General features: G+C 69.5%; 55 protein-coding genes, 2 tRNA genes, 1 pseudogene and 1 riboswitch (2 of these 59 only partly in view). Of the genes and pseudogenes, 28 read left to right on the top strand and 30 right to left on the bottom strand.

All coding sequences use genetic code 11. The features are described 5' to 3' along the window. Both E0H26_RS22660 and E0H26_RS22655 read left to right on the top strand, forming a co-directional pair. On the top strand, positions 1–250 hold the end of the coding sequence (locus E0H26_RS22660) for an acyl-CoA dehydrogenase family protein (RefSeq protein ID WP_131306980.1). The gene continues 905 nt to the left of window position 1, outside the view; only the last 250 of its 1155 coding nucleotides appear in the window; the start codon falls outside the window, past its left edge; the stop codon is at positions 248–250. Positions 251–376: 126 nt separating this feature from the next. Continuing rightward, positions 377–2197: pseudogene (locus E0H26_RS22655) on the top strand (ATP-binding protein); the annotation flags it as partial. Positions 2198–2464: 267 nt separating this feature from the next. Here E0H26_RS22655 and E0H26_RS22650 read toward each other — a convergent pair. Then, a complete protein-coding gene (locus E0H26_RS22650) occupies positions 2465–2968 on the bottom strand; it encodes a MarR family winged helix-turn-helix transcriptional regulator (RefSeq protein WP_131306976.1) in 504 nt (167 codons plus the stop codon). A gap of 103 nt (positions 2969–3071) precedes the next feature. Between E0H26_RS22650 and E0H26_RS22645 the strand changes: the two genes are divergently transcribed. Together E0H26_RS22645 and E0H26_RS22640 are read left to right on the top strand one after the other, a co-directional pair. Further along, entirely contained in the window at positions 3072–3653 is a 582-nt protein-coding gene (locus E0H26_RS22645) for a YceI family protein (RefSeq protein WP_131306973.1), read from the top strand. A gap of 354 nt (positions 3654–4007) precedes the next feature. Continuing rightward, positions 4008–5486, top strand: a complete 1479-nt coding sequence (locus tag E0H26_RS22640; RefSeq protein WP_131306971.1) for a glutamate-cysteine ligase family protein — start codon at positions 4008–4010, stop codon at positions 5484–5486. 4 nt (positions 5487–5490) lie between these two features. Here the strand turns inward: E0H26_RS22640 and E0H26_RS22635 are convergent, their stop codons facing one another. After that, on the bottom strand, positions 5491–6810 hold the full coding sequence (locus E0H26_RS22635) for a hypothetical protein (RefSeq protein ID WP_131306969.1): 1320 nt from the start codon (positions 6808–6810) through the stop codon (positions 5491–5493). A 121-nt stretch (positions 6811–6931) separates the two neighbouring features. Here E0H26_RS22635 and E0H26_RS22630 point away from each other — a divergent pair, with 121 nt between their 5' ends. Next, complete coding sequence (locus E0H26_RS22630; RefSeq protein WP_165521956.1) at positions 6932–7609, top strand: PASTA domain-containing protein; 678 nt, start codon at positions 6932–6934, stop codon at positions 7607–7609. Positions 7610–7681: 72 nt separating this feature from the next. Then, the gene (locus E0H26_RS22625) at positions 7682–8434 is read left to right on the top strand and encodes a PASTA domain-containing protein (protein ID WP_131306965.1); all 753 of its coding nucleotides are present in this window, start codon (positions 7682–7684) and stop codon (positions 8432–8434) included. A gap of 10 nt (positions 8435–8444) precedes the next feature. Here E0H26_RS22625 and E0H26_RS22620 read toward each other — a convergent pair whose 3' ends face one another. Both E0H26_RS22620 and E0H26_RS22615 read right to left on the bottom strand, forming a co-directional pair. Further along, the gene (locus tag E0H26_RS22620; RefSeq protein WP_206025308.1) at positions 8445–8879 is read right to left on the bottom strand and encodes a hypothetical protein; all 435 of its coding nucleotides are present in this window, start codon (positions 8877–8879) and stop codon (positions 8445–8447) included. 99 nt (positions 8880–8978) lie between these two features. Continuing rightward, a complete protein-coding gene (locus E0H26_RS22615) occupies positions 8979–9269 on the bottom strand; it encodes a hypothetical protein (RefSeq protein WP_131306961.1) in 291 nt (96 codons plus the stop codon). Between the two features lie 410 nt (positions 9270–9679). On the opposite strand from E0H26_RS22615, the gene E0H26_RS22610 reads away from it, so the two are divergent. From E0H26_RS22610 to E0H26_RS22600, 3 genes are all read left to right on the top strand, one after another. Further along, on the top strand, positions 9680–10561 hold the full coding sequence (locus E0H26_RS22610) for a helix-turn-helix domain-containing protein (protein ID WP_131306959.1): 882 nt from the start codon (positions 9680–9682) through the stop codon (positions 10559–10561). Then, positions 10531–10752: a DUF397 domain-containing protein gene (locus E0H26_RS22605; protein WP_131306956.1), complete on the top strand. Its 222-nt coding sequence runs from the start codon at positions 10531–10533 to the stop codon at positions 10750–10752. The genes E0H26_RS22610 and E0H26_RS22605 overlap by 31 nt, the downstream gene beginning before the upstream one ends. A 203-nt stretch (positions 10753–10955) precedes the next feature. Beyond that, complete coding sequence (locus E0H26_RS22600) at positions 10956–11360, top strand: hypothetical protein (RefSeq protein WP_131306954.1); 405 nt, start codon at positions 10956–10958, stop codon at positions 11358–11360. Here the strand turns inward: E0H26_RS22600 and E0H26_RS22595 are convergent. Beyond that, on the bottom strand, positions 11328–11930 hold the full coding sequence (locus E0H26_RS22595) for a hypothetical protein (protein ID WP_131306952.1): 603 nt from the start codon (positions 11928–11930) through the stop codon (positions 11328–11330). The two genes, E0H26_RS22600 and E0H26_RS22595, sit on opposite strands and share 33 nt — an antisense overlap. Positions 11931–12150: 220 nt before the next feature. On the opposite strand from E0H26_RS22595, the gene E0H26_RS22590 reads away from it, so the two are divergent. Then, the gene (locus E0H26_RS22590) at positions 12151–14025 is read left to right on the top strand and encodes a S8 family serine peptidase (protein ID WP_131306950.1); all 1875 of its coding nucleotides are present in this window, start codon (positions 12151–12153) and stop codon (positions 14023–14025) included. A gap of 63 nt (positions 14026–14088) precedes the next feature. Here the strand turns inward: E0H26_RS22590 and E0H26_RS22585 are convergent, their stop codons facing one another. From E0H26_RS22585 to E0H26_RS22575, 3 genes are all read right to left on the bottom strand, one after another. Beyond that, positions 14089–14886 carry a WecB/TagA/CpsF family glycosyltransferase gene (locus E0H26_RS22585; RefSeq protein ID WP_131306948.1) on the bottom strand — a complete coding sequence of 266 codons (798 nt, stop codon included), beginning with the start codon at positions 14884–14886 and terminating at the stop codon, positions 14089–14091. Further along, positions 14883–16016 carry an NAD-dependent epimerase/dehydratase family protein gene (locus E0H26_RS22580; RefSeq protein WP_206025306.1) on the bottom strand — a complete coding sequence of 378 codons (1134 nt, stop codon included), beginning with the start codon at positions 16014–16016 and terminating at the stop codon, positions 14883–14885. Before E0H26_RS22580 ends, E0H26_RS22585 begins: the two co-directional genes overlap by 4 nt. A 65-nt stretch (positions 16017–16081) precedes the next feature. After that, positions 16082–16167, bottom strand: a tRNA-Leu gene (locus E0H26_RS22575). Positions 16168–16395: 228 nt separating this feature from the next. Between E0H26_RS22575 and E0H26_RS22570 the strand changes: the two genes are divergently transcribed. From E0H26_RS22570 to E0H26_RS22535, 8 genes are read left to right on the top strand one after another with little or no spacing between them, the layout of a single operon-like run. Continuing rightward, positions 16396–17184 (top strand): FhaA domain-containing protein, encoded by a 789-nt coding sequence (locus E0H26_RS22570; protein ID WP_119575106.1) that lies wholly within the window; start codon positions 16396–16398, stop codon positions 17182–17184. Positions 17185–17190: 6 nt separating this feature from the next. Next, positions 17191–17679 carry an FHA domain-containing protein FhaB/FipA gene (locus E0H26_RS22565; protein WP_131306944.1) on the top strand — a complete coding sequence of 163 codons (489 nt, stop codon included), beginning with the start codon at positions 17191–17193 and terminating at the stop codon, positions 17677–17679. Beyond that, positions 17676–19115 (top strand): BofC C-terminal domain-containing protein, encoded by a 1440-nt coding sequence (locus E0H26_RS22560; protein WP_131306942.1) that lies wholly within the window; start codon positions 17676–17678, stop codon positions 19113–19115. The genes E0H26_RS22565 and E0H26_RS22560 overlap by 4 nt, the downstream gene beginning before the upstream one ends. Positions 19116–19145: 30 nt before the next feature. Beyond that, on the top strand, positions 19146–20636 hold the full coding sequence (locus E0H26_RS22555; RefSeq protein ID WP_131306940.1) for an FtsW/RodA/SpoVE family cell cycle protein: 1491 nt from the start codon (positions 19146–19148) through the stop codon (positions 20634–20636). Continuing rightward, positions 20633–22138, top strand: coding sequence for a peptidoglycan D,D-transpeptidase FtsI family protein (locus E0H26_RS22550; protein ID WP_131306938.1), 1506 nt, complete (start codon positions 20633–20635; stop codon positions 22136–22138). The genes E0H26_RS22555 and E0H26_RS22550 overlap by 4 nt, the downstream gene beginning before the upstream one ends. A 2-nt stretch (positions 22139–22140) precedes the next feature. Further along, complete coding sequence (locus E0H26_RS22545) at positions 22141–23538, top strand: serine/threonine-protein kinase (RefSeq protein WP_131306936.1); 1398 nt, start codon at positions 22141–22143, stop codon at positions 23536–23538. Beyond that, positions 23535–25355, top strand: a complete 1821-nt coding sequence (gene pknB, locus E0H26_RS22540; RefSeq protein ID WP_131306934.1) for a Stk1 family PASTA domain-containing Ser/Thr kinase — start codon at positions 23535–23537, stop codon at positions 25353–25355. Before E0H26_RS22545 ends, pknB begins: the two co-directional genes overlap by 4 nt. Before the next feature lie 53 nt (positions 25356–25408). Continuing rightward, on the top strand, positions 25409–26071 hold the full coding sequence (locus E0H26_RS22535) for a SanA/YdcF family protein (protein WP_240742315.1): 663 nt from the start codon (positions 25409–25411) through the stop codon (positions 26069–26071). 67 nt (positions 26072–26138) lie between these two features. On the opposite strand, the gene E0H26_RS22530 is transcribed toward E0H26_RS22535, so the two are convergent. From E0H26_RS22530 to E0H26_RS22515, 4 genes are all read right to left on the bottom strand, one after another. Beyond that, positions 26139–26789: an aminodeoxychorismate/anthranilate synthase component II gene (locus tag E0H26_RS22530; protein WP_131306930.1), complete on the bottom strand. Its 651-nt coding sequence runs from the start codon at positions 26787–26789 to the stop codon at positions 26139–26141. 5 nt (positions 26790–26794) lie between these two features. Beyond that, positions 26795–27097, bottom strand: a complete 303-nt coding sequence (locus E0H26_RS22525; RefSeq protein WP_131306928.1) for a hypothetical protein — start codon at positions 27095–27097, stop codon at positions 26795–26797. A 2-nt stretch (positions 27098–27099) separates the two neighbouring features. Next, positions 27100–28431: a class E sortase gene (locus E0H26_RS22520; RefSeq protein WP_240742314.1), complete on the bottom strand. Its 1332-nt coding sequence runs from the start codon at positions 28429–28431 to the stop codon at positions 27100–27102. Positions 28432–29475: 1044 nt separating this feature from the next. Then, the gene (locus tag E0H26_RS22515) at positions 29476–30276 is read right to left on the bottom strand and encodes a DUF881 domain-containing protein (protein WP_131306926.1); all 801 of its coding nucleotides are present in this window, start codon (positions 30274–30276) and stop codon (positions 29476–29478) included. A gap of 221 nt (positions 30277–30497) precedes the next feature. On the opposite strand from E0H26_RS22515, the gene E0H26_RS22510 reads away from it, so the two are divergent. The 4 genes from E0H26_RS22510 (at position 30498) to E0H26_RS22490 (ending at position 35867) form a co-directional block, all read left to right on the top strand. After that, entirely contained in the window at positions 30498–30761 is a 264-nt protein-coding gene (locus tag E0H26_RS22510) for a cell division protein CrgA (RefSeq protein WP_131306924.1), read from the top strand. Positions 30762–31045: 284 nt separating this feature from the next. After that, positions 31046–33244, top strand: a complete 2199-nt coding sequence (locus E0H26_RS22500; protein ID WP_131306922.1) for a (Fe-S)-binding protein — start codon at positions 31046–31048, stop codon at positions 33242–33244. A gap of 249 nt (positions 33245–33493) precedes the next feature. After that, positions 33494–34507, top strand: coding sequence for a C40 family peptidase (locus E0H26_RS22495; RefSeq protein WP_240742313.1), 1014 nt, complete (start codon positions 33494–33496; stop codon positions 34505–34507). Between the two features lie 173 nt (positions 34508–34680). Continuing rightward, positions 34681–34814, top strand: a riboswitch (cyclic di-AMP (ydaO/yuaA leader). A gap of 51 nt (positions 34815–34865) precedes the next feature. Beyond that, complete coding sequence (locus tag E0H26_RS22490; protein ID WP_240742312.1) at positions 34866–35867, top strand: NlpC/P60 family protein; 1002 nt, start codon at positions 34866–34868, stop codon at positions 35865–35867. A gap of 70 nt (positions 35868–35937) precedes the next feature. Here E0H26_RS22490 and dcd read toward each other — a convergent pair whose 3' ends face one another. Then, positions 35938–36516: a dCTP deaminase gene (gene dcd, locus E0H26_RS22485; protein ID WP_131306916.1), complete on the bottom strand. Its 579-nt coding sequence runs from the start codon at positions 36514–36516 to the stop codon at positions 35938–35940. Between the two features lie 79 nt (positions 36517–36595). Between dcd and E0H26_RS22480 the strand changes: the two genes are divergently transcribed. Further along, positions 36596–37141: a pyridoxamine 5'-phosphate oxidase family protein gene (locus tag E0H26_RS22480; RefSeq protein ID WP_131306914.1), complete on the top strand. Its 546-nt coding sequence runs from the start codon at positions 36596–36598 to the stop codon at positions 37139–37141. 98 nt (positions 37142–37239) lie between these two features. Here E0H26_RS22480 and E0H26_RS22475 read toward each other — a convergent pair whose 3' ends face one another. Further along, positions 37240–38241 (bottom strand): zinc metalloprotease, encoded by a 1002-nt coding sequence (locus tag E0H26_RS22475; protein WP_131306912.1) that lies wholly within the window; start codon positions 38239–38241, stop codon positions 37240–37242. A gap of 201 nt (positions 38242–38442) precedes the next feature. Between E0H26_RS22475 and E0H26_RS22470 the strand changes: the two genes are divergently transcribed. After that, positions 38443–38516: transfer RNA gene (locus E0H26_RS22470), tRNA-Gly, on the top strand. A 90-nt stretch (positions 38517–38606) separates the two neighbouring features. Here E0H26_RS22470 and E0H26_RS22465 read toward each other — a convergent pair. The 10 genes from E0H26_RS22465 to E0H26_RS22420 form a co-directional block, all read right to left on the bottom strand. Next, on the bottom strand, positions 38607–39794 hold the full coding sequence (locus tag E0H26_RS22465; RefSeq protein ID WP_131306910.1) for a tyrosine-type recombinase/integrase: 1188 nt from the start codon (positions 39792–39794) through the stop codon (positions 38607–38609). A gap of 2 nt (positions 39795–39796) precedes the next feature. Continuing rightward, positions 39797–40054, bottom strand: coding sequence for an excisionase family DNA-binding protein (locus E0H26_RS22460; protein ID WP_131306908.1), 258 nt, complete (start codon positions 40052–40054; stop codon positions 39797–39799). Positions 40055–40296: 242 nt separating this feature from the next. Continuing rightward, positions 40297–41397 carry an AAA family ATPase gene (locus E0H26_RS22455; protein ID WP_131306905.1) on the bottom strand — a complete coding sequence of 367 codons (1101 nt, stop codon included), beginning with the start codon at positions 41395–41397 and terminating at the stop codon, positions 40297–40299. After that, positions 41394–42569 (bottom strand): bifunctional DNA primase/polymerase, encoded by a 1176-nt coding sequence (locus E0H26_RS22450; RefSeq protein WP_131306903.1) that lies wholly within the window; start codon positions 42567–42569, stop codon positions 41394–41396. The genes E0H26_RS22455 and E0H26_RS22450 overlap by 4 nt, the downstream gene beginning before the upstream one ends. Further along, on the bottom strand, positions 42566–42937 hold the full coding sequence (locus E0H26_RS22445; RefSeq protein ID WP_131306901.1) for an RRQRL motif-containing zinc-binding protein: 372 nt from the start codon (positions 42935–42937) through the stop codon (positions 42566–42568). Before E0H26_RS22445 ends, E0H26_RS22450 begins: the two co-directional genes overlap by 4 nt. Beyond that, positions 42937–43281, bottom strand: coding sequence for a hypothetical protein (locus E0H26_RS22440; protein ID WP_131306899.1), 345 nt, complete (start codon positions 43279–43281; stop codon positions 42937–42939). The genes E0H26_RS22445 and E0H26_RS22440 overlap by 1 nt, the downstream gene beginning before the upstream one ends. Then, positions 43281–43553 (bottom strand): hypothetical protein, encoded by a 273-nt coding sequence (locus E0H26_RS22435; RefSeq protein ID WP_131306897.1) that lies wholly within the window; start codon positions 43551–43553, stop codon positions 43281–43283. Before E0H26_RS22435 ends, E0H26_RS22440 begins: the two co-directional genes overlap by 1 nt. Positions 43554–43688: 135 nt before the next feature. Beyond that, positions 43689–45821, bottom strand: a complete 2133-nt coding sequence (locus tag E0H26_RS22430; protein WP_131306895.1) for a P-loop NTPase family protein — start codon at positions 45819–45821, stop codon at positions 43689–43691. A gap of 91 nt (positions 45822–45912) precedes the next feature. Further along, positions 45913–46662, bottom strand: a complete 750-nt coding sequence (locus E0H26_RS22425) for a DUF2637 domain-containing protein (RefSeq protein ID WP_131306893.1) — start codon at positions 46660–46662, stop codon at positions 45913–45915. Then, positions 46662–46907, bottom strand: a complete 246-nt coding sequence (locus E0H26_RS22420; RefSeq protein WP_131306891.1) for a DUF6284 family protein — start codon at positions 46905–46907, stop codon at positions 46662–46664. The genes E0H26_RS22425 and E0H26_RS22420 overlap by 1 nt, the downstream gene beginning before the upstream one ends. A gap of 223 nt (positions 46908–47130) precedes the next feature. Here E0H26_RS22420 and E0H26_RS22415 point away from each other — a divergent pair, with 223 nt between their 5' ends. From E0H26_RS22415 to E0H26_RS22405, 3 genes are read left to right on the top strand one after another with little or no spacing between them, the layout of a single operon-like run. Continuing rightward, complete coding sequence (locus tag E0H26_RS22415; protein ID WP_131306889.1) at positions 47131–47985, top strand: GntR family transcriptional regulator; 855 nt, start codon at positions 47131–47133, stop codon at positions 47983–47985. Beyond that, positions 47982–48551: a DEAD/DEAH box helicase family protein gene (locus E0H26_RS22410; RefSeq protein WP_206025304.1), complete on the top strand. Its 570-nt coding sequence runs from the start codon at positions 47982–47984 to the stop codon at positions 48549–48551. The genes E0H26_RS22415 and E0H26_RS22410 overlap by 4 nt, the downstream gene beginning before the upstream one ends. After that, entirely contained in the window at positions 48548–50263 is a 1716-nt protein-coding gene (locus E0H26_RS22405) for a pentapeptide repeat-containing protein (RefSeq protein WP_131306887.1), read from the top strand. Before E0H26_RS22410 ends, E0H26_RS22405 begins: the two co-directional genes overlap by 4 nt. A 959-nt stretch (positions 50264–51222) precedes the next feature. Here the strand turns inward: E0H26_RS22405 and E0H26_RS22395 are convergent. From E0H26_RS22395 to E0H26_RS22375, 5 genes are all read right to left on the bottom strand, one after another. Beyond that, a complete protein-coding gene (locus E0H26_RS22395) occupies positions 51223–52125 on the bottom strand; it encodes an S-4TM family putative pore-forming effector (RefSeq protein WP_131306885.1) in 903 nt (300 codons plus the stop codon). 35 nt (positions 52126–52160) lie between these two features. Then, a complete protein-coding gene (locus E0H26_RS22390; RefSeq protein ID WP_131306883.1) occupies positions 52161–53018 on the bottom strand; it encodes a CBASS oligonucleotide cyclase in 858 nt (285 codons plus the stop codon). Positions 53019–53045: 27 nt separating this feature from the next. Beyond that, positions 53046–53555, bottom strand: coding sequence for a hypothetical protein (locus E0H26_RS22385; protein WP_131306881.1), 510 nt, complete (start codon positions 53553–53555; stop codon positions 53046–53048). Continuing rightward, positions 53552–53917 (bottom strand): hypothetical protein, encoded by a 366-nt coding sequence (locus E0H26_RS22380; RefSeq protein ID WP_131306879.1) that lies wholly within the window; start codon positions 53915–53917, stop codon positions 53552–53554. Before E0H26_RS22380 ends, E0H26_RS22385 begins: the two co-directional genes overlap by 4 nt. A 106-nt stretch (positions 53918–54023) precedes the next feature. After that, entirely contained in the window at positions 54024–54929 is a 906-nt protein-coding gene (locus E0H26_RS22375) for an AAA family ATPase (RefSeq protein WP_131306877.1), read from the bottom strand. 102 nt (positions 54930–55031) lie between these two features. Here E0H26_RS22375 and E0H26_RS22370 point away from each other — a divergent pair, with 102 nt between their 5' ends. After that, on the top strand, positions 55032–55442 hold the full coding sequence (locus tag E0H26_RS22370; protein WP_131306875.1) for a helix-turn-helix domain-containing protein: 411 nt from the start codon (positions 55032–55034) through the stop codon (positions 55440–55442). 207 nt (positions 55443–55649) lie between these two features. Here E0H26_RS22370 and E0H26_RS22365 read toward each other — a convergent pair whose 3' ends face one another. Then, on the bottom strand, positions 55650–55783 hold the end of the coding sequence (locus tag E0H26_RS22365) for an integrase (RefSeq protein ID WP_131306873.1). 1483 nt of this gene lie beyond the right edge of the window; only the last 134 of its 1617 coding nucleotides appear in the window; its start codon lies beyond the right edge, outside the window — the gene reads right to left on this strand; it ends in the stop codon at positions 55650–55652.

Below are 55783 nucleotides of genomic sequence, written 5' to 3'. Positions count from 1 at the left end.
GGCGTACTACGACGCGGCGGCCCGGATGCTGGCCGGCGAGCCGTTCAAGCGGCAGGCAGCGATCGCGAAGCTGCACGCCAGCACGATCGCGGTGGACAACGCCCGGGAGGCGACCCAGATCCACGGCGGCTACGGCTTCATGAACGAGTACCCGGTCGCCCGCTTCTGGCGGGACTCCAAGATCCTGGAGATCGGCGAGGGCACCTCCGAGGTGCAGCGCATGATCATCGCCCGCGACCTGGGCATGTGAGCCTGGCCGGCCCGGCGGTGTCCCTCCGCCGGGCCCGGCCGTGCCCTGTCGGGTTTCGGCATCGACCGGTCGGGTGGCTGACGCTCACGTGCCGGTTGTCGGGCCTGGCCCGTAATGTCCGTGGCCATGACTTTGGGTCATGATCGTTCATCGGGTTCGCCCGGTCAGTCGGGCCTCGCGGAGCTGCTGCGAGGGCACCGGCGGGCCGCCGGCCTCACCCAGGCCGAGTTGGCGGCCCGGGCCGGCGTTGGCGTGCGGACGGTTCGTGACCTGGAACGGGGACGGTCCTCGCGCCCGCAGCGCACCACCGTCGAGTTGCTCGCCGGTGCGCTCGAACTGGCCGGCACCGCCCGTACGGCGTTCATCGCCGCCGCTCGGGGCGTGGCGGGCGGCCCGGCCCGGGCCGACCTCGGCGCGCCGCTACCCATTCCGCCACCACCCGAGCTGATCGGGCGGGAGCGGGATCTGGCCGAACTCGTCGCCCTGTTGACCGACCCGCGCGGGCCTCAGGTGGTCAGCCTGGTGGGCCTGGCCGGTGTCGGCAAGACCGCACTCGCGCTGGCCGCCGGCCACGCCGTCGCCGCCGCCCACCCCGGTGGCGCGGCCGGAGTGCTGATCGGTGCCGGATCGGACGCCGCCGATGTGCTGGCCGCCTCGCTGAGCGTCTTCGGCGCGGCCCGGCTGGCCGAGCTGGCCGCCCGGCTCGGCGACCAGCGGGCGCTGCTGCTGGTGGACGCGGCCGAACGGGCGCCGGATGCGGTGGCCGGGACGATTCAGCGGCTGGTCGACGCGGTGCCCCCACTACGGTTGCTGGTCACCGGTCGGCATCCGGTGGGACTGCCGGGCGAATGGGTCCGGCCGGTGTCGCCGCTGGAGGTGCCGCCGCCGGGTGACGCCGATCCGACGGCGCTCGCCGGCTACCCGGCGGTGGCGTTGTTCACCGCCCGACTGGCGCAGGTTCGCCGGGAGCCACCGACCGACGCCGAACTGCCCGCGCTGGCCGCGCTGGTGCGGCGGCTGGGCGGACTGCCGCTGGCCATCGAACTGATGGCGGCGCGTGGTCGACTGCTCGACCTGACCGAACTGCTCGACCGGTACGGCGACCGGGTGCTGGACCTGGACACCTCGGCGGCGGCCCGCAGCGGATGGGAGGCCGGTCAGCCGCGCGGTGACGACGCCCGCGCGGCGGTGGCGGAGACCCTGCGCGACGCGGTGGCGACCAGCTACCGGCTGCTGGACGACGAGGAGCGGGCGGCGCTGCGCCGGCTCGCCGCGTTCGGCAACCGGTGGTCGGTCGAACTGGCCGAGGAGATGCTCGGCGGTACGGCCATCACCGCCGACCCCGTACCGTTGCTCAACCGGTTCCTCGATCTGGGGCTGCTGAGCGTACGCGGGGCCGGGCCGTTTCGCTTCCGGCTGGTCGACGCGGTTCGGGACTACGCCGTCGAGCGGGCCTCCGGTGCCGGTGAGTCGACGGTGATCCGCCGCCGGCACGCCCGGGTGATCACCCGATTCGTGGAGCGCACCGCGTCGGGGCTGGCGGGGGCCGAGGCCACCGCGGCAGCACACCGGATCGACGAGGTTTCCGGCGACATCAGCTCCGCGCTGGCGTACGCCGGGGTTGACGATCCACTCACCGCGTTGCGCCTGGCGGCCAGCCTGCCGCCGTGGTGGCGGCTGCGTGGGCGGGACGTTGCGGGGCGGCAGTGGCTGTTGCGGTTGCTCGCCGATCCGCGTACCGCCGATGCCGATCCGGCGCTGCGTGCCTGGGCGTCGCTCGGCGTGGCGGCCCTGGCCGGTGAGCACGGCGCCGCCGCAGCGGAGTTGCCGAGGGCCCGCGCGGCGTTGGAGGCGTTCCGGTGGCTCGGGGACGTCCGGGGCGAGTTGGCGGCGCGGAACACGCTGGGTGCGTTGCTGGCCAGCACGGGCCGTGCGGAGCAGGCCCGGGATTAGGCGGGGGAAGGGGTGGTGGCGCGGGCGAGGAAGCCCCCTCTTGCACCCCTCGCTCATCGCCCGCGCCGGCACCCCCCACTGCGCCCCCGCTGCTCCCGAAGACTAGCGAGGCGGCGGGAACCCAGCTGTCGGTTTTGATGGACTATCGCCCGTTGGGCGCCCGGTTCTGCCGCTCTTTCTGCCGCTGGCGTCACGTTCGGCTGGTCGACCGAACACGGGTTGTTCCCGCCGGGTGTCGACGGCGGAACAATCGGACGCCGATCAGCAGTCGGCGTCCGCCGGGTGGGCCGCCGAGCCGCCGCTGCCGGCCGTGGCGCAGGGGTGGACTGCGTCGCGCACCCGGCGCAGGCCGTCGAGCAGTGCGGTAAGCGCCGCTGGATCCAGTTGGCCGGTGAACCAGTCCTCGATGAGTTGAAGATGGCCGGGCAGGCTCTCGTCGAGCCGGCGCAGGCCGGCCGGCGTCACCACGGCGTACGAACTGCGCCGGTCGGACGGGCAGGCGCGTCGGGTGATCAGCCCGTCGCGCTCCATCCGGTCGACCACTCGGGTGACACCGCTGGTGGACAGCGAGGTCTGCGCGGCGAGGTCGGTCATCCTCAGCTGGTTGCCGGGCGAGCGGGCGAGGCGGGTCAACACCTCGAACTCGACCGATGACAGTCCGTGTTCTTCCAGCTGGGCGGCGAACCGGGCGGACAGCCCGGCGTGTACCTCAAAGAGCAGGCCAACAGCCGTGATGCGGGGATCGTCGAACACGTTCGGGTTCACCAGGCCATCCTAGCAGTACTTGACAGCAGGAATATTGCCGAGGATATAGTTGCTGAGGCAGTCGTTGGGCTACTAAACAATCTCTCCCGAAGGGCAGTCTCTCATGACCAGCAGCACCGAGTCGGTTACCCGCGAGTGGAACGGCCTTACCATCCCGGCGGCCGGCACCTACCTGCTGGACGCGGCGCACAAGCGGGTCGGCTTCGTGGCCCGGCACATGATGGTCAGCAAGGTGCGCGGTGAGTTCGCCGAGGCCAGCGCGACCATCACGATCGCCGAGGAGCCGCTGGAGTCCACCGTCACCGCGACCATCCAGGCCGCCAGCATCAACACCGCGCAGGCCGACCGGGACGTGCACCTGCGCAGCCCGGAGTTCCTCGACGCCGAGAAGTTCGCCACGCTGGAGTACCGCAGCACCGGTGTGAAGTCCCACGAGGGCAACGAGTTCGTCCTCACCGGCGAGCTGACCATCAAGGACGTGACCCGTCCGGTCGAGCTGAAGGTCGAGTTCGAGGGCGTCGGTCGTAGCCCCTTCGGCCAGGACATCTTCGGTTTCTCCGCGAGCACCGAGATCGACCGTGAGGACTTCGGCCTGACCTGGAACGTCGCCCTGGAGTCGGGTGGCGTCCTGGTCGGCAAGAAGATCAAGATCGAGATCGAGGGCGAGGCCATCCGCCAGTCCTGATCTCCGGTACGCCCCGACAGGCCCGCGCCCGCACCGCGCGGGCCTGTCGGCTGTCCGGCATCCCCGTGCGCGGCGTCGCCGACCTTCAGCCCCGGCAGCCGGCTGTGGTGGCCGGTGCGAAATGTCACAGATTGTTCATCAGGTCGTCCGCTGGTCGCCGGACCCGACTGGGTAGGAATCCGATCCAGCGCGTCCGACCTGGTCCGTTGGCACCCGGCACGGGCCGCAGCTGTGCGGTGGACTGCGGCAATGGACCGATCTTCGGGACGGCCTGGTTCGGCGCGTCACCGAGTATGGTTCACACTGCGCTGCGGAACGGCACCGTTCCGTCGCGTCGCGCGCCGGGAGGAACACATGGGCAGGGATGTCGACCGAGCCGCCTTCTCCCGTGAGGACCGGGTTCGCTACCGACAGAAGGTCCGCCGCTGCCTGGATGTCTTCGCCCTGATGCTGGACGATTTCGGCTTCGACGCCGACCGGCCGATGACCGGGTTGGAGATCGAACTCAACCTGGTGGATCCGTCCGCCGAACCAGCGATGCGTAACGAGGAAATCCTCGCCGCCATCGCCGATCCGCTGTTCCAGACCGAGTTGGGCCAGTTCAATCTGGAGCTCAACGCCAACCCGCGCCTGATCTCCGGCGCGGGTTTCACCGACTACGAGCGGGGCCTGCTCGGCAGCCTCAGCCGGGCCGGCGAGCGGGCGGCGCGGTCGGACACCCGGATCGTCCTGGTCGGCATCCTGCCCACGTTGACCGAGCGGCACCTGGTGGCCGACAACCTGTCCACCAACGAGCGTTACCGGGTGCTCAACGACCAGATCGTCGGTGCCCGGGGCGAGGACATCGAACTCGACATCCGTGGTGTCGAGCGGTTGCGTACGCACACCGACTCGATCGCGCCCGAGGCCGCCTGCACCAGTCTCCAGTTCCACCTCCAGGTCGCGCCGGACAGCTTCGCCGACTACTGGAACGCCTCGCAGGCGATCGCCGGGGCGCAGGTCGCGGTGGGCGCCAACTCGCCCTTCCTGTACGGCCGGCAACTCTGGGCGGAGACCCGGATCGCCCTCTTCGAGCAGGCCACCGACACCCGACCGGACGAGCTGAAGGCGCAGGGCGTACGACCACGGGTGTGGTTCGGGGAACGCTGGATCACCTCGATCTTCGACCTCTTCGAGGAGAACGTCCGCTACTTCCCGCCGCTGCTGCCGATCTGCGAGACCGAGGACCCGGTCGAGGTCCTGCATGCCGGCGGGGTGCCCGAGTTGGCCGAGCTTCGGCTGCACAACGGCACCGTCTACCGCTGGAACCGGCCGGTGTACGACATCATGAACGGCCGCCCGCACCTGCGGGTGGAGAACCGGGTGCTGCCGGCCGGGCCCACCGTGGTCGACATGCTGGCCAACGCCGCCTTCTACTTCGGGCTGGCCCGTGGCCTGGCCGAGGCCGATCGTCCCATCTGGAGTCAGCTCACCTTCAGCTCCGCCGAGGAGAACTTCCACGCCGCCGCCCGACGCGGCATGGACGCCGTCCTGCACTGGCCACGGCTCGGCGAGGTGCCGGTGACCGGGCTGGTTCTCGACGTGTTGCTGCCCATCGCGGCCGAAGGGCTCGACGGCTTCGGCGTCGCCCCGGCCGAGCGGGACCGGCTGCTCGGCATCATCGAGCAGCGCTGCCGTACCGGCCGTAACGGTGCCGTGTGGCAGACGGCGACGGTGTGGGCCGCCGAGCGGCAAGGGGGCCTCGACCGACGGGCCGCCCTGCACCACATGGTGCAGCGCTACGCCGAGTTGCAGGGCACCAACGAGCCGGTGCACACCTGGCCGATCGACTGACCGATCAACGGGCCCGACGCGGCGGTCGGGCCCGTCGACCCGGGTTCTCCGACGTGGTGCCGGCTTCCGGCTCGACACCCGAATCGTCCTGCGTCCCGGTCGCGGTGACCGCCGTAACGTCCTGTTGCTGGTCGGTCGGGGTCGTCGGACTCTGGGTCGGCGTCTTCGGCGAGGCGACCGGCGCGCTCCGCGTGGACGGGGTACGTCGCCGGGTGGCCGTACCGGTGGTGACGCCGGCCGCCGCCGGTTCGCTGCTGTGGTCGGCCAGGTCGGCGGTGGTGCTGCGGTCAGCCGGGTCGGTGGTGGCCTGGGTCCGCACGCTGTCGGCGTCGCCGACCCGCTGGCGCGGCACGATCGGGGTGGGTGCGCCGTCGTCGGTCGGCTGGCTCGTCCCGGTCCGGGCGGCCCGTTGGGCGAGCGCCGCGACCAGAACGGAACCGCCGACTCCGACGATCGCCGCGTACGGGGCGATGAGGTGGGCCGACACCTGCTCCGGACTGATCGCCGTCAACCTCGGTACGGCCAGGATGTAGGCGACCGCCACCAGCAGTGGACCGGCCGCACCCGAGGCGGTGGCGCCGACCCGACGCTCGGCGTCGCGGACGCCCCGCCGGGCGGCCAGCGCACCGATCACCAGCGCCGACCCGAGCGAGAGGATCGCCCCGGGCCAGTAGAAGTAGTCGCGGATCCAGAACTGGTCACTGTCGGAACTGAGCTGCCAGATGCCCAACTGGGCGGTGGTCAGCCCTCGACCGGCGAGGACCGAGTCGACCACGGCGACCACGGCGAGCAGCCACAGCCAGCCGGCGGTGGCGATGACGTTGGTGGCGGCGGCCCGGCAGCGTAGCGACCAGAGCGCCACCAACGCCCCCACCAGTACGCCGACTGCGGCATATCCCGCGGCCATGTCCCGTGGGGAGGGGGTGTCCGGTACCACCGCGACCCGGGCGGGCACCGCGACCAGCAGCACGGTGATCAGTGCGCCCAGGGCGGCGGCCACGGCCAGGGCGATCCACCAGGGGCCGTCGCTGCGCCCGCTGGCCTGCGGCAACGGACCGCTGTCGCCGGCCGGGGCGGCTTCGGCCTTGGCCGGTCGGCGGTCGCGGAGCCGCTGCGCGCAGACCGCGCCGAAGATGGTCGAGGTGGCCGCGATCCAGGTGGCCCAGATTAGGCTGGCCACCCAGGCTGCGGTGCCGGCGGTCGGCTCGGCCGGCGCCCAGTTCAGAATGCCCAGGCCGTAACCGAAGCCCAGTTGGGCGGCACCGGCGCCGGCTGCCACGCCGGCCGCGGTGGCGATCGATCCTCCCCAGCCCTGTCTGGCCATGCCGGGCAGCGTAACGTCCTGTGCTCGGTGCGGCGAGTCGTGCGCCGTACCGGGCGGTGAAGGTGACGGACGGTGCTTGGCGTCGGCGAGTACGGTCGCCGGTGATAAGGCGGTGGGCGCAATGACGGACGGGATCACGGATGGGCGGCCGGAGCGGGCTGACACCCGTCCCGATCGGACGACGATGCTGGTCGGTGGTGGCGTTGCGGCGGTGCTACTGGCGGTGATCGGAGCGGCCGGTGGATGGGTGCTCGCCGGTGACCAGAAGCCGCCGCAGAATCCGCCCGTCGTCGCCGACGGCAGCCGCAGTCCCAGCGCAGCGGCCACGCCGACACCGCGCGAACGACCCACACCCAGTTCCGCGCCGACCAGCGCCACGCCGCCGCGCCCTACCGGGTTGACCGTGCCCGACCTGGTCGGCCTGGACTTCGAGGAGGCCCGGGACGAGCTGCGCAAGCGTGGGCTGGGCTGGAGCTTCGTCTTCGGTAGCGGCGACAATTCCAGCGTACGAAGCACCGACCCGCCCGCCGGTACGCCGGTTCGGCGCGGCATCACCGTCAAGGTCATCGTGGCCGGGGCCGCTCCCCCGAACGAGGTGCCGGACCTGATCGGGGAGAGGTGTCGGGACGCTGGAGCGGAGCTGGTCGATGACGGCTTCTCACCGCGCTTCCCGACCGGACGGACCGGGACGGTCACCGCCCAGGACCCGCCGGGCGGCACCCTCCGGCAGTGGAACGACGTCGTCTCCATCTCGTGCGGTACGCCCGCGGACGACGAGGACAGCTCTTCGTCGCAGTGACGGGCACCCGACACGCTGATGCCGGCCGATGGCCTGTGGAAGCGTTAGGTTGACAAAGGTGGGGGTGCCGGCATGAGCGAGCGCAGCGAACGAGGTGAGGAGCAGCCGGACGACCAGACACGTCCGCTGCCTCCGGCCGCTGGTGATCCCGACGAAACCGCCCCGCTGGGCGGTACGCCCGAATCCAGGGGCGCGGACGCGACCATGCCGGTGCCGCCGGCCCAACGGTCCGAGCCGGCGCCCTGGTCGGGGCGGGCGGAGGTGCCGTCGCTCCGTCCCGGTGCCGACCGTGAGCTGGCAGGTGGCGAGTGGTACGGCGATGAGCCGGCCGGCCGCGCGTGGTGGCTGCCGATCGTCTGGGGCATCGTCGTGCTGCTGTTGATCGGTCTGCTCGGGGTCGGGCTGTGGCTGGCGCGTCAGGCGGTGGACTCCGATGGCGGCACGCCGCCATCCCCGCAGCCGACCTCGGCCGCACCGACGAGCGCCTCGGCCGCACCGACCCGCTCGCCCTCGGCGGCGCCCACGACCAGCGCGGCGCCGACCGCGCTGCCGATGCCGCCACTTGTCGGACTGTCCGAGGGGGCGGCCCGGGCGATGCTGGACCAGCTCGACCTCGACCACCGGGTGCAGTACCGCCCCTCGGACCAGCGAGCCGGCACCGTGATCGCCACCGACCCGGCGGCGGGTGATCCGGTCCAGGCGGGGGATGTGGTCACGCTGGTGGTCGCCACGGCCAGCCCGAGCCCGTCACCGACGACGGCGGAGCCGACCGCCTCCGAGCCGACCGTCGATCCGACGACCACGGCGAGCCCCACCACCGGGTGAGCGCCCGTGGTCACCACATGCGCCGTCTGGTGCCGACCAGCCCGAGTCCGGCGAGCGAGATGGCCAGCCCGAAGACGCCGGACCAGAACAGCGATCGGCTGAGTTCGTCGGAGCTGTGTCCACCAGCCGTTCGATCGGGTGTCGCCGCCCGGTGCGAGGGGTCGGCCGACGGCTCGGCGTCGCCGAGCATCGCGGCCGGACCATCGGGGCTGTCGGGGGCGAACTCGTCCCAGGAGGATGGAAAGCCTCCCGGCCCGGTCGGGGCGGTCTCCACCACCGTGATCTCGGGGGCGGGGAGCGGTTCGGCCAGCCGGGTGGACGACAGGGCAGGATCTCGGACCAGCACCACCAGGGTGATGGCGGCACCGAGCAGTGCCAGGATTCCGAAGGCATAGGCGATACGGGACCGATGGGGCCGCCGCGCGGACAGATTGACCATGGCCATCCCAGGTTCGGGGTCCTGGACGCGCGGGGTGGAGACGTGCCGGGGTGGGCACACCGATTCTATGGCGCCGGCGTGCCCCTCGGCGGGTGTTCCGAAGGCTCAGCCGACGCGGGCCGGGGTCCGGGTGGGCTGGGGCCGCCGGGCCGGGCGGACGGTGTGCTGTCGTGGCTGCGGGGCGGCCTGCACCAGTTGCAGTCCCGCCCGTTGGACGAAGATCGACCGACGGTTGACCGCGTCCCCCGCCGCGTTCAACTCGTAGCCTTCGAGCCAGAGCCAGCCGTCATAGGTGGGCCGGTCCAGCACCCGGATCACCCGGAAGAGAATCGGTTTGAGGAACTGGACACTCGCCGCGCTTGTCACGTGCAGCACGTCACCGGAGCGGGGAAGCACATGGGCTCCTGAAGGGTCGGCCGGCGGGGAAGGCCGGCAAGGCTGATCGGGGGGAAGTGGGACGGCTCCGGTGGCGAGGTCGTGTCTCGCCTACCCGTTGCCTCCGTCTACGCCGTGTTGATCACAGGGGGAGACTGTATCGAGACGGTGCGTAGCCCGTGTCATACGGACAGAGTGCATCAGCGTCGTGCTTGATGCAAGTTGCACGTCGACTTTTGCCGATACGTGAGCGGCTCGCGTGAAACGGCGCTTGAACGTGCCACCACCCGGACGGCACACTGAGAGCCGGTTTCGCCCGTCGCGGCCGGTCGAGGACCGGCACCACCCCCATGCCGCGAACGCCCGCCGCCCGACGGTCGCGCCCCAGGCGGGTGGTAAGCAGCGGCGCGGCGATGCGGAGAGGTGACACCGTGAGCGAGCGGCGCAGCCCGACCATCCGGCGGCGCCGTCTTGGCGCGGAGCTTCGCCGACAACGCGAGGCGGCCGGTATCACCATCGAGGCCGTCGCCGAGCAACTTGAGTGCTCGGCGTCGAAGATCTCGCGGATCGAGACCGGCCACACCACCGCGACACCCCGGGACGTGCGGGACATGCTCCGGATCTACGGGGTGGTCGGGGCCGAGAGCGACGAGCTGGTGCAGATCGCCCGGGAGGCCCGGCAGAAGGGCTGGTGGCATCCGTACAGCACGGTGTTGGTCGGTGCGTACGTGGGCCTGGAGGCCGCGGCCGGTTCCATCCGGGCGTACGAACAGCAGGTGGTTCCCGGACTGCTGGAGACCGAGGACTACGCCAGCGCGATGATCCGTGCCGCCCGCCCTGATTTCACGCCGGAACAGGTGCGGCAACGGGTGCGTGTCCGACTCGGCCGTCAGTCGTTGTTGACCCAGGATGATCCGGTCGATCTGTGGGTGGTGCTCGATGAAGCGGTGATGAGCCGTCCGGTAGGCGGGGACACGGTCATGCGTGACCAGCTGAAACGGTTGGTGGAGATAGCCCAGTTGCCGAATGTGACGTTGCAGGTCCTGCCGTTCGACGTCGGGGCCCACGCGGGCATGGACGGCACCTTCACGATCCTCAGCTTCCCCGAACCCGGTGATCCGGATGTCGTGTACGCAGAGAACGCCACGGGTGGGCTCTTCCTGGAGAAGAGCGACGAACTACAGAAGTACAGCTTCATCTTCGATCACATTCGAGCAGCGGCCATGCGTCCGGAGGAGTCCGTCGGATACATCGCGAAACTGGCAGAGGAGCCGCTGTGGAAATGGCGACGCAAGGATTCCCCGTGGACCTGACGCAGGCGCTTTGGTTCAAGAGCTCGAAGAGCGGGCCGAACTGCGACAACTGCGTTGAGGTGGCGTACGTGACCGGGGCGGTCGGAGTACGGGACTCGAAGGACAAGGCCGGCCCGGCCCTGGTCTTCACCCCGGGTGACTGGCACGCCTTCGTCGCCAGCACTCGGGATGGCGCGTTCGGACGGGCCTGATCCCGTAGCAGCGACGTGGTCCCCGCCCGGCCTCGCCGGACGGGGACCACGTCGTCCGCCCCGGGTGGCGCGGTGACGGGGTCGCAGCGCAGGACCCGTCGACTGCCGTCGCCACTTCGTACCCGTCTCGTTGTACCTGTCGGTACGCGCTGGTCGACATCCCCCCGAGCAGGGCGGGTAACCGAGCGAGGCAGGCGAGACGGATGACGAGTATCGGGTCGGACAACCTCACCAACGGGCCGGGTAAGCCGGAGCGGTTCGGCGGGAAGTATCGCGGGGCCAGGCGGGACACTGTGTTGACCGAGGTGGTGTCGACGGACGCCGAGCACGCCGGGCGGGACGTCGCGCCGCCGGCCGAGCAGGTCACGTCGCCGCTGACGCTGCCGTCACTGGATCCGAACCCGCTCACCGAGCCGTCGTTCCCGGCCGCTGGCTGGTCGACGGTGGACGACGGCTCGCTTGTGGACCATCCGCTGCTGCGTGGGCTGCTGATGGAGTTGCCGCCGAAGGGCAGCGTGCCGCCGCCCGGCTGGCTCGACCGCTGGTTCGAGGCGACCCGGGCGATCCTGGAGTTGCTATACGTGCAGGGCGCCGGCCGGTCGCGCTGAGGTCGCGGACCGCTGCGGCATGGCCCGCTCGGCGAGCCGGTTGTGGCGCAGCGCGTGGCGTACGCCGATGGCCATGACGCCCAGCGCTCCGATGGTCACGGCCGGTCCGGTGGCACCAGGCCCGAAGAGTTGGCTGGCGCCGCTGGCCGCGATCAGGGCGGGCAGCAGGGCCAGCCCGGTCACCTGCAACGGCAGCCCGATCAGCGGGTGCGCGGCGGCGGCCCGCAGCCCGTGCGGCGCGGGTGTCCGGCTGGTGACGGCCAGCGCGCCCGCACCGGCCCGGAGTCGGCGTACCCGGCGTACGGTGCAGATCGCCACCACCAGCGCGGGTACGGCGGCGAGTGCGAGTCCACCCGCGGCCCGGTCCGCCAGCGTGGGTCCGGCGGTGGTCAGGCCGGCGATCGGTACGGCCACCGTCAGGCCGAGCCCGGTCAGCGTCAGCCCGAGCAGCCAGCCGGCGTGTCGGCGAAGTCCGCGCGCGTGAGTCATTCGTGGCAACCCGTCCGCGAGGTAGCCGGCGGCCCACCAGACGACGGCGACCGGAAGCAGGAGGGCGAGGTGACTCTGCATACCTGTCACCCTTGCCCGATTTCCGGCCCGGCGAATCCGGGCGCACCCCCTGTTCCTCCCGTAGCCGTCCCCGTAGGGGGGTCATCGCTTCGGTGTTATGGGGAAGCCGGCATGTTTATCTGTCTCCGCGCAGCCAACTACCCTCACCTTGATCGGCATTCATCGATCAATCTGCCATGAGCGGGTCGACGATGGCAGCCGATCGGAGGGAGGTAGGAAGATGGCTCTTCCACAAAGGTCCGTTTTCGTCGGGCTGGCCGCGCTGGCGATGGTGGCGGCAGCGACGCCGGCCATGGCCGCCGAGCCGGTCGGCACGATCCGAAGCGCCGGCGGTACCACCGCCGTCGAAGGCAGCTACATCGTCGTGTTCAAGAACAGCGAGGTGGCCCGCACCCAGGTCGGGTCCTCCGTCACCCGGCTGCTGAGCCGGCACGGTGGGGCGACGGCCCGCACGTACAGCGCGGCCATCCGTGGCGCCGAGCTGCGGGTCAGCGCCAAGGCGGCGGCCCGGATCGCCGCCGACCCGGCGGTGGCGTACGTCGAACAGAACCACACGGTGACGATCGCCGCCACCCAGACGAACCCCCCGTCCTGGGGGCTGGACCGGATCGACCAGCGCAACCTGCCGCTGAACAGCTCATACACCTATCCCAACACCGCGTCGAACGTGACTTCGTACGTCATCGACACCGGCATCCGTACGTCCCATTCGGACTTCGGCGGCCGGGCGACCTGGGGCACGAACACGGTCGACACCAACAACACCGACTGCAACGGTCACGGCACCCACGTCGCCGGCACGGTCGGCGGCACGGCGTACGGCGTGGCCAAGGCGACCCGGCTGGTGGCCGTCAAGGTGCTCAACTGCCAGGGCAGCGGCACCAACGCCGGAGTCATCGCCGGCATCGACTGGGTCACCGCGAACGCGGTCAAGCCCGCCGTGGCCAACATGAGCCTCGGCGGCGGCGCGAACACCTCGGTCGACAACGCGGTGATCAACTCGATCAACTCCGGTGTCACCTACGCGGTGGCCGCCGGCAACGGCAACGCGCTCGGCCAGCGGCAGAACGCCTGCAACTACTCCCCGGCCCGCGCCGCCCCGGCGATCACCGTCGGCGCCACCCAGAACAACGACGCCGCCGCGAGCTTCTCCAACTTCGGCACCTGCGTCGACATCCTGGCCCCCGGCGTGAACATCACGGCCCCGTGGATCACCAACGACACCGCGACGAACACCATCAGCGGTACCTCGATGGCGTCGCCGCACGTCGCCGGGGTCGCCGCGCTGGTGCTCTCGGCCAACCCGTCGTGGACCCCGCAGCAGGTGCGGGACTACCTGGTGAACAACTCCACCCCGAACGTGATCACGAACGTGGGCACCGGCACCCCGAACCAACTGCTCTACGTGGTCAACGGTGACACCCCGCCGCCGACCAACGACTTCTCGGTCTCGGTGTCGCCGACCTCCGGTTCGGTCGCGCCGGGCGGCTCGGTGACCGCCACCGTGGGCACCGCCACCACCAACGGCTCCGCCCAGTCGGTCAGCCTCTCGGCCAGCGGCCTGCCGTCCGGGGCGACCGCCTCGTTCAGCCCGGCCACGGTCACCTCGGGCGGCTCGTCGACGCTGACCATCAGCACCTCGGCCAGCACCCCCGCCGGCACGTACCCGGTGACGGTGACCGGCACCGCGGCGTCCGGCAGCAGGACCGCCACGTACACGTTGACGGTGACCGGCACCGGCAGCGGTGGCTGCTCCGGCAGCAACGGCACCGACGTCGCGATTCCGGACGCCGGCTCGGCGGTGACCAGCTCGATCATCATCTCCGGGTGCAACCGGAACGCCTCGTCGACCTCGACCGTGGCGGTGAACATCGTGCACACCTACCGTGGTGACCTGGTCATCGACCTGCTCGCCCCGGACGGCACCTCGTACCGGCTGAAGAACAGCAGCATCTTCGACGGCGCGGACAACGTGAACGCCACCTACACGGTGAACCTGTCCAGCAAGGCGGCGAACGGCACCTGGCGGTTGCAGGTGCGCGACGTCTACGGCGGTGACACCGGCTACATCAACACCTGGACGCTGACCCTCTGACGTCCGGACACGACAGCGGGCCCCCGGCCGAACAGCCGGGGGCCCGCTTGCCGTCGTCTCGGGTCAGACCGCGAAACCGGTCGGTCGTTCGGTGGCCGGCGCGGGCGGCCGGGCCTTCCACAGGCCGGTCTTCTGCGCGAACAACCGGCTCAGGTACGCCGGGTTGAGGATCACGTACCGCCGCCACAGCCGCTTCGGCTCCAGACCGAGCCGCCAGAACCACTCCAGCCCGGCCCGCTGCATCCATGGCGGCGGCTGGCGCAGCAGCCCGGCGTGGTAGTCGAAGGCCGCACCGACGGCCATCAGCGGCATGTCCAGCAGGGGGCGCATCGCGTACGCGAAGATCTCCTGGCGGGGGCAGCCCAGGCCGACCAGGACGAGCCGGGCACCGCTGGCCCTGATCCGGTCGGCGATCTCGACGTCCTCGCCCGGCTGCACGGCGCGGAACTTGGACGGCTCTACTCCGGCGATCTTGAGCGCCGGGAACATCCGCTCCAACGCCGGGATCAGCCGGGCCAGGGTCTCCTCGGTCGAGCCGTACAGGTAGACCGGCAGGCCCTCGTCGGCGCAGCGGGAAAGCACGTGCAGGGTCAGCTGCGGCCCGTAGACCCGGTCGTGCAGACCCGCGCCGTGCAGCAGGTTCAGCGCCCAGCGGACCGGCTGGCCGTCCGGGGTCACCAGGTCGAAGGAGTTCAGTCGGGCGTTGTGCGCCGGGTCCAGCACCCCGGTCATCACCCCGTGCACGGCCAGCGCGGTCAACGCCATCGGCCGGCGCTCCTGCGCGGCGGCCACGACCTGCTCGGTCGCCTGCGCGTAGTCGGTGGCGTCGACCAGCACGCCGAGCACGTTCCGCTTGCTCACGCCCGCACCTCGCCGTCGCCCGCCGGGACCCACTTGTCCACGTTGGCCTCGTAGATCTCTCGCATGATCATTGGTACGTCGTACACCTGCTTCCAGTCCGGGTAGTCGGCCTGGAACGCCTCGTTGGAGCCGATCCACCACTTGTGGTCGCCGATCCGGTTGGCCTCGACGTATTCGGTGATCATCTGCTGGCCGGTGATCTGCTCGGCCAGCGCGAACGCCTCCCGGTTGGAGGTGTTGGAGTGCCGGCCGCCGCCCAGGTTGTAGACCGCCGCCGAGCGTGGGTTGCGGAAGAACGCCTCGAACGCGGAGACCACGTCCGAGCTGTGGATGGCGTCGCGGACCTGCTTGCCCTGGTAGCCGAAGATTTTGTATGTGCGGCGTTCCATGTTGGCCCGCATCACGTAACCGAGGAAACCGTGCAACTCGGTCGCCGAGTGGGCCGGGCCGGTCAGCGTGCCGCCCCGGAAGCAGGCCGTCCGCATCCCGAAGTACCGGCCGTACTCCTGCACCATCACGTCCGCGGCGACCTTGGAGGCGCCGAAGATCGAGTGCAGGCAGGCGTCGATCGACATGTCCTCGCGGATGCCCTGCTCGTACGGGTGCCCCGGCTCGATCTCCCAGCGGGTCTCCAACTCGACCAGCGGCAGGCTGTTCGGCCGGTCGCCGTAGACCTTGTTGGTCGAGCAGTGGATCAGCGGTGCCTCGATGCAGTGCTCGCGGACGTTCTGCAGCACGTTGAGGGTGCCGGCGGCGTTCACGTCGAAGTCGGTGAACGGGTCGCGCACCGCCCAGTCGTGCGACGGCTGCGCGGCAGTGTGGATCACCACAGCGACGTCCTGGCCGTACCGCTTGAACAGCGCGCCGAGCGCGCCCCGGTCACGGATGTCGATGCTGTGGTGCGAGTACGCGTCACCCAGTTCGTCGGTGAGCCGGCGCACGTTCCACGCGGTGGACGCCTCCTCGCCGAAGAACTCCTGCCGCATGTCGTTGTCGATGCCGACCACATCGAGACCCAGGCCGGCGAAGTGCCGGACCGCCTCGGAGCCGATCAACCCGCCCGACCCGGTCACGAATGCGACACTCACGAGCCACTCCTGGTCCGTCGGAGGCAGAAACCAGCGAAGCATAGCGTGACGTCCGGTACGCCCGGATAAGGAGCGAGGGCCCCGCGCATTCGCGGAGCCCTCGTCGCTGGTGGGGAAGGGGGGAGTTGAACCCCCACGCCCTTTCGGGCACACGGACCTGAACCGTGCGCGTCTGCCATTCCGCCACTTCCCCGTGGCATGACCTCGGACAGCGTAATCAGTGCCGACGCCGCTGTCACCAGCGGGGCCTCGGCCATGTTACGTGGCTTGAGGTCTTCGCCGCGAATGGCATTCGCTGCTCTCAGCGGTTACCGTTCGTGGCGGACGAAAGAGTAGCACGACAATCCCGAGCCGTCCGAACGAGGCGTGGCCTGCCGGCCGAGCGGCGTGTGAGCTGCGTGCGCTCTGGACGGATACCATCATGTCCTCGGGACCCGAGGAGGAGCCGGTGAGCGTGCTGCAACGCTTCGAGAAGCGTCTGGAAGGCCTGGTCGAAGGGGCCTTCGCCAAGGTCTTCAAAGGGGTCGTGCACCCCGTGGAGATCCTCAACGCCATGCAGCGGGAGGCCGAGGCGCACAAGGCCATCCTGGCTGGTGGGCGCACGTTGGTGCCCAACCGCTACGTGATCGATCTCTCGCCGTACGACCACAGTCGGCTGGCGCCGTACGCCGCCGCGCTGGCCCAGGAGTTGGCCCAGTCGCAGGCGGAGTTCATCGGCGAGCAGGCATGGACCGTCTACGGCGACGTGATCGTCGAGATCGAGCGCGGTGAAGGGCTGGACACCGGCATGTTCCGGGTCACCGCCGAGGTCTACACCGGTGGCGAGGTCGCCCCGGTCTCGGCGCCCGGTTACGACGCCGGCCCGCCCGGTTACCCCTCGTACGACCAGGGTGGCGGCTACGGCCCGCCGCCGGGGCACGGTGGCGGTCGCAACGTGCGGCTGGTCTCCGGCGACGGCCGCACCTATCCGCTACAGATGGGCTCGACCGTGATCGGTCGTGGCGACCAGGCCAACCTGCGCCTGCCGGACGTCGGCATCTCCCGCCGACACGCCCGGCTGGACTTCGACGGTGGGCAGGTCGTGCTGACCGACCTCGGTTCCACCAACGGCACCATGGTCAACGGCCAGCGGGTCTCCGCCGTGGCGCTGAACCCCGGTGACATGATCCAGCTCGGCACCACCACGCTGACCTTCCGCGTGGACGGCTGATCCGCCTTGCCGGAACTCGTCATCACCGTTGCCCGGTTCGGATTTCTCGTCCTGTTGTGGATCTTCGTGTTCACGGTGGTCGGCGTCATCCGCCGGGACCTCTTCGCCGGGGCCCGCTCGGGTCGGCTGGTGGCCGCACCGCGGACGGTGGGCGCGTCGACCGGTCAGGCGACGGCGAGACCGGCCAAGGCCAAGCGCGGGCGGGCGGCGCACCAGTTGGTGGTGACCGCAGGCCAACTCGCCGGCACCAGAATCACGTTGGGTGAGGCGCAGATAACCATCGGTCGAGCCGAGGATTCCACCCTCGTCATCACCGACGACTACGCCTCGGCGCGACACGCCCGGCTCGTGCCGCGTGACGGGCAGTGGTTCGTCGAAGACCTCGGTTCGACTAACGGGACGTACCTCGATCGCGCTAAGGTCACCGGACCAACCCCCGTACCCCTCGGCGTGCCGATCCGGATCGGCCGCACCTCTCTCGAATTACGGCCATGACTCTGACCCTGCGCTATGCGGCCCACAGCGACCGCGGTCTGATCCGAGACGGCAATCAGGATTCCGTCTACGCCGGACCGCGGCTACTCGCCGTTGCCGACGGCATGGGCGGTATGGCCGCCGGTGACGTCGCCAGCAACATCGTCATCGGTGCCATGGCGCCGCTCGACGAGGACGTCCCTGGTGACGCCCTGGTCGACGCGTTGCGCTCCGCCGTGGGCACCGCCAACCAACAACTCCGCGAGACCGTGGACGCCAACCCGCAGCTGGAGGGGATGGGCACCACGCTGACCGCGACCCTCTTCTCCGGCAGCAAGCTGGGCATGGTCCACATCGGCGACTCGCGGGCCTACCTGCTGCGCAACGGTGAGTTCGCGCAGATCACCAAGGACGACACCTACGTCCAGATGCTCGTCGACGAGGGTCGGATCAGCCCGGAGGAGGCGAGCAGCCACCCGCAGCGGTCGCTGCTGACCCGGGCCCTCGACGGCCGGGACATCGACCCGGAGTACTCGGTCCGCCAGGTGCTGCCCGGTGACCGCTACCTGATCTGCTCGGACGGTCTGTCCGGTGTGGTCAGCGCGGAAACCATCGCCGAGAGCATGCGCGAGTACGCCGACCCGCAGCAGTGTGTCGAGCGGCTCGTCCAGCTCGCCCTGCGTGGCGGCGGCCCGGACAACATCACCGTGATCATCGCCGACGCCACCGACCGCGACATCGTCGAGGCGGCCCCGATCGTCGGCGGCGCGGCTGCGCGGGACCGGGGCATGGCGACCTCGGCCGACGTCTCCACTCCGGCCGCCCGGGCCTCGGCGCTCTCCGCTCCCCGGCCCGCCGCACCTGAGGAGCCGGCCGGCAGCGCCGACGACGAGCCGGAGGCCCGTCGCCGCCCGCTCCGTGCGCTGGCGATGACGACCGCCCTCCTGGTGATCGTCGGTGGTGGGGTCTTCGCCGGCTGGAGCTACACCCAGCGGCAGTACTACGTCGGGGCGACCCAGGACGGCCAGGTGGCCGTGTTCCGTGGGATACCGGGCCAGATCGCCGGGATGGATCTCTCCTCCGTGCACTCGAAGAGCACGGCCCAGTTGGACGATCTCACCTTCGCCGCGCAGGAGCAGGTCAAGCAGGGCATTCCGGCCAAGAGCGAGCCGGACGCGGAACGCCGGCTGGCGGAACTGACGATGGACAGTCCGACCAACGTCAACCTCAAGCCGATCTGTCCGCCCACCCCCGCCCCGAGCCCGAGTCTCGCCCCCACGGCGGTGGTGCCCTCACCGGCGCCGAGCGCACCGGCCGGCTCGCCGACTCCGGTCGGCAGCGCCTCGCCGTCGCCCGACGGTGGCTCCCTGGCCCCACCGGCGAGTACGCCGGACGCCCCGCCCACCGACGCCTTCACGCCCACGGTCGACCCGGCGGCCTGCCGGTCGCCCGAGTAGGCGCGCCCGCAACCCGACCTGAGGACGATCGTGACCGCAGCGGCCACCCCGGCAGCCTCGCCCGCCACCGCGGGCGAGCGACCCGGCGTACGCCTGGCCCGGTCCCGGCGTAACTCCGAGTTGTCGCTGCTGGTGCTGGCGATGGCGTTGGTCGCCGCGTACGGCGCGATGGTCGAGGCGAACGTCCTCGACACGGTCACACCGGATTTCTGGGTGCCGGCCGCCGCGCTGACCGCGGTGTTCCTCGGCATGCACCTGGTGATCCGGTTCCTGGCGCCGTTCGCCGATCCGGCCCTGCTGCCGGCGGTGGCGCTGCTCAACGGGCTCGGGGTCGGCTTCCTGCGCCGGCTCGACCTGGCCAACGCGGCACCGGCCGACCGGGCGGAACTGGCCACCTTCGCCGGCATCGGTGGCCGGCAGTTGGCCTGGACGCTGGTGTCGGTGATGCTCGCGGCCGGGCTGCTGGCCCTGATGCGCGACCACCGCTCGATCTCCCGGTACGCGTACACCCTGGGTCTGGCCGGCATCGTGCTGGTCATGCTCCCGGCGGTGCTGCCGGCCAGCATCTCCGAGATCAACGGCGCGAAGCTCTGGGTACGCATCGGCAGCTTCTCCATCCAGCCGGGCGAGTTCGCCAAGCTCGCCCTGCTGGTCTTCTTCGCCTACTACCTGGTCCGCAAGCGCGAGGTCCTCTCGCTGGCCAGCCACCGGTTCCTCGGCATCGACTTCCCGCGCGGGCGGGATCTCGGCCCGGTGCTGGTGGTCTGGGTGATCAGCCTGCTGGTGCTGGTCTTCGAGAAGGACCTGGGCACCTCGCTGCTCTACTTCGGGATGTTCGTGGCGACGGTCTACATCGCCACCGAGCGGGTCAGTTGGCTGCTCATCGGCCTGGTTCTCTTCTTCGGCGGCGCCTACCTCGCGTACGTGCTCGGCAGCACGGTGGGCGGACCGTTCCTCAACTTCTCCGTCCGAGCCGACATCTGGCTGGACCCGTTCGGCGACCCGTACAACAAGGGCTACCAGCTGGTGCAGGGGCTGCTCGCGTTGGGCACCGGCGGGCTCTTCGGGGCCGGGCCGGGCGGCGGCCAACCGCTGCTGCTGCCGGAGGTGCAGAACGACTTCATCTTCGCCGGCATCGGTGAGGAGATCGGCCTGTTCGGCCTCTCCGCGCTGCTGGTGATCTACCTGCTGATCGTGCAGCGGGGCCTGCGCGCCGCGCTGGCCGTGCGGGACTCGTTCGGCAAGCTGCTCGCCGGCGGTCTGGCGTTCACCCTCGGGTTGCAGGTCTTCGTGATCGTCGGCGGGATCAGCAAGCTCATCCCGCTGACCGGTCAGACCACGCCGTTCCTGTCCGCCGGTGGCTCCTCGCTGATGGCCAACTGGCTGCTCATCGCGGTGCTGCTGCGGGTCTCCGACGCCGGTCGGCGGCCGGTCACCGGCACCGGCGGCAAGGTGAACCGCCCCACCGGCGGTCCGCCCGAGCAACTGCACGGTGCTCCCACGGAGGTGATCAGGCCGTGAACGCACCACTGCGCCGGGTCGGTGTCGTCGTCATCGTCCTGTTCGGCCTGCTCTTCGCCAATTTGAACTGGATTCAGGCGTACAAGGCCGACGAGTACCGCACCAGCGACTACAACGGCCGGGTCCAGGTCGCCGAGTACGAGCGCCGCCGGGGCAACATCGAGGCCGGTGGCACCGCGCTGGCGGTCAGCAAGGAAACCGACGGTGAGCTGACCTTCCTGCGCACCTACCCCGGTGGGGCAAAGTACGCCCACGTGCTCGGCTACAAGCCGGTCAACCTCGCCGACACCGGCATCGAGAAGTCCGAGAACGACTTCCTCGCCGGCACCAGCGACAAGCTCTTCGCCAACCGGATCAAGGACATGTTCACCGGCGACCGCACCGCCGGCGGCAACGTGCTGCTCACCCTCTCCCCGCGCGCCCAGGACGTCGCGTACGACCAGCTGCGCAACAACAACCGGGGGGCGACCAAGGGCGCGGCGATCGCCATCGATCCGCGTACCGGTGCCGTGCAGGCCCTGGTCTCCATGCCCAGCTTCGACCCGAACCCGCTGGCCAGCCACAGCACCAACGAGGCGTCGGCGGCGTACAACAAGCTGGAGCAGGACGCGGCGCGTCCGCTGCGGAACCGGGCCCTCGGTGAGGTGCTGCCGCCGGGCTCCACCTTCAAGATCGTGGTGGCCGCCGCGGCGCTGGAGAACGGCATCGGCAAGGACACCAACATCCCGGCCGGCTCGAGCTACACCCCACCCACCTCCGGCCAGTCGATCACCAACGCGGCGCCGTCGATCTGCCCGCAGTCCCAGGTGACCCTGATGAAGGCGGTCACCGACTCCTGCAACACCGGCTTCGCCAAGCTCGGCGTGCAGCTCGGCCCCGACGTGATCAAGAAGAAGGCCCAGGACTTCGGCTTCGAGCAGGAAGACCTCTCCGTCGGCCGGCTCGGCGAGGGCGGTCACGGGGTGGCGGCCAGCCGCACCGGCAGCATGGAGAACCCGGACGGCGGTGCCGACCCGGCGGCGTTGGCCCAGTCCTCGATCGGGCAGCGCGACGTGCGGATGACCCCGTTGGAAGGGGCGATGATCGCCGCGGCGGTGGCCAACAACGGCAGCCAGATGCGGCCGTACCTGGTGCGCCAGCTGCTCGCCCCGGACCGCACCACCGTCTACGACACCGCGAACCCGCGTGAGCTGCGCCGGCCGGTCAGCGGCCAGGTCGCCGCCGACCTGCGGGACATGATGGTGAGCGTGGTGCGCAACGGCACCGGCCGCAGCGCGTCGATCAACGGCTACACGGTCGGCGGCAAGACCGGCACCGCCCAGTCCGCAGCGGACCGGGCCGACCACGGCTGGTTCATCGGGTTCGCGTTGGACTCCGACGGCAACCCCGTCTCGGCGGTCTGCGTCGTACTCGAAGAGGCCGGCCCCGGCGGCAGCGCCGAGGCCGCCCGGATCGCCGGCCAGATCATGCGCGCCGCCATCGCCGATCCCGGGGGGCGCTGACCATGCTCAGTCCGGGCGTACAACTCGGCAACCGGTACCGCCTCGACGAACGGATCGCCAGCGGCGGCATGGGCGACGTATGGCGCGGCACCGACCAGGTGCTGGGGCGTACGGTGGCGGTAAAGAGCCTGCTCCCGGCGCTGCTGGACGAGCCGGGTTTCGCCGAGCGGTTCCGCGGCGAGGCCCGCACCATGGCGACGATCAACCACCCGGGCGTGGTGGACGTCTACGACTTCGGCAACGACCAGCACATCGCCTTCCTGGTGATGGAGTACGTCGAGGGCGATCCGCTCTCGGCCACCCTCAGCCGGGTCGGCCGGCTCACCCCGGCCCGGACGATGGCGCTGGTCGCGCAGGCCGCCGACGCCCTGCACGCCGCCCACGTCAAGGGGATCGTGCACCGGGACGTGAAGCCGGGCAACCTGCTGGTCCGGCCCAACGGCACGCTGGTGCTGACCGACTTCGGCATCGCCCGGTCCGAGCTGGTCGGTCAGCTCACCGCAGCCGGATCGGTGCTCGGCACCGCCTCGTACATCTCGCCCGAGCAGGCCACCGGCCAGGTCGCCACCCCAGCCTCCGATGTGTACGCCCTCGGCGTGGTCGCCTACCAGTGCCTCGCCGGGCGCCGGCCGTTCGAGGGCGACAATCCTCTCGACATCGCCATGCGGCACGTCCGGGAGACCCCGCGAGCGCTGCCGTCCGACATCCCGCCGCAGGTCTGCGCGCTGGTCGAGCGGGCGATGGCCAAGGACCCGAAGGACCGCTGGCCGAGCGCCGCCGTGCTGGCCGGTGCCGCGCGGCAACTCAAGACGGCGCTGTCCCGGCAGGCCAGGTCCGGTGGAGCGGCGCCCATTTCGGCGGCCCCGGCGTCACCGGCTCCCGGTCGGGCCCAGGTGCCACCACCGCAGCCGCCCCGCCCCCCTGCGGCGCCCCACTCACCGGCCGCCCCACGACCGCCGGTCGCCGCTCCACCGGCCGCACCACACGCTCCGGTAGCGGGCCAACGGCCGGTCGCCGCGCGCCCACCGGTGGCCCAGCCGCCGCGACCGACGACGGTCGCACCGGCGGTGACCGGTTATCCACGCGGCGCGGCAACGGTGCCGTCGGCGTACGCACCACAGCCCACTCAGTCACGCCCGGTACCCAGGAGATCACGCTCCGGCATGGTGTTGCTGGCGATCATGCTGGGCGCACTGGTCGTGCTCTGCTCCGGCGTGATTTCCTACAAGCTGCGGAACAGCCTCAGCATGCCGGTCGAGGTATCCGTGCAAGAGGTGACGTCCGGCGCGCTGCGGCCCGACGGACGAGACGATCCGGCCGCGACGGCGTACCGTCGAGTGGATCAGCCCCGACCGGGCGGCGATGAGACGACGACGAGCGAAGGACGACGGACGCGATGACAGCGCAGGCCCGCCTGCTCGGTGGCAGGTACCAGGTCGGCGAGCTGCTCGGGTATGGCGGCATGGCCGAGGTGCACCGCGGTCGCGACCTGCGGCTCGGCCGGGACGTCGCGATCAAGATGCTCCGGGCGGATCTGGCCCGGGACGCCACCTTCCAGATGCGTTTCCGCCGGGAGGCACAGAACGCCGCCTCGCTGAACCACCCGGCGATCGTCGCGGTCTACGACACCGGCGAGGAACAGGCCCCCACCGGCGAAACCCTGCCGTTCATCGTGATGGAGTTCGTCAACGGGCGCACCCTCAAGGAGGTGCTCGGCGCCGAGGGCCGACTGCAACCCCGGCGGGCGCTGGAGATCTGCGCCGACATCTGCGCGGCCCTGGAGTTCAGCCACCGGCACGGCATCATCCACCGGGACATCAAGCCCGGCAACGTGATGCTCACCCAGACCGGCCAGGTCAAGGTGATGGACTTCGGCATCGCCCGCGCCCTGGCCAGCGGCGCCACCACGATGACGCAGACCAGCGCGGTCATCGGCACCGCGCAGTACCTCTCCCCCGAGCAGGCCCGTGGCGAGGCCGTCGACGCCCGCTCCGACGTGTACGCCGCCGGCTGTGTGCTCTTCGAACTGGTCTGCGGGCATCCGCCGTTCGTCGGCGACAGCCCGGTCAGCGTCGCGTACCAGCACGTACGGGAGGCGCCACCGACGCCGAGTGACCTCAACCCGGAGGTCAACCCGGCGGTCGACGCGATCGTGCTCAAGGCGCTGTCGAAGAACCCGCTCAACCGCTACCAGAGCGCCGGTGAGATGCGCGCGGACCTGCTCCGGGCGGCGGCCGGTCGGCCGGTGATGGCCACTCCGGTGCTGCGCGAGGACGAGACCGTGGCGATGGCCGCGGCCAGCGGCCCGGGCTACCCGTCGGCGGGGGCGACGCAGACCCGGCAGATCCCGGCCCGGGTGGGTGACCCGCGCCAGCGGCGCGCCTCGTCCTGGCTGATCGCGCTCTTCGCCGCGCTCGGCGTGCTCGCGGTGATCGCGCTGGTGGCCGCGCTGCTGTTCAACGAGCAGCCACCCGAGGAAGCGCCGGTGCCGACGGTCACCGGAATGACCCAACAGCAGGCGTTCGCCCAGATCGAGGCGGACGGCTTCCAGCCGGTGCGCGGCGATGACGTGTTCACCTCGGACTGCCGCAAGGGCCGGGTGGTCAACCAGACCCCGCCCGCCGGCGACAAGGTCGCCCCGAACAGCCAGGTCACCGTGCAGATCTGCGGCGGCAAGCCGGAGGCGACCATCCCGGGCGGCCTGGTCGGCAGCAAGGTCGACAGCGCCAAGCTCCGGCTCGACGAGGACAAGTTCGTGGTCAAGGTCGTGCAGGAGGACAGTGCCGAGGCCGAAGGGCTGGTGCTCGGCGTCGACCCGAAGGAGGGTACGAAGGTCGCCGAGGGCACCGAGGTCACCCTCACCGTCTCCAGGGGCAACGTGGTCCGGGTGCCGAACGTGAAGGACCGCACCCAGGCCGAGGCGATTCGGGAGTTGGAGAGCGCCGGTTTCGTGCCGGAGGTGGAGATCGGTCCGGAGGTGCCCGCCGACCGGGCCGGCCGGGTGACCGACCAGAACCCGAACGCCGGCAGCCAGCGGACCAAGGGCAGCAAGGTGAAGATCTTCGTCTCGGTCGAGGAACCGGAGGATCCGGATCCGCCGACCCCGACGCCGCCGACTCCGGACCCGACCACGCCACCGCCGGACGGTGACGGTGGCGGTGGCGGAGGCGGCCCGGTGCTGCCGACCATCGCGCCGTTCCGCCTGTCCGAGGATTGATCCGGCCCGGCGACCCGGACGACTCCTTGGCCACCGGCCAGGTTGTCTCCCGGGTGAGCAGGTGGCGACTGGTGCGCCGGGTGGCGGTGCTCGGCCTGGTATGCCTGCTGCTCGTCAGCCTGCCGTGGATCTGGACGACCGGCGCGGCGCGCGGTCACGTCTACGCGGCGGACGAGGCGCCGACCGTGGACGTGGTGATCGTCCTGGGCACGGCGGTGACGGAGGGCGGACGGCAGCCGGGCATCCGGTTGGCGGGTCGCCTGGAGACCGCCGCCGAGCTGGTGCACAGCCAGCGGGCCCGGGTGGTGCTGGTGTCCGGCGACGGGAACGGGACCTCCGGTGACGAAACGGCGGCGATGGCCGACCATCTCAGCGGGCAACTCGGAGTCGACCCGCAGCGCATCGTCGCCGACCCGTACGGCCTGGACACCTACGACAGTTGCCGCCGCGCGCGGGAGGTGTACGGGGTCGAGCGGGCCCTGATCGTCACCCAGTCCTATCACCTGTCCCGGGCGGTGGCGCTCTGCCGGCACCTGGGCATCGACGCCGCCGGGGTGCCTGCCCGCTGCACCGGCTGTGGCACCGGCCTGCTGCTGGAGAAGGCGGTACGGGACTACCTCGCCAGCGGCAAGGCCGCCTGGGACGCGATCCGGCGCCGCCCGCCCGCGGTCGACTCGCCCGCACACCCCGGCGTCACGGACGCGCTGACCAACTGAGGCGCTGACCGTCCGGTTGCCACTTCGGCGGAGACGGCCCGGGTGACCCGCTGGCCGGAGGTTCTGTTCAGGTGGTGGCGAAGGCGGCCAGCCGACGGGCGTCCACCTCGGCGGCCAGTGCCGGGGCACGCTCCAACGCCTCCGGGTGACCGCAGGCGGCGAGCCAGTTGGCCAACATCAGGTGGCCGCCCTCGGTGAGCACCGACTCGGGATGGAACTGGACGCCCTCGATCGGCAGGCTGCGGTGCCGCATCGCCATCACGATGCCGGACTCGGTCCAGCCGGTGACTTCCAGCTCCGCTGGCAGCGTCTCGCGCAGCACGGCGAGGGAGTGGTAGCGGGTCGCCGTGAACGGGTCGGCCAGGCCAGCGAGAACTCCGCTGTTGTCGTGATGGACCAGCGAGGTCTTGCCGTGCAGCAGCTCCGGTGCGCGGGTGACGGTGGCGCCGAACGCTTCGCCGATCGCCTGGTGACCCAGGCAGACACCGAAGATCGGCAGCTTGCCGGCGTACTCACGGATGACGTCCAGGCAGATGCCGGCCCGGTCCGGGCTGCCCGGACCAGGCGAGAGCAGCACCCCGTCCGCGCCGACCCGGCCCACCTCGGCGAGATCGATCTCGTCGTTGCGCCGTACGTCGCACTCCACGCCGAGTTGGCCGAGGTACTGGACCAGGTTGAAGACGAACGAGTCGTAGTTGTCGATCACCAGGACGCGCATCGGCCTCACTCGTCCTCGTCCGGGGGTGGGGTGTTGTTCCGATCGGTGTCGTACGGCAGGTCGTGCTCGTCGCCGGGCGGGGCGTCGTCGTCCGGATCGGCGCCGGGACCCACGTCGCCGGGCGCACCCGGCACCTCGGAGTCCTGCTGGGTGACCTGCACGTCCTCGCCGGTGAAGGGCAGCAGCGGCCCGGCCCAGGGAAAGACCACGTACCAGAGCAGCGCCACCACCGTGGTGGCGAGCAGCAGGCTGCCGGCCAGCTTGCCGGGCAGCCCGAAGGGCAGCTTGCGCCAGATCCAGCCGTACATCGTCAGGTCCCCAGCTCAGCCGGGCGTCCCTCGTCCTTCGACTGGGTACGCGTCAACTCTGCGTGGATGATCAACCGCTCGTAGTTGTCGAACTTCGGGTTGCAGGTGGTCAGGGTGAGCATCCGTTTGGTCGGCTTCACCCCGGGACGCCCCGGCACCGGGGACACCACCTCGACCTGGTTCGGCTTCACGATCAGGTTGTCGGTGACCTGGTAGACGTACCACTCGTCCCGGCCCTGAACGATGATCGGGTCACCCTTGCGAAGCTCGTCCAACCGCCAGAAGGTGGCCCGGTTACGGTGCCCGGCCACGGAGAAGTTACCCACCTGGCCCGGCAGGGCGCTGTCCGGATAGTGGCCCGGGGCGTACCTGATGTCCTTCTGGGTGACGCCCTCGACCACGACCCATTCCTTGTCGAACTTCGGGATGTAGAGGCCGGCGATGGGCTTGCCCTGCACCGGTGGCTTGGGCGAGGCGGGGGCGGGGGCGGAGGGGCTGGCCGAGGGGGCCACGGTGGGATCACCCTCGGGCCCCCACGCCTGGGCCAACTGCTGGCTCAGCTCATCCTGGTGCGCGTCGACGATGGCCGACTTGCCCCAGATCTCGTAGCCGGCGAAAAGCAACACCACCAGGCCGAAGGTGATCAGCAGTTCGCCACCGAACCGCAGCCCGGTGCGTACCCGGGACCAGAAGGACGGCCGGGTCAGCTCCGAGTAGACGCTCTTGTAGCCCTCGCCCGTCTGCTCTGGCCGGAGCTGCACCACCCGGTCACCTCGGCGCGGCTTGGGCGGCTCCGCTGGTTGGTCGGCGCCCTCCGGCTCCTCGGTCTTCGGCGGTCGGGGCACCGCACCCATCAGGGCGGTTGACTCCATCGCGGGCGGAGTACCCGGCCGGACGCCGGTGACCGCCGGAATGAGAGCGGTGGCCGCGTCGTCAGCCCGCCGACCGGGCCCGGCCGGGCTGGCTTGCTGGTGGGGCCCCGCCGGACCGGACTGCGGGTTGGTAGGCGCGGCGAACCTGGGCGGGTCGGCGGGCCGTTCGCCGGTTGCCGCATCAGCCGCGCCGGAAGGAGCCGGGCCCGACGACCGCATCGTGGAGTTCGCGGCCGGCGCGGTGGCGGCGCCGTTGACCTTCGGTAGCAGCGTGGTCGGGCTCTCGCCGGACCAGCCACCCTGGTCCGCGGTGGCGCGATTGGACGAGGGGCGCGCGGGCTCGGCCGCCGCAGCGGTGGGCCCATCCGCCGGCCAGGTCGGCGTGGACTGCGGCCGGAAACCCTGGAACTGCTGGGCCGCCGGGTCGCCCGTCGCCGGCTGGGCCTCGGTTCGCTGCGGCACGCCGGACCCGGGCGGCGTCACCGGCCCGGGCGGTGCGGCGTGTCCCGGTGGCATGCCGTTCGGCCTGCCACTCCGGGACGGTCCGGCCGGTCCCTGCGTTGTGGCAGGTGCGGGCGCCGGGCCACCGGCGAACCCGTACGCGGGTTGTCCCTGCGGCTGCCACCCGCCGCCCTGAGGAAGAGGGCTCTGCGGGCTGGACGGGCCGCCTTGAGGGCCCTGCGGGCCGGACGGGCCGCCTTGAGGGCCCAGCGGGCCGGACGGGCCGCCCTGAGGCCCCTGCGGGCCCGCCGTGCGGCCGGGTGGGCCCGCTGGGCTGGCCGGTGGGCCCATCGCGCCTGACTGCGGGACCGAAGTGCCGGCATGTGGGCCCGCTGCGCCGGCCGGCGGGCGCGCCGGGACCGGTGTGGCGGGCTGCGGTCGCTGCCCGGTCGGCGGCTGAGCGCTGTGGGGCGCCCGCTCCGCCCGAGACTCGGCGTACGACTGCGGTCCGTAACCCTGCCCGGCCGGCGGAGGACTGCCCTGGGCCGGCTGACCGGTCGGCCGGCTCGGCGGCTCGAATGCTCCCCGCCAGGGAGTCGGCCCAACGGGGATGTCCGGCTGGCCGGAGGGCAGCGGTACGTTGCCCTGCTCGGTGCTCGGCCGCTGACCGGCACTGTCGCCACTGCGCCGGTCGGTGAACCCGTTCCACGGTTCCGCCGCCGTACGATCCGCTACCGGCCCGGCCGCCCAGCGTCCGGGTGCCGCGCCGTGCTCCTGGCCGGGTGCGGTCTCCCGTCGGCCGGCGGTCGCCGGGCCGCTGGTGCGCTCCTGGCCTGCGGGACGCGGCGGCACCGGATCGGGCCAGGCGCCAGCGGGGCGGGTGGGGGCCATGGCCGGCTCGGCACGTTCGACCCGAGGAAGGTAGGCCGTGGCGTCGTCAGCCTGACCAGGCTGACGACCATCGGAACGCTCACTCATGCCAGCGCTCCGCCGCACTTCGCGCCGTCAGCACGCGGCGGCGCGCTGGGTTGATGATTCACTCGCCGGCGCTCGCTCATGACGGGCTCACTTGGGCACCGTTGCCGAGCGCAGGGTGGTGGAGTCCTCGAACGCGGGCACCGTGACCGTCGAGACGTACTCGGAGTAGCCAAGTTGGTAGTTGTCGACCGCGTCCCTGAACCACCGGACTCCCTCGGAAGCGGCGAGGGCCTGCCGGAGCGCGGCGGGGTCGCCAATTGCTACGATCTTGAAAGGTGGGGAGTACACCCGGCCGTGCAACAGCAGGGTGTTACCCACGCAGCGTACCGCGCTGGTTGTCAGAACGCGGACGTTCATGATTGACATGGCTTCGGCGCCGCCGGCCCAGAGCGCGTTGACCACCGCTTGGACATCGCCCTGGTGTACGACGAGATCGTCGTTGCTGACCCCTTCGGGAAGCTTGTCGAGCTGCGGCGCGTCGTTGAGTTCCACGGTCAGACCGGTACCGGTGAGGGCGGTGAAGCCGGCGGCCGCGAGATTTTCGGCGGCCCGTTCCTGCTGCTTCTTGATCGGAACGTCAGATCCGGCGAGGTCGGTCGTGCGGCTCTCGACCTCGCGGCGGAGGGTCGCGGCGAGTTCCTCGTTCGAGGCCACCCGGTCGCGGCGGTCCTCGATCAACTCGGTGAGCTGGGGGCGCCGGTCCTCGCGGAGTGCGGTGCCGCCGGCGGTGGTGGCCGTCGTGGTGAAGAGCAGGCCGGCGGCAGCGGCGATCAACGGTACGCCGATCGACCAGCCGGGCCGGCGCTGACGCCCTCGGCGGGGCAGCAGGCCGGCGACGAGCCGCCGTAGCGCCTTCTGCCATGAGGCCGCGCCGGACGTGTACTCCACGGACCGTTCCCCCTGTCTCCGGCTTGGGTGACCGCACGCACGGTCGTGGTGGCCGCCGTCTCGCCAACCGTTTCCGGGCTGACCGGCAACGGTCTGGCCCCATTCGTGGCTTGGACGGGTCTTCCGGACTACGCTAGCTGTCGAACATTATTGGCCATGGACCGTCGCCCTCGCGCCCGGTTGTCAGGCCGGACGAGGTCGTAACCCCTCTGGAGAGCGTCGTGCCCAAGTCTCAGGTCCGCAAGAAGAAGGTGTACACCCCGCCCACGGACGTCCGTCCGACGGCCACAGCGGCGACGCGTAAGCCCAGCCCGATCTGGCTTCCGGTCACCGCCGTCTCGCTGATCGTCTTCGGCATCGGTTGGCTGGTGGTCTACTACCTCTCCGAGCAGGAGTACCCGGTCATGGAACTGGGGTACTGGAACCTGGCGGTGGGTTTCGGCGCCATGGTCGCCTCCCTGATCCTGCTGTCTCGCTGGCGCTGATCCCGCAGGTCATCCGGTAGTTGCCGGGCACCCGTCGAGGGCCCGGCCGAGCGGTGACCGTGGCTGCCTCCTAAGGTGTGCGCAGGGCGGCGTGGCCCGGGTGCGAGAAGACTCACGTTACTGCTGGGTAACCTTGCGCGTAGGCTGCACTGCATGACCGAGCGGGCAAGGTCATCGGCCGGTCCGGTTTGAGGTGCAGCGGCGGGTTGTGGTCCCGTTCGCGCCTTTGACCCGACTCCGGTCGCCGAGCCGCTCGACAGGCAGCAGACCGGGAGGCCAACTCGATGGGCAGCGTCCAGATCGTCACCACGATCCTCGCGGCCGCCATCACCGCCGTGGCGGTGTGGCTTGCGGTACGCGCGGTCATGCAGATGGTGGCCGTGATCCGGCTGGGTCAGCCCGACCCGTCCCGGTTCGGCGACAAGGCCAGCCGCACCAGGACCATGCTCGCGGAGACCGCCGGGCACACCAGGATGCTGCGCTGGAGTGTGGTGGGCGCGGCGCACTGGTTCGTGATGGTCGGCTTCATCGTGCTGTCGCTGCTGGTGCTTGAGGCGTACTTCGAGGTGGTGTCGCCGACCGGCGGGCTGCCGCTGATCGGCGGCTGGGCGCTCTACGGCCTGGTCACCGAGGCGATCGGCATCCTGGGCGTGGTCGGCATCGTGGTACTGATCGGGATCCGGCTCGCCAACCGGCCCACGCGGGCCGGCCGCCGGTCGCGGTTCACCGGTTCGACCATGTGGCAGGGCTACTTCGTCGAGGCGGTCGTCCTCGCCGTACTGGTCATGGGTTTCCTGATTCGGGGCTTCAAGGTGGCCACCGACCACTTCGAGTACCCGACCTGGGCCACCCCGCTCAGCCACGCGGTCGGCTCGGCGCTGCCCGACTGGGACTCCGGCGTCAGTATCGCCGCCCTGATCAAGATCGCGATCTCGATGACCTGGCTCATCGTGATCTCGCTGAACGTGACCATGGGCGTGGCCTGGCACCGGTTCCTCGCCTTCCCCAACATCTTCTTCAAGCGCAAGCCGGGCGCGGCCGGCTCCGGTCTCGGCCCGCTGCGGCCGATGATGAGCGACGGCAAGCCGCTGGACTTCGAGGAGGCGGACCCCGAGAAGGACCAGTTCGGGGTGGCCCAGGTCGAGCAGTTCACCTGGAAGGGGCTGCTCGACTTCAGCACCTGCACCGAGTGTGGCCGGTGCCAGTCGCAGTGCCCGGCCTGGAACACCGGCAAGCCGCTGTCGCCGAAGCTGCTCGTGCTGAGCCTGCGGGACCACGCGTACGCGAAGGCGCCCTACCTGCTGGCCGGCGGCGGCAAGGACCTCACTGGCGAGGAGAAGGCCACCGCCGCGCAACTCGCCCACGTCGACGTGCTGGCCCTGGCCGAGGCGGAGAAGCCGCTGATCGGTGACGCCGAGGCGGGCGGGGTGATCGACCCGGACGTGCTCTGGTCGTGCACCACCTGCGGAGCCTGCGTCGAGCAGTGCCCGGTGGACATCGAGCACGTCGACCACATCGTGGACATGCGCCGCTACCAGGTGCTCATCGAGTCGAGCTTCCCGTCCGAGGCCGGCGTGATGTTGCGCAACCTGGAGAACAAGGGCAACCCCTGGGGCGCGCCGCAGAACACCCGCGAGGACTGGACCAAGGGCCTCGACTTCGAGGTGCCCCGGGTCGGCGAGGTCGACGACTTCGAGTACCTGTTCTGGGTGGGCTGTGCCGGCGCGTTCGAGGACCGGGCCAAGAAGACCACCCGGGCGGTGGCCACGCTGTTGAACGAGGCCGGCGTCTCGTTCGCCATCCTCGGCGAGGGCGAAACCTGCTCCGGCGACCCGGCCCGCCGGATCGGCAACGAGTTCGTCTTCCAGATGCTCGCCCAGCAGAACGTCGAGACCCTGAACGAGGCGTTCGAGGGCCGCGAGAAGGCAAAGCGCAAGATCGTCGCGACCTGTCCGCACTGCTTCAACACGCTGGGCAACGAGTACGGCCAACTCGGCGGCGAGTTCGAGGTGGTACACCACACCCAACTGCTGGCGCACCTGGTCGCCAGCGGCAAGCTCACCCCGATCGAGCCGGTCGACGGCGGCGTCACGTACCACGATCCGTGCTACCTCGGCCGGCACAACCGGGTCTTCACCCCGCCCCGCGAAGTGCTGGGACGTGCGTTGGGCGACGGGGAGATCACCGAGATGCCGCGCAACAGCGAGCGGTCCTTCTGCTGCGGCGCCGGTGGCGCCCGGATGTGGATGGAGGAGCGGATCGGCAAGCGGATCAACGTGGACCGGGTCGAGGAGGCCATGTCCACCGGCGCCAGGACCATCGCCGTCGGCTGTCCGTTCTGCTCGACCATGCTCACCGACGGGGTGAACGGCAAGGGCGCCGGGGAGCAGGTCGAGGTGGTCGACGTGGCCAGCGTCCTGCTGCGGTCGGTCCGGCCCGAGCAGACCCGGGGCGCCGAGGAGGGCGAGCCGGTCGCCGGCTGACCGGGCGTACGCTGCGGGGGTGTGGCGGCCTTCCGGTCGCCGTACCCCCGTATTTGTATTGGCGGGCGTGACTATAACGAATGTGTCGACACCCTTTGTGTGCGGTTGGTCGCGCAAACGTGAATCGGCCGTTGGTCGCCTTGATTCCGCACCGCGCCTTCCCTAATGTGGGGCACCGACCGTTGTAGGTCGTCTGTCCCGCCCCCTACCGCTCGCGGGACGCCCGGCGGTCGGTTGCAAAAGGAGTCGGTGCCGGTGGCAACCATGCCCCTCCATCGTCACGTGCCCGGACGGTCCCGCCGTCCCGGCGGTCTGCGTAGGGCCGCCCACCGCATGGTCATGCTGGTGTCCGCTGTGGCGGTCGGCGCCAGCCTGCTCGTCGCTCCGGCGTACGCGGCACCGTCGGTGGACGAGATCGAGCGCCAGATCGACAAGCAGTGGCAGCAGCTTGAGCCCACCATCGAGCAGTACAACAAGGTGCGGTCGCAGCTGAGGACCAACCGGCAGAAGTCGGGCGACCTGCAAAAGAAGATCCAGCCGCTGGCCCTGGAGGCCGAACTCGCCATGAACCGGGTGGCCGACCTCGCCTCCCGGTACTACGTGAGCGGGCCGTCCCAGGAACTCGGTGCGGTGCTGCTGAACGCGAAGCCGGACACGCTCGGCGAGCAGATGGCCTTCCTGGAGCGGTTGGCGGCGTACGAGCGCAAGCAGCTCGAAAGCGTGATGAAGGTCCGCAAGAAGTACGACGACCAGAAGGCCAAGCTCGACGCGTTGATCGCCGACCAGGAGACGAAGGAAAAGCAGCTGGCGGCGAAGAAGAAGCAGATCGATGTCGAGATCAAGCGGCTTGAGCGGTCGTTGCCGGTGACCACGGTCAAGACCACCAACTGCCCGACCATCAACGGTGTGGTCAGCGAGGCGGCCCGGACCGCCATCAGGGTCGCCTGTCAGCAGGTCGGCAAGCCCTACGTCTGGGGTGCCACCGGTCCGAACTCGTTCGACTGCTCCGGGCTGACCCAGTACGCGTACAAGGCCGCCGGGATCTACCTGACGCACTTCACCGGTGCTCAGTGGAACGAGGGCAAGGCGATCGCCCGGGCCGATGCCCGCCCCGGCGACCTGGTCTTCTTCCGCAGTGATCTGAGCCACGTCGGGATCTACCTGGGTAACAACAAGATGGTGCACTCGGCCCGAGCGGGTGTGCCGGTCAACGTCTCCCCGATCACCACGATGCCGATCGCCGGTTTCCGCCGACCCGGCTGAGCCGTCCCACAGGAACGCGACAAGGGCCCCCGGTCAAGCGACCGGGGGCCCTTGTCATTGTCGGATTTGCGCACCGAGAGTGATGGCGTGGATGTGTTGCGTATCGACGGGGATCGTACCTACGCTGGGCAATCGTTGGTCCGCTGACAGCTCCGCCCACCAGGGGCGGTAACGGTCCGACACCGCCGAGTCGCATCTGCGAGCCGGGGACCCAGGTATCCGGGGTGAATCCGCGATCATCGCGGTAGGGCGACCCCTTCCCGCCCGAACCCGTCAGCTAACCCGGTAGGCGGTATGGGAAGAAGGAGTACGGAGCCCGGTGGCACACCATGCCCCGCGGCCACCGTCAGCGCGGCCGGTGACGCCCGGCCCGACGACGGCTGCGCCGCGATCCCGCTGGTACCGCTGCACCACCGCACTCGCCGCTCTGGCCGCGACCGCCGTCATCCTGACCGGCGGCGCGACGGCGGCCCACGCCGACCCGACGGTCGACGACATCGAGCGCCAGATCGACGCGGACTGGAACCGGCTCGAAGCACTTATCGAACGACACAACGCCACCCGGCAGGACCTGGCCGGCAAACGCCGGGAAGCCGATGCCCTGGCCGCCCGGATCGGGCCCCTTGAGCAACAGGTCGATGTGGCGATGACCCGGGTCGGCGCGCTGGCGGCGCGGGCGTACAAGGGCGGCACGGTTGGTGCGGTCAACGCCCTGCTGGGCAGCAGGTCGCCCGGCGAGGTGGTGGAGCAGATCGGCCTGCTCGACCGCTATGCCCATTACCAGCAACAGGACGTACGGCAGGCGAGTGAACTGCGCGACGAACTCGCCGCCGCCAAGGCCGGGTTGGACCGCACCATCGTCCAGTTGACCCGCGCGGAGGCCGACCTCGCGGCGAAGCGGCGGCAGATCGACGCCGAGATCGATCGGTTGCAGCGGCTCCGGCTGCGGGCGTACGACAACGGAGGCGGCGGCCCGCTACGTCCGGCCCCCTGTCCGGCCGGCTATCCGGGCGGTCCGGCCGGGGTGGCGGTGAAGTTCGCCTGCGCCCAGATCGGCAAGCCGTACTCGTGGGGGGCCGAGGGGCCGAACGCGTACGACTGCTCCGGGCTGATGCTGGCCGCGTGGGCGCGGGCCGGGGTGGCGCTGCCGCACAACGCCGCCCGGCAGCGCCAGGTCACCGCGTCCGTGAGCCGCGGCGACCTGCGCCCGGGTGATCTCGTCTTCTACTACCGCGACCTGCACCACGTCGGCATGTACGTCGGTGGCGGCTGGGTGGTGCACGCCTCCCGGGCAGGTCAACCGGTGAAGATGAAACGGATGGACAGCAGCCCGATCCACAGCTTCGGCCGACCGGGCTGAGGCGTGCCGAGTACGACGGCGGGGTCCTGGTCCGGGCCCCGCCGTTCGCGGCCGGTGCCTGGCGGGGTGGTCAGCGGGTCGGCCAGGTGCGCCAGTTCTGCCAGGCCCGGCTCGGTGTGGGGCCGCGCTGGCCCTGGTAACGCGAGCCGTAGACGGCCGATCCGTACGGGTGCTCGGCGGGCGAGGAGAGCCGGAAGATGCAGAGCTGGCCGATCTTCATGCCGGGCCAGAGGGTGATCGGCAGGTTGGCCACGTTGGACAGCTCCAGCGTGACGTGACCGGAGAAGCCGGGGTCGATGAAGCCGGCGGTGGAGTGGGTGAGCAGACCGAGCCGGCCCAGGCTGGACTTGCCTTCCAGTCGGCCGGCGAGCTGGTCGCCGAGGGAGATGACCTCCAGTGTGGAGGCGAGTACGAACTCGCCGGGGTGCAGCACGAAGGGCTCACCGTCGGGCACCTCGACCGGCGAGGTCAGGTCGTCCTGCTGGGTCGCCGGGTCGATGTGGGTGTACAGGTGGTTGTTGAACACCCGGAACAGCTTGTCCAGGCGTACGTCGATGCTGGACGGCTGCACCAGCGTGGGCTCGAAGGGCTCCAGCGCCAGGGTGCCCGCCTTGATCTCGGAGACCAGGTCACGGTCGGAGAGCAGCATCGCCACACCATAGCTGTCGGTATGCGTGACCTGCGTGTCGGACTACCCGCTTAGAACGTATGTTCGATAGCATGTCCGCATGGCTTCCTGGTCCGAATTCGCCGCTGACGAGCCTCGACTCGCCGACGGGATCCGCCTTCTCATGCAGCAGTACGGCCCTGGCTTCGGCTACCTGGCCACGGTCCGCGCCGACGGCGGGCCCCGGGTGCACCCGGTCTCCCCGGTGATCACCGACGACGGTCTGTTCTGTTTCGTGATCGACTCGCCGAAGCGGCGCGACCTGGAACGCGACGGGCGCTACGCGCTGCACTCCTTCCCGGCGGAGGAGAGCGACGACGAGGCGTACGTCGCCGGTCGGGCCTGGCCGGTGACCGACGACGCCACCGTGGCCCGGCTGGCCCTCGCCGCTCGGGCCGCCCCGCACGCCGACTGGCGACTGTTCGAGTTCACGGTCGACGTGGCGATGCTGTCCCGCCACGGGCACTCCGCTGCCGGCCTGCCGGGCGATCAGGGCGGAGGGCCGGCCGTCCAGGTCTGGCTCGATCCGGCGGCGGCCACCCCGCAGGCGCAGCGCCCCACGTCGCTGGCGGCCCGCTCCGGCCGACACGCCCGCCGCGCGGCCTGAGCCCGGCACGACGTAGCGCCACCGCCACCCGAGCCCGCACGCGCCGGTGCCGGCCCCATCGAACGGGACCGGCACCGGAGAGGTACGTGCTGACCCCGCTACGCCCGATAGGTGTTCCAGGCGTTGATCATCCGGGTCGCCTGGCCCGGGGTGAACTGGTACATGCAGGAGTCGTACGTGTAGTCCATGAAGTTGGTGATCGGGTCGAGACCCGGGCTGGAGCAGGTGTCCCGGCCGGTCGGGCACTGGTAGGCCGGCGATGCCTCCGCCGGGGTGTCCGCGACCTGGTCGCCGCTGCCCGAGCAGCCACCCTGGAAGGTGTGGTACAGGTTCAACCAGTGGCCGACCTCGTGGGTGCCGGTGTCGCCCTGGTTGTAGTTGGTGGCGGTGCCGCCGGGCAGCGACTCGCTGAGCGCGACCACACCATCCATCACGTTCAGGGTGGTCTGCGGGAAGGTCGCCCAGCCGAGCAGGCCGCTGCTCAACTCACCGAGATAGATGTTGAGCGTGCCCTTGGTGCCCTGGCGGAGCTGGGTCTTCATCTGCCGCTCGGCAGAGGAGCCCTGCCGGATCGGGTACCACGACGTGTTGGTGACCCGGTTGATGCTCTGGAGCTGGAACGCGAAGGCGGTGGCGGCGCCGCCCGTCGCCCCACTGAACGACTGGTTCAGCACGCTGATCTGCGAGTGGATCATCGAGTCGGGGATGTTCCCACCGGCCCGGGTGGTGTCCCTGCGGATCACGTGCACCACGACCGGAATGGTGACCGAGGCCGCGGCGACCTGGGCGCTCAGCGTACGCTGGCCGACCCGCTTGGCCCGCTCCTGCAGCAGGTCGGCGAACTCGGCCTCCCGCTGGTGCAGCTGGGTCATGGTCAGTTCGTTCGGGTCGTGCTTGACGACCGCGTCGCCCCGGACCCTGGCCGCTGTGCCGGTCGGGTCCTCGCACACCTCGTCGGCGTGTGCGGCAGCCGCTGCCGGGCTGGCGGTAATGGTCGCGGCCGGCAACACGCCAACCGTTGCCACACCGAGCACCATGGCCAGCGACGTCGATGCGATGCCGGCGATGCGCCGGTTCAGCAGGTCGGGACGAAGTCCCATATGCCCACCTCTTTCTGTCGACGCGACTGGGGGTTGTGTCGCGCCGTGCGGAAAACGTGGGGCAGACGTTACAACCCATCGACAGATTTGAACATGGCCATATGTTGCGAGCCTGAAACTTCTTGCCGTGGTTGCGGCCGGTCCTCGGCCCGGGGTGCCTGGGTGCACGGGGCCGGTGACTCAGGTACAGTGATCCCGCTTGCGGGTGTAGTTCAATGGCAGAACATCAGCTTCCCAAGCTGACAGTGCGGGTTCGATTCCCGTCACCCGCTCCACGTACGGAAGCCCTGGTCAGGACCGATGTCCCGCCAGGGCTTCCGTGGTTCTAGATCATGCTGAAACAGGCATGGGCCATTAGCGGGCCATTAGCTCGCCTCGGCGGCCGGTCCGTCTCCCTCGGTAACCCGCTTGACCTTGCGCTTGCTCGGCTTGCGCCGGGCCGCCTTGACCGCCTTGTCGATCGCGTCGGCGATACCCTGGTCCGCCTCCCGGTTAGCGTGCTGGTAGATCAGCGCGGCGCGCGGGTTGTCGTGACCCATCCGAGCCATGATGTCGCGCAGGCTCGCGCCCGGTGCCCGCGACGCGAGCGTGTTGCCGGTGTGCCGCAGGTCGTGGAAGTGCAGACCAGGCACACCCACGGCGGCGACCGACTCGGACCACTTGACCAGCTTGTTGAAGTTGCCACGCCAGAGGGTCCGCCCGCTCTCGCCAGTGAACACGAACGCCTCGGGTGCCTCGCCGACGTGGCCGCTCATGTGCTGTTTCAGCACAGGCAGGGCCGCCTTGGGTAGGGCGACGGTCCGCACGCCCGCCCGCGACCTCGGCGGGCCGAGGATCAGGCCGGTACCCCGGTGCTCGACGAACGCCTGTCGCACCCGCACCGTGCCAGCCGCTAGGTCGACGTCGCAGCGTTGCAGAGCGACCGCCTCGCCCCACCGTAGGCATCCGAACGTGGTGACCAGGATCAGCGCCTGGAAGCGCTCCGGCATCCGCTCGGCCAGCGCGAAGATTTGCGGAACGGTTAGGACCGGCCGCTCTGCGGGCTTTTCCTGGTCGGCACCGACGACGCGGCACGGGTTGATCCTGATCAGTTCGTCCTCCTTGACGGCGGTCATCAGGACCGCGCGCAGCAGCCGGTACGCCTTGGCGGCCATGGTCACCGACACGCCCTCGGCCAGCAGCCGTGCCCGCCACTCGCGGACCATGGGAGTGTCGATCCGGTTGAGCGGCATGTCGCCGAGGTACGGCGTGATGTGCCTGCCGAGCGTCCAGCGGTACAGGTGCACGGTCCGGGGCCGCAGGTTCGGCCGTTCGGTGATCCACCGCTCGGCGTAGTCGCGTAGCCGGATCTTGCCGCGTTCAGGGTCGATCCACTCTCCCCGCATCATCTGAGCCTCGATCAGCGACAGGTACTTTTCGGCCTCGGGCTTGCGGGCGAACGTCTGCGGGGCGGAGCGCATCCGTCCGTCCGGGCCGGGGTAGCGAGCCTGGTAGCGGCCGGACTCGCGCTTACGGATGTTGCCGAATCGGCGGTGTCCCTCTTGGTTGGCCATGATCAGGCGACACTCCTCAATCCGCGCCAGACGGTCTCTGCGGTCATGGGCTCGACTCGTCCGGCGTGAACAAATGCGGCCAAGTCGGCGGGGTCGATCCGGATCGACCGGCCGAGACGGTGGAACGCAATCTGTCGCTCGGCGACGGCGCGGCGTACGTAGCGCACGCTCATGCCGATGCGGCTTGCGGCTTCTTCGATGGTCAGCAACTCGGCGGGCAGCTTCAGAACCGGCGCGTTCTGGGTGATCCGCTTAGCCATCGGGTGTCCTTTCCGGGCAGTGCGGCCTATCAGGGGTGGTGCGGCAAGGCGTTGAGAGCGCGGGTAGCGGCCTCTCTGGCGGCGGGGCGGTTCGGCGAGGGGTGGCGGGCCGCGTTGGCAGAAAGCCGCACGGCGGCCCGCTGAGAGCCACGCTGAGCCAAGATCCCGGGCGTACTGGTGTCTTCGTATGGGTCTGTGCTGAAACAGCCCTATACCCCCCTGTTTCATCATGTTCAGCAGCGTCACGGCCAGAGTTCGGCTGTCCCCGAGGTGTCCCCCTCGTTTTCGCTGCTCAGGGCGGGTTGGGGGACACCGGGGACAGCAGGGACACCGGGGACTCGGTACCGGCCCCCGGTGTCGGCGGCGAGTTGTCCGTCAGCGAGCATCCGCTGACAGGTCCGCTTGACGTTGTCGTAGGCGAGGCCGACCCCGTCGGCGATGACCTTGGGCGTGCTGCCGGGGGTGGTCCGCAAGAAGCGCAGGATCGTCGCGCGGGTCTCGCCGACCTGGTGGTCTTCGGCGGGGCCGTCGAGCATCTGCCACGCCCCGGCGGCCGGGTCGAACGTCAGGGCGTACTCGTTCTCGTCTACGTCGCGGCCGGTCACGTGCAGCACGCCGTCACCCTGGTTGCGCGCCCGCTTGAGCACGAGGGTGGCGTCGGCGGCCCCGGCGAGACCGTTGGTGCCGGAAACCTCGGTGAGGAAGTCGTCAGATCCGGCCTTGCGTACGTGATGGACCAGGACGAACGCCACGCCGTAGTCATCGGCGACCTTCTTCGCCCGGCCCACGGCGGCGTAGTCGGCATCGTAGGCGGACGCGCCGGGTGCGGAGTGACCGCGCAGCTTGGCGAAAACGTCGATGATGACCATGCGGGCATTCGGGTTGCGGTCGAGCCAAGCAGCGATAGCCTGGTCGCCGCCCTGCGGCAGCGGCGGGCACTCGGTGGCGAGAGTGAGTCCGGCCGGGGCCTTGCGCTGGCCGAGAACCTTGCCGAGCCGGTTTTGCAGGCGGCGGGCGGTGTCCTCCAATGCGAGGTAGAGCACCGGGCCGCGCTCGACCGGGATCGCGCCGAACGCCTTGCCGCCGAGAGCGACGTCGAGGCCGAGGCCGAGCGACATCCACGACTTGCCGACTTTCGGCGGGCCGCAGAGCAGGTTCACGCCCTCGGACAGCACGCCGGGCACGGCCCACTTGGGCGGTGCGAACTCCATCGCCATGATGTCGGCGGCGGTCCACGACGTGCGGATCCGAGCAGGCCGCGCCTGCTCGGGCGACAGAACCTCGGCGGCGTCGTCCGGCCCGGCGACGTGCAGGTGCGGGCGGTCAGCCGACATGGCGCTCATGCGGCCACCGTCCGGGGGCGACGGGCACCGGCGGCGAGGCCGGAGCGGATCGTGCGCAGCGTCTCGAACCGGGTGAGGCCGATCGACAGCGCGGCCTCTTCGAGCAGCGCGGCGGCCTGGTCGACGGGCAGCGCTCCCCCGGCGGCGAGCTGGCCGAGGGCGACCGCGGAGACGTAGAGCGTGTGGTTGCGGTCGCCCTCGGCGGCGTGCCGCAGGTGGTCGAGCTGTCGGCCGATCGCGGCGTCCAGGTAGGCACCGGCCCGCCCGGTCGGCAGGTCGACAACAACCGGCCGTTGCGGAGGCAGCGGCGCGGGGGCAAGGCGTTCGGCGAGCCAGCCGGGCAGGTCGGCGACCGGCAGGTCACGGGCGACCGCGTACGGGCGGCCCGCGACCGTGCTCCCGGCCGCGACGACATAGCCGCCGTGGGCGCGGGTGTCGACCAGCCAGCCGAGGCCGTTGCCGCGCTCTCCGGCCGTGTTGCGCAGTGCCAGCCCGGCGGCCGGGTGCCGGAAGTACAGGTGTGCGCCGCCTCGGCCCGTGGTCACGGTGTAGGTGTCGTCGGGCATCGGATGTCCGGCGGCCTTGCACAGCGCGGCGAACACCTCGACGCCGTTCGTCGCGGCCGGGTGCGGGCAGCCGGGCGGCGGGACCTGGTCGGACTTGCGCACGTCCAGGTCGACGACGACTAGCCCAGACGGGCCGCAGGCGATGCCGACGCCGTACGGGGTCTCGGACCAACCGCGCCGGACCCGGTCGGGATCGGTGGTGGCACGGGCTTCCCAGCCGGTGTGTCCGTTGCGGCAGCGCGGGTCTCGGCCGGTGCAGGCGTCGGCGACGTGGTCGGGGAACGCGGGTCGCTTGTCGTCGGGCCGTAGCGGGAAGACGTGCCAGCCGCGTTCGGCGGCGGCGAGGGCTACCTCACGCGGGGATTCGTTGCGGGGCATGGGTTTCGGCCTCCGGGCGTTGGGTGTGGATGGCTGAGTGCGGAGGTGCTTGTCGTGGGCGCACGCGGCGCAGTAGCGGGCCTTCTCCCACCGGGTGACCTGCAACGGCAGGCCGGACATGGTGTCTTCGGCGGCGACGGTCCGGTCGCAGATGTGCGGGTACGGCAGGTCGGCTGGCACGAGGCGGCCGAGGGCCTTGCTCGCGCCGATCCAGTGCCCGCCGGTCATCGGCCCGGCCGCCCGTCGTGGCAGTCCAGGCACTCACCGAGCGAGTGCGGGATGTAGTAGCCGCGCACCTGGCCGCAGGTCGGGCAGGTGCGGCGGGCGCGCAGCGCGGCCGAGATCGCGCGGCGCTGGGCCGGGGTGGCGGTCCGCTTGGGCCGGGCGAGGTCGATCCGGTACAGGTACGCGGTCCGGGTGCCGCCGACGCCGCGCCAGAGGATCTGCGCAGCGACCGGCTGACCGCCCGGCCGCAGGCCACGCGCGGTGAGCTGCCGCCGGGTGGCGTAGCCGTCCGGCGCACCCTGCCACCAGAACATAGGGATCCCGTACCGGTCGCCCTCGGGATCGAAGTAGGCGGCCCGAATTCGCGGCATCAGGCGGCCCTCCTGCCGAGCGCGGGCCGGTCGGCGGCCCGGCCGTGCAGAGCGGCGGGCCGGATCGCGGCGACGGCGGCCAGCAGCTCGCGGCACAGGTGCAGCGCGAGCCCGAGTTGCCGCCGAGCGGTGTCCTCGGTCCGGCTGAGCGGCACGCGGATACGGATCTCGGCGTAGTCGACGTCGGCAGCGCGGACGCGGGTGATGACGGCCCGGCCGCCGAGCGGCCCATCGGCGATGATGTCCGGGGCCTGGTGCAGGGTGACCCCGCAGCGGTGATCGCGGGTGCACCAGTCGGTGTGCGGCGTCTCGGTCCGGCTGAACCGGGCCATGGTCCGGGCCATCAGCGCGTGCCCTTGCCGTGCAACTCGCGCAGGCTGTTGATGATCCGGCGGCCGACGCGCAGTCGGCGTCCGTCGCCGTGGCAGCGGCGGCAGAGGCCAAACGCGCGGCCGAACGGGGAGCGGCGCGTACCGGTGCCGGAGCACTTGCGGCAGGCTCCAAACGGCCAGAGCCAGCAGCCGAAGGCGTAACAGAGAGTGGCGATCACGGCGGCGAGGATCAGTACGCCGATCATGGTGCTTTCGGGGGTCGCGGTCGCGGCGAGGGCAGGCACAGTGAGCCTCCTGAGGCGGTTTTTGGGCGTGAAGGGCTGGCGGCGCAACCCGCGACCGGTCAATGTCTGTGCTGACCAGGCCGGTCGCGGGTTGAGTCGCGGTGACGCGACCGGTCGCGGGCGGGCCGCGACCGGCTACGCGGCCTTGCGGCGGGCGATCGCGGCGTCGATGTCGTCGGCCTTGGCTCCCTTGAGGGCCTTGCCGGAACGCTTGACGTCTACGCTGCGTACACCGAACGACCGGACCTGAGCCGAGACCGACTCGGCGGTCACGTCCGCGTACGCCTCGGGCAGGCGGTCGGCGAGGCGGGCCGCGATCTCTTCCCACTGCGCGCCGGTCTCGCCGCGCTCGATCACGCTGCGAACGTCGGCAAGCACGTCGCGGATCTCGCGGGCGACGTCCTCTCCGGCCGCCATGCCGGACAGAGTCCCGGCCGCTTCGCGCAGCTTGCGGGCGGCGATCAGGATCTTCTCCGCGTCGTCGGCGTCGGCGAGGTACGTACGCACAGTCGGGGTGGCGTCGGACGCGCCGCGCAGAATGCCGACGCCCTTGTAGCTGGGCAGCAGCGTCGACGAGTCGTAGCCCTCGGAGTTCGCCCCGGCCCCAAGGACCAGGTCGGAGACGTTCCACGAGCCGGTACGGAGGGAGAACCGCACCTGGTGGTTGTCGCGGAAGCTGATGAACTGGGTAGCGACCTGCCCACCGCCGACCCCGCTGGGCCGCTGGGTGGCGTCAACGAACCCGACACCGGCCGCCGGAGCGACCTTGACCAGGTAGACCAGCAGAGACGCGATCTCCTTGCTGATGTCGCCGAGGTCGAAGTACTCCTGAAACTCGTCCAGGACCACCAGCCGGACCGGCATCCGGTACTTCGGGTCACGGGCGATCTCGCGGGTCAGCTTGCCCTCGGGGCAGATGTCGACCGGCAGCTTGGACAGCCGCTCGTAGCGGTCCTGCACGTCGGCCTTGATCTCGCGCAGCGCTTCGAGCGCGATCTCGGCGGGATCGCCGTCGCGGGTCATCGCCAGGCCGAACGCGTACCGGTCGGCGACCAGGGAGAACTTGCGCCAGTCCGGCTTGCCGCCACCGTCCAGGACCGTCAGCTTCACGTACGGGTCCAGCGCGGCGTACAGCGCGAGGGACCGGGCGGCGAATGTCTTGCCCTGCCGGGGCTGAGCGCCGATCAGGATGCTGTTCCACATCAGGTCGACGCTCACCTTGTTGCCGCGCTCGTCCAGGCCGAACGGGGCGGGCTGCCAGATGTCGGTGGGCTTACAGCGCAGCAGCGGCGTCCGGCCCGCGCCCTGGGCGAGCGGGTCGCGGTCGGCGACCCACAGCGTGTGCCGCCGGTGCGACGACGGATCGCGGGTAATGAACACCTGCGAGACCGCGACGTCCAGGCCCGAGGCGATCGCGCCGCGTGCCTTGACCGCGTCGTCGAACGTCTTGCCGTACGGCAGGTCGATCGACACCTGCGAGCCGGTGCCCGAGGCGTCGCGGGCCATGGTCGAGCCGAAGCCGATCTGCTGGTGTGCCTTGTCCGGGTGCCCGAGACCGGCGGCGTAGTAGGCCCGCAGGATGATGTCCGGGTTCACCCGGCGGAAGCGGCCCGAGACGGTGGCCGGGGTGATGATGCGCCGATCCTCCGGGCGGCCGATGTGCGCCAGGAACGCGACCAGCAGGCAAGCGGTCAGCACCAGCGCCCACACCGGGGCGACCGCGTAGAGCACCGGGCCGCCGACGCACACGGCGACGGCCTCGGCGGCGAGCACGATGCCGCGCCACATGCGGGTGGCCTTGACCTCGCGGTGCAGCTTGAGCCACATGGCGGGGTCGTTGGCGTCGGCGGCGGCCTGCCGTAGCCCGTACTGCTCCGACACCCACCACCACTTGAGCTGGCGGCCGATCAGCCGGAACGCGCCGACGCTGGCCCAGAACGTGGCGAGGGTGGCGTACCAGGGCGCGCGGACGGCGTGGAATCCGGCGCGGTAGCCGGTCAGCGCGGCGGCCTGCGCGAGGCTGTGCCGGATGTTCGGCCACGTCGACCAGTTGGCCGGCACAATCGGCCGCTTGCCGGACGCATCGACCGGCGGCAGCTCAACGGGCATCCCGCCGCGCTGCGGGGTCTCGTCCAGGTCCACCTCGAAGTGCGTGCCCGCGTCGGCGGCCCGGCGGGTGCGCGCGGCGTCTAGGTCGACCACGTCGGCGACGTCGGCCTCGGCGGCGGTCCGGTCGAAGTTCTCGGGGTTCGGGTTGGATGCAGTCATGATGGAGGTCTCTCCTGAGGTCTGGTGACTGATAGGAGGGCCGGTGACGCGGCGCTTGCTTGGCGGCTGGTGGCCGCGTCACCGGGCGAAGTCAGGCGGCGGTGAGAGTGGGCGTTTCCGCAGGTACCGGCGCAGATGGTGACGCATCGGTGACGCGCAGGGCGGCGAGGTGACGCCGCGCGGTCGAGACCGAGACACCGGCCTTGGCGGCGATCTGCGAGACCGGCGCGTCGGGCATCTTGGCGGCAACCTTGGCGACCTTGTCCGCCGACACCGGGCGCGGTGTGACGCGCTTCGCTGGCGTCCTCTTGACCGCCGGATCCGAGACAGACTCGACGGTGGGCGACTCCGGTCCCCAGATGTCCTCATTGGTGTAGACCGGCTTCGACTCGATCAGGTCGGTGGGGGCCGGGGCGGGCTCCCTGACCGATGCGGCCTCGGTGAGGGTGCGGATCCGGCCGCCGATCTCGACTAGGCTGATCGACGCGACCACGATCAGGCCATCCACGCTGAACGGCAGCAGGTAGGCCGAGGAATCGGCCTCGCCGTACCGGATGGCCACGCCCACCATGTGCCAGTACGACACCCACGCCGCGATGCCTGCGATAACGGCGGTAGCGCCGAGACGGACGGCGGACAGTGCGCCACGGCGGGCCGGAATCCGAGAGATCAGCTCGACTGCCAGCAGCAGCGCCACCGGCGACCACGCAGAGATGGCCTGGCTGATCACATTGTCGGCGGCGTGAAGCACGTTGCCCGCCAGCGACGCCGCAATGCCGAGGGCGAACACCGAACGGACGCCCCACCCGATGCGCTTTAGGCGCTTGAGGTCCTGAGTCATCACGCGACCGCCTTCCGGGCGGCGGGACGCGCGGCCAGCTCGGCGGCGACACGGGTCACGCGGGCCTCGGCCCGGCGCAGCCGCCGCCAGTCCAGCGGCGATGGGCCGCCCTCAGCGGTCAACACTCGGATCTCGGCGTCAACGAGGTCGATCTCTGCGTCGATCAGCGGCATGTCGCGCTCGATCGCGGCGAGGTCGGCGGCAGTAGGACCTTGGAGCTCGGACGGCAGGTGCTTTCTGTGCATCGATGGCTTCCTCTGCTGTTAGGTGCGCGGCGGCCTAGAGAGGCCGGTCCGCCCCGCTGGGCTGTGACCCCCGCAACCTAACAACTGATATGCAAACGAGTCAGCTGATAGGTCCAATGTTGGCCGTGACCAGGCAGAACGCGCGACAGCGGCCTACCATCTGGTAGGCCGCTGGTAGGCTGCTCTGGTTCCCTGGCTGCCGTGAGATGCGAGGTCCCGAGACATGACGTCCCCTGAACCCCGGCTGTCTAGGTCGGAAGCGCTGCATCTGCAAGTAGCCCGCAAGCTGCGGAACGACATCGGGGCCGGAATACTCCGGGACGGGGAAACGCTGCCATCTACCCGAGAGCTAGCCAAGCAATGGGATGTAAGCGTCTTCACCATTACCGAGGCAATGCGAGTCCTGACCGACGAAGGCTTAGTGGTCAGCAAGTCAAGGTCCAAGCGTGTAGTGCACGCACCGGACCAAAATCGCCGTAATGAGATTCGGCTGCCGCAGCCGCAGGTAATCTTCGTTGGCGGTTATGCCGGGAGCGGCAAGACGGAGCTAGGCAGAATTCTCGCCAAGGAAACCGGCTGGCCGATGCTCGATAAAGACACGTTGACACGACCAGTCGTCGAGGCCGCGCTAGAAATCCTCGGGCTATCGCCGAACGACCGTGAATCCGAGAGATATCTGACGCTGATCCGGCCCCGGGAATACGAATCCCTGATGGCTGCCGCGCTAGAAAATGTTGGGTGTGGGAATAGCGCCATCGTAACGGCCCCGTTCATCCGTGAGTTCAACGACGTATCTTGGATCACCCGCACCCGAGCCATGTTTACCGGCCTCAAAGCTGCCACTACGTTGGTATGGGTTTACTGCGATGCCGACTCGATGAATGGCTATATCAGACAGCGGGGCGCAGCGAGAGACGGAGCAAAGCTCGCTGACTGGCCGGGTTACGTCGCCAGCATCAACCTTGACTTCCGGCCCTCGGCCCCTCACGTGGTCGTCAATAACTGCACGTCAGGCGAACCGCTGCAAAGTCAAGCCGCAGAGCTGCTTAAGACCGTCCTCGGTGGAGAGCAACCATGACTCCGGGCGTGATCCTCTACGGCCCGCCAGCCGCAGGAAAAGACACCGTTACGCAAGAATTGGTCAAGCTAAGGAACGACTACGCGCCCTTCCGCCGAATCAAGGTGGGGCGTGGTCGGACTGTCGGATATCGGATGGCAACAGATGCCGACATTGAACGACTACGCGCGAATGGTGACGTCCTGTGGGAAAACGAGCGCTATGGGTCAACGTACATAGTTGACTACAGGGCGTTGGCTGATGAACTTTCACGGCACATTCCCGTGCTGCATCTAGGGCAACCTGACGGAATCGACGCCGTACGAGGCGCTTTCCCGCCTGGCTCTTGGATCGTTGTATACATCTGGTCTTCTCGAAGTGTTGCAGCAGAACGGATCGAGGCTCGGCGAACCGGTGACACGGCGGAGCGGCTTGCCGCTTGGGACGCGACCCCGCGAGTTAAGGCGGATCTTGAAATCAACACAGGCCGACTGTCCGCCGAGCAGGCTGCGCAGCGCATCGACGTAGCTATCCGGAAATACGGCCTGCTGCCACCTGCGTCTCCCGTGCCCCTGGACTCAGAATGAGCTTCACAAACGGTGAGAACAGCGGAGCAGATATCCGCCCTCGGACGGTTTGGAATCGGCTTGGCGCTGTCGCCTATAAGCCGCGTGCCTACGCCGCTTTCATGTTAGAACGGAGCAATCCGAACACCATGAGGGTGCCATTTAGGAAAACTCGGCGACACCCAAAAAACCCCAATATGGTGATGCCGCTTGCTGTTCATATTGCGATGTGGCTACTCCTGGGCCTAAGTATTGCCGGGGTGACCTTGTACGTGCTCTGGCTTCTGTATCAGCGACCAAAACTAGCCAGCATCTCAGCTTCTGGAGTAGATCCGAAGACGCTATTCGACGCCTCAAAGGTCGCTCTCACCATCGTAGGTGGTATCGGTGGTGTCGTGGCGCTCGTCGTAGCATATAGGCGTCAACGACTGAATGAGGTTGAGCACAATCGGGAGAACACAAAGGTCTTCACTGAGCGGTTCACGGCCGCCTCAGAACAGCTCGGTTCCGAGAAATCGGCCATAAGGTTGGCTGGAGTTTACGCGATGGCCAGCCTTGCCGACGACTGGGAAGCTGGAAGGCAGACCTGTATTGATGTTCTTTGCGCATACGTGCGAATGCCCTACACGCCTATCGGGGATCACAAGAGATACGCCCGGAAATCCGGACCAGGATCACAGCCCGAGCCGGTCGCCCCTGATAGTGAGGTAGCCCCTGAGGTTAAATACGTGGGCGAAGCTCGCTACAACCCTCGCGAGGAACAACAAGTCCGAGACACCGTAATCCGAGTCATTAAGGAACACTTGCGGCCCGAGGCTGCGTCAGATTGGTTTGGGCAATCGTTCGACTTTACGGGATCAACCTTCGAGGACCTGCGATTTGGCGATATCGCGCTCACGAACTGTAACGTCAGTTTCGACAAATGCACCTTCTATGGGGAAACAGATTTCAGCGGCGTATACTTTAGGGCCTGTAAGGTTTCGTTCACGGGGGCTATTTTCGCGGGTGGTATAGGTTTCGAATATTCCTTGTTTGAGGACAGCAAAGTGGGAGTCTATGGGGACTTGGTAGATAATGGACGCATCCTTTTTCAGGGCTCCCAATTCGTTAGCGGCGAGGTGAATATCACAACCCCCCGAATCGGCGGCTCGGTCGACTTCATTGAGGCGGAATTCGACGGTGGCACCGTCAGTCTATTCAATCTTGCTTTGGAAGGTGACCCTAATTCGACCGGACTGAGTATGAGTCGTTCGATAATCAATGGCGGCGTGGTGCGATTCCTTGGTGGAACGTTCGCTTGCGGGACGTTCTATTTAAATGGCCTGGAGGTCAGTAAGGGGAAATTGATAATTGGATCTGATCTTACCTATGGTCCCACCCCTGACGATGGTCGTCGTCGCTTCTCGACTATATTGTCTGGGACGGAGTTTTCGTTTGATTGGGTTCAAATCGACGGCGGCTCGATCGAATTTATTGATGTGGTTATTGATGGTAGCGAAGTCCGTTTCGACAATCTAGTAATGACGGGTGGCCAGATCCTATTTTTGGGTAACGAGTTCCGGAGCGGAAAAATTCAATTTCCGCAGAATGTGCATATCGCTGGAGGTGATGTTTCTTTCGCCGACTCTAGGGAAGAAGGAGCGATCTTGGAGCTGGACGGCCTGAACAGCACGGCCGTTGAAGAACCAGCGCAGTCCGAGGAAAGCGGTAGCACGAGAGCGTTGAACGATTGAGTCCCTGGGTGCTGTCCCCCGTGTCCCCGCTGTCCCCCGGCGGAGATTTAGCTGCGGAAACGGCGGGGACAGCTCCAGTGGCGGGGTGTCCCCCCGGTCCGGCAGTGATCAAGCGGGCTCAACGAAGATCCGGGCCATTAGCGGGCCATTACGGCGGGCTTCCTGAGGTCACTCCAGGCCACTCGATTGCTTGCCGAGCTGCCCGACAGAATGATCACCGGTCGCCCTTGTACGGTTCCCAAGCTGACAGTGCGGGTTCGATTCCCTTCACCCGCTCCAAGTTTTCCCAGCTAGACAGCTTGACCAGCCGAAAGTTGGTCAATACCCGAACAGCAATTGTTGGGGATCTTGTTGGGAAACGAGAGTCGACACAGGGGGCGAGCCCGGCCCCGGGCAACACTCGGCAACATGCGAGTCGGCACTGCATCCCGTTTAGTACCAGCTCCAGCGCGGTCCAGCCTCACCGGCGTGAACGCCGGCAAAGCCAGGTCTCGCCAGGCCCAACCAACATCGTCATTGAGACAAGCTGACGGCGCAGACTCAGGCAACGGCCAGGTGGGTTCGGCTCCGCCAGGCCGAACCCACATGGCCGGGCGGCGTTAAGCAACGCGACCGGCCATGCGGAAGGCGACGTCCGGGTCGACGAAGTGGCGGTCGCCGAACAGGCCGAGCCGGAACTTGTCGCGCAGGATGCGGCGCACCGACACGTCAACGAGGTCCTCGCTGACCCTGTTCGATCAGCTCCGGGCGGTGCTCGACGCCTCAGGCGCGGGCCAGCATCGGTGTGCCCATGATCTCAGCGTCGGTGACCAGGCCCCCAGTCGGTGCAGACCACCCCGCGGAAGCCGTACCGCTCCACGCCGACAGTCCCATCAGGCTGCGGCCCGCACTATGCGCTGGAGCACGTCCAAATCGATGAACTCCCGATCGCGGGCGTAGGCCGGTGGTGTGGGTGCGGGTCAGGCGATGCCGTGTGCTCGGGCTTCATCGACCATGTGTTGGGCGGTAGCGGACATGGTTGCTTCTTGGCGCCGTCGGACCCGGTTGTGGAACCAATTCGGGATTGATGCGCCGTTCTGCCGGAACTGCAGGATCTTGTCCTGCACCGCGCGGCAGTCGGTGATCGTGACGGCGGCTGGATCGGCGAGCCCGCGACGCCACAGGTTGAGGACCTTGCCTTCGGCGCTGGCCTTGCTGGTGGCGGTGTCGAGGTTGGACCGAGCCATCTCGTAGAGCTCTTTGAGCAGCGACAGTTGCGGGACGACGAGCGCGATCAGCGCCTCTACGACCTCCATGTGGCCCACGACCATGATGAGCGTGGACGCCGCGAGCAGGGCGAGGATCGCGGCGGTCAGGGTCGCGGCCCATTTGCGGTGCGCGGACGCTCCCCAACCTAGGTTGCTGTTCTGGCAGATCAGTACGTTCATCGGGTAGGGCACGCTTGCGGTATCGGGGTACCAGTTGCGCAGGTCGCTGCGGTCGCCTCTGAGGCGGTTCGCGGCCGTGGTGATGGTGCTGGTGGTGGGCCGGTCGGCGCACATGTCGTTCCAGGGCAGCCCGAACAGCATCCCGTCGAGTTCTTCCTGGACGCAGGAGCCCTCATTGATCTTGCGTTTTTCACGGGCACTCCCCAAGATGCCGATGACCAGCAGGATGAGGCCGGTGACGATAGCGATCGATGTGCGCCACGGCGGGAAGGCGAGGGCGGCGGCGACGGAGCCGAGGGCACCGGTGGCGGCGATGACGAGTCGCGTTCCCTGGATGATTTTGGCGTCGGAGTAGAGCCGTCGCTGGGCGGCCAGCAGGGTCAGGGCCCGCTCACTGTTCTGGGCGGTGGTGATGCTCGGGTTCGCAGCGGTCATCTGCTCGGTGTCCTCGACGTTCGTCAGCGTGGGGGTTACGGCCGGGGCATGCGCCAGCCGAACAGGGTTTTCCAGGTTTCGACGGCGGACCGGTCCTTACCGCCGTTCTCCAGCAGGATTGCTTCCTCGCAGGTCTGCTGCCAGCCGCGCAGGGTCGCGGCGAGCTGCTGGCGGTCGAACTGGCTCAGGCCCCCGTTGACGTCCGGACCGAGGCCGGCCGGGTCTGGCCAGTCGTCTGTGATTTGCTCGGCGGCCGAGGCGAGGAACCAGCGGATTTCGTCGCGGTGCCGGCCGAAGGGTGGGCGAACCAGGTCCAGGGCCATCACCTCGATGAGGAAGGCCGGGGCGATCGGGTCGCCGGCCTCGCGGTTAATGCCCTTGATCATCTTGACGAACGGCACGAAACTGCCGTCGCATTCCTTGTTCTTCGCAGTCACCATCTGCGCGTGGATGTTCGGGTCGGTGGCCATCCAACCGCTGCCGCACGGCATGAGGTAACCGCCGCCTGCTCGGACGAATACGGGTGCGATCTCGTAGGAGGCGACATCCTCACCGGCGTACTCGACGAGGGCGACGTAGTCGTCTGCTGTGACGTTGGGCCAGCGAGTCCGCAGAACCTCGCACAGGGCGTTCACGGCGGCGGTGCCGGTGCCGTCAGCGAGGTTACCCTGCGGGCCGTCGGGATCGACGACGATGAAAATGTCGACGTCCTTGAGTTTCTTGGTCTTAGTGTGCCGGTCGTAGCTGCCGGTGAGGAAGTCCCCAGTGGTCGTCCAGGCGCCCTTGACGTGGTCGCGGATCAGCCGATGGCGGGATTCGGCGAGATCCTGTTCGGCCTGGCCGATCTCCAGCGTCTTCTTGAGTCCGGCAAAAGCGTCGTCGATGTAACCCATGGTGGTGCCCTGCTCCGATCGTAATGTCTATTTGCTGGTCAGGTAGCGCAGGCTCGCGCTGCCGTGAGGTGCCCCGGCGAGCGTGCCGAAACTGGACGAGCGCATCCCGTCGGTGCCGGCTCGGCTGCCAGGTGACCAGCCGGGCTGGGGCGTGCGGGCGGTACGGAAGGTGACGAACAGTCGGTAGGTGGTGCCGCGCGGCACGGTGCCGAGTTTGGCGAGGTACCGGGCCAGGCTGGCGCGGTCGGCGGTGAACGTTTTGTCGGCCACGCCGGTGCTGGTGTAGGTAACGGGGAACTCCAGGATCGGGTCGACCGCACCGCTGGGCCGGTGGCACTCCAGGACCACCGTGTCCAGGGACTGCTCGGCAATCCAGGCGCTGATGGCGCTCTCGTCCTGGGCCCAGGTGGAGAACAGGCGGGTCGCGTCGATACCGAGATGGCCGAGGATGTCCGCGATCGAGCCGAGGATGACGTCGGCCAGGTGGGTGGCGGTGTGCACGATCGTCCACGTGCTCGTCGAGGTCGAAGTGCTCATGAGCGTCCCAGACGGTCCAGGGCGGCCAGGTCGACCAGCCCAGCCGTCGAGCTCGCGGCCACGCCGACGGCGTCCTCGGGCGGCGCTGCGACCGACAGGTGGGCAGACTGCTTGACTGCGGCGGCCAGCGGCACGGCAAAATTGGCCGGGTTCGGCAGGTAAAGCAACCAGTCGGAGGTGGCGTTCGCACCGCCCGGCACCGGGTTCAGGTTTTCCTGCACCTCCATGACGGCGCCGCCGGTGGCCACGGTGATGCTGACGTGCAGCGGCCCAGAGACCAGCACAGCCGCATCCGTCTCGAGGTGACCGGCGGCGATGAGTGCCGGGCCGAGCCCGCGCAGCGGGGCCAGCGCCACCGCCACCGAGTCGGCGGTGACCCGGCCGGAGACGGTCAGGGTGTCGCTGATCAGTGTCGCGGCGGTGTCCCACGCTGCGGTCGCGGTCCGCTGGGGCGGACCCGCAATTATTCTAGAACGCTGCATGGGTTCCCTTTCCGGTAATGCGGCGGGCCGCGGCGACCCGGTGGGCGGTCTGGCGCAGGTCGTCGACGGTCAGTCGGTCGGGTCGCTGAACGGTTTCGAGGCGGCCGGCCATCGCCTCGGTGACCGCTTTGCGGATCTGTCGGCCGTCTGTTCCGGCCAGCAGGCTCGCCACCTCCTTAAGGCCCGGGTCGTCGGCCACTTCAGAGAGGGCGGGGAACGCGGCGGCCATGTCGCGCAGCGTGCCCGCAAGGATCGCCAGGGCGGCCTCGGCGTCCGGCGGGGGAACCTCGACAGCGACGTCAGCCCGCGACAGGAACGCCGTGTCCAGCGCGCCGGTGAAGTTAGAGGTGGCAACGACCAGCAGATGTGGATAGCGGGCGGCGTTGTCGTCCAGCGCGGTGAGCACCGCGTCGGTCGCCCGGTGCACGTCTGCAGGATTCGCCGACAGCGACGCCTCGCTGCGCGCCACCGCCATCGACTCGACCTCGTCCAGCAGGATGACCGTCGGCAGGCCGTCGGCGGCCAGCGCCGGGACATGCTCGGTCAGCAGTTCGGTCACCTTCTGCTGCGACTGCCCGTGCTCGGCGCTCATCAGCCCGTGCGGGTTCAGCTCGATCAGCCGGGCCCGGCCGCCGGCCATCACCGGGGCCAACTGCTGCGCCAAACCCCGCGCGAGGGTGGTCTTACCCGTGCCCGGCGGCCCGTACAAGAGCATCAGTCCGTGCAGCGCGGTGGACTCGAAAGGCAACCGCGCGCGCAGGCGCAGGCTCAGCACCGCCCATCGCAGCAGCCGGTCCTTGACCTGCGGGTCCACGATGATGGAGTCCCAGGTCCTCTCGTAGCGGGCATGGGGCAGCACCACGTTGTTCGTCACGGTCTCAGCGACGTTCATTCGATCTCCCTCCTGGAGTGCGAAGTCACTTTTGCACCGACGCGCAGTAAATTCGCAACTTCTTTGGCCGGTTCGGCGTGTCGCAGGCCCTAGGCTGGAGTCATGGCACGCGGCGCATCATCTCCGACGGGTACGACAAATGCAGATGCGTCACCGCCACCGGATGCCGTTCAGGGATCGGTCGGCGAGACACTGCGGCGCGCCCGGCAGTACCGCCGGTGGAGTCTGCGCGAGGTCGAACGCCGCACCGGGCGCCCCAACGCGTACCTGTCGCAGATCGAGCGGGGCGTCATCCGCCAACCGGACCCGGCCGTGATCTGGGAACTCGCACAGCTTTACGAACTCGACTTCACCCTGCTGGCACAGTGGCTCGGCTTGACCGAAGCCGACAACGCCGAGGCCACCGCCGACGTCACCAAGAAACTCATCTCCCTGGTTCTCAACCTCACCACGGATCAGAAACTGCGGGCTGTCGACCTACTGGAACAACTCGGCCGTCACGAACGAACTTGACAGCAGGGCACCGCCCGACGGTAACCCCGAGGCGGATGCCGCCCGATCCCCTAAATAGCGCATGTCGATGCTTCACCTGACATGACCGAAGTTTTCAACAGTTCGGTTGAGAATTGCGGTGTCGCCATGATCAGTTGACTCCGCCAGGGCATCGATGATGCTCGGACTGGGCACGGCGGCAAAACTGGCCGTTCGTGACGATCCGGGTCAGTTCAGAAGTCCAGTCACCGGCGGGCCGAGCGGGTCACCGACGAGCGCAAGCGAATTCTCCGCGCGAGCGGCCAGATCCAGCGGTTCGATCCGCAGGGTCAGAGCAGCGTGCACCAATCGGTCCAGCCCGG

Origin of the sequence: Micromonospora zingiberis, assembly GCF_004331455.1 — a bacterium.
GTDB lineage: Bacteria > Actinomycetota > Actinomycetes > Mycobacteriales > Micromonosporaceae > Micromonospora > Micromonospora zingiberis.
Note: the sequence above shows the minus strand (reverse complement) of the source record. Positions and strands in the feature narration are given on the sequence as shown.

Excerpts from the sequence above, each read along its gene's own strand:
- E0H26_RS22375 (WP_131306877.1), bottom strand. The coding sequence starts at position 54,929 with ATGAACGTCGCTGAGACCGTGACGAACAACGTGGTGCTGCCCCATGCC.
- E0H26_RS22580 (WP_206025306.1), bottom strand. The coding sequence starts at position 16,016 with ATGCTTCGCTGGTTTCTGCCTCCGACGGACCAGGAGTGGCTCGTGAGT.
- E0H26_RS22385 (WP_131306881.1), bottom strand. The coding sequence starts at position 53,555 with ATGAGCACTTCGACCTCGACGAGCACGTGGACGATCGTGCACACCGCC.
- E0H26_RS22445 (WP_131306901.1), bottom strand. The coding sequence starts at position 42,937 with ATGCCGCGAATTCGGGCCGCCTACTTCGATCCCGAGGGCGACCGGTAC.
- E0H26_RS22415 (WP_131306889.1), top strand. The coding sequence starts at position 47,131 with ATGACGTCCCCTGAACCCCGGCTGTCTAGGTCGGAAGCGCTGCATCTG.
- E0H26_RS22420 (WP_131306891.1), bottom strand. The coding sequence starts at position 46,907 with ATGCACAGAAAGCACCTGCCGTCCGAGCTCCAAGGTCCTACTGCCGCC.
- E0H26_RS22450 (WP_131306903.1), bottom strand. The coding sequence starts at position 42,569 with ATGACCGGCGGGCACTGGATCGGCGCGAGCAAGGCCCTCGGCCGCCTC.
- E0H26_RS22560 (WP_131306942.1), top strand. The coding sequence starts at position 17,676 with ATGACTCTGACCCTGCGCTATGCGGCCCACAGCGACCGCGGTCTGATC.
- E0H26_RS22390 (WP_131306883.1), bottom strand. The coding sequence starts at position 53,018 with ATGGGTTACATCGACGACGCTTTTGCCGGACTCAAGAAGACGCTGGAG.
- E0H26_RS22430 (WP_131306895.1), bottom strand. The coding sequence starts at position 45,821 with ATGACTGCATCCAACCCGAACCCCGAGAACTTCGACCGGACCGCCGCC.
- E0H26_RS22590 (WP_131306950.1), top strand. The coding sequence starts at position 12,151 with ATGGCTCTTCCACAAAGGTCCGTTTTCGTCGGGCTGGCCGCGCTGGCG.
- E0H26_RS22475 (WP_131306912.1), bottom strand. The coding sequence starts at position 38,241 with ATGGGACTTCGTCCCGACCTGCTGAACCGGCGCATCGCCGGCATCGCA.
- E0H26_RS22530 (WP_131306930.1), bottom strand. The coding sequence starts at position 26,789 with ATGCGCGTCCTGGTGATCGACAACTACGACTCGTTCGTCTTCAACCTG.
- E0H26_RS22545 (WP_131306936.1), top strand. The coding sequence starts at position 22,141 with ATGCTCAGTCCGGGCGTACAACTCGGCAACCGGTACCGCCTCGACGAA.
- E0H26_RS22620 (WP_206025308.1), bottom strand. The coding sequence starts at position 8,879 with ATGGCCATGGTCAATCTGTCCGCGCGGCGGCCCCATCGGTCCCGTATC.
- E0H26_RS22640 (WP_131306971.1), top strand. The coding sequence starts at position 4,008 with ATGGGCAGGGATGTCGACCGAGCCGCCTTCTCCCGTGAGGACCGGGTT.
- E0H26_RS22595 (WP_131306952.1), bottom strand. The coding sequence starts at position 11,930 with ATGCAGAGTCACCTCGCCCTCCTGCTTCCGGTCGCCGTCGTCTGGTGG.
- E0H26_RS22465 (WP_131306910.1), bottom strand. The coding sequence starts at position 39,794 with ATGGCCAACCAAGAGGGACACCGCCGATTCGGCAACATCCGTAAGCGC.
- E0H26_RS22645 (WP_131306973.1), top strand. The coding sequence starts at position 3,072 with ATGACCAGCAGCACCGAGTCGGTTACCCGCGAGTGGAACGGCCTTACC.
- E0H26_RS22395 (WP_131306885.1), bottom strand. The coding sequence starts at position 52,125 with ATGACCGCTGCGAACCCGAGCATCACCACCGCCCAGAACAGTGAGCGG.
- pknB (WP_131306934.1), top strand. The coding sequence starts at position 23,535 with ATGACAGCGCAGGCCCGCCTGCTCGGTGGCAGGTACCAGGTCGGCGAG.
- E0H26_RS22600 (WP_131306954.1), top strand. The coding sequence starts at position 10,956 with ATGACGAGTATCGGGTCGGACAACCTCACCAACGGGCCGGGTAAGCCG.
- E0H26_RS22570 (WP_119575106.1), top strand. The coding sequence starts at position 16,396 with ATGTCCTCGGGACCCGAGGAGGAGCCGGTGAGCGTGCTGCAACGCTTC.
- E0H26_RS22500 (WP_131306922.1), top strand. The coding sequence starts at position 31,046 with ATGGGCAGCGTCCAGATCGTCACCACGATCCTCGCGGCCGCCATCACC.
- E0H26_RS22405 (WP_131306887.1), top strand. The coding sequence starts at position 48,548 with ATGAGCTTCACAAACGGTGAGAACAGCGGAGCAGATATCCGCCCTCGG.
- E0H26_RS22425 (WP_131306893.1), bottom strand. The coding sequence starts at position 46,662 with ATGACTCAGGACCTCAAGCGCCTAAAGCGCATCGGGTGGGGCGTCCGT.
- E0H26_RS22635 (WP_131306969.1), bottom strand. The coding sequence starts at position 6,810 with ATGGCCAGACAGGGCTGGGGAGGATCGATCGCCACCGCGGCCGGCGTG.
- E0H26_RS22455 (WP_131306905.1), bottom strand. The coding sequence starts at position 41,397 with ATGAGCGCCATGTCGGCTGACCGCCCGCACCTGCACGTCGCCGGGCCG.
- E0H26_RS22525 (WP_131306928.1), bottom strand. The coding sequence starts at position 27,097 with ATGTACGGCTGGATCTGGCGCAAGCTGCCCTTCGGGCTGCCCGGCAAG.
- E0H26_RS22440 (WP_131306899.1), bottom strand. The coding sequence starts at position 43,281 with ATGGCCCGGACCATGGCCCGGTTCAGCCGGACCGAGACGCCGCACACC.
- E0H26_RS22480 (WP_131306914.1), top strand. The coding sequence starts at position 36,596 with ATGGCTTCCTGGTCCGAATTCGCCGCTGACGAGCCTCGACTCGCCGAC.
- E0H26_RS22410 (WP_206025304.1), top strand. The coding sequence starts at position 47,982 with ATGACTCCGGGCGTGATCCTCTACGGCCCGCCAGCCGCAGGAAAAGAC.
- E0H26_RS22625 (WP_131306965.1), top strand. The coding sequence starts at position 7,682 with ATGAGCGAGCGCAGCGAACGAGGTGAGGAGCAGCCGGACGACCAGACA.
- E0H26_RS22370 (WP_131306875.1), top strand. The coding sequence starts at position 55,032 with ATGGCACGCGGCGCATCATCTCCGACGGGTACGACAAATGCAGATGCG.
- dcd (WP_131306916.1), bottom strand. The coding sequence starts at position 36,516 with ATGCTGCTCTCCGACCGTGACCTGGTCTCCGAGATCAAGGCGGGCACC.
- E0H26_RS22460 (WP_131306908.1), bottom strand. The coding sequence starts at position 40,054 with ATGGCTAAGCGGATCACCCAGAACGCGCCGGTTCTGAAGCTGCCCGCC.
- E0H26_RS22630 (WP_165521956.1), top strand. The coding sequence starts at position 6,932 with ATGACGGACGGGATCACGGATGGGCGGCCGGAGCGGGCTGACACCCGT.
- E0H26_RS22605 (WP_131306956.1), top strand. The coding sequence starts at position 10,531 with ATGGCGACGCAAGGATTCCCCGTGGACCTGACGCAGGCGCTTTGGTTC.